This window comes from Pseudomonas sp. LS2P72 (assembly GCF_054897865.1).
Genome location: NZ_CM142708.1, coordinates 3,486,788 through 3,544,458, shown reverse-complemented (window position 1 = coordinate 3,544,458; position 57,671 = coordinate 3,486,788). Strand labels below are relative to the sequence as shown.

Here is a 57,671-nt window from a genome sequence, read left to right as displayed (position 1 = left end):
GTCTGCGAGCAACATCCTAGGAAATGTCCGACAGCGTCCCACAGACAATTAGCACAAGAAATAGAGAAAGAAGTCACCCATGTTTTTTTGGCAACTGCGCAACGACGAACTATTGGTCGGATATGTATTAACAGTGTGTATAGAAAAGTATCAACCTGATACCCAGCCATGACTCATTCCTTGAGATGAAAGTAATCATTCAATTATCAAGGCTTATATGATGATTAGAAGATACAGATTGAGAGCAAAAACCAGTTCAGTTGCTGAACTGACCCATTGATGGGGCAATGGGACGTCTCATTTTGGCAGGTGCTGAAATCAGAAGAGTCCGTGGGCACGGACTCTTGCAGAGGGGCTTATTTGAAGGGCTTATGCAGGTTCGACCTGGAGGGCGACCCGTTCGCGGCATGGGCATTCGTCCATGTAGCGGTGTGCTTCTACAAACTCGGAAAACGGGAAGACCTTAGTCTTGAGCGGCAGCAGCACGCGGTCGGCGGTCATCTGGTTGATGTCGCGCAAGGCGCGTTGCAGTGCGACCTGGTCCTGGATGATGCCCAATTCAGGCTTGCCGGTGAAGTTGCCGATGCAGTGCACAAAGAACTGGATGTTCTTCTGGAACGCTGCGCAGGCCGGGAACGGCGTCTGGTTACCACCTTGCAGGCCATACAGCACCAGGCTGCCGCGAGGTGCAAGCACATCGCCAAGCAACGACATCTGTGGGCCGCCGAGACCGTCGAACACAACGTCCACGCCACGGTTGTCGGTGATCTTGTTGATCTGCATCAGCAGATCCTGTTCTTCGGTGACGATGACTTTCTCGGCACCCAGGGACAGCAGATTCTCACGTTCTTCCGCTGTCTTGGTCGCGGCAATGACCCGGATACCCAGAGCCTTGCCCAGTTGTACAAAGGACGGACCGGCACAGTGACTGGCATCGGTCACCAGGGCGAATTGCCCGGGTTTGACCCGTGCCAGATCGACATAAGCGAAGTAAGCGATCAGCAGCGGCGTGTAATGCACACTGGCTTCGATCGGGCTGAGCACGTCCGGGTAACGGGTAAGTGCCGAGCGTGGCAGAACGATCTGCTCGCCGTAGACCGGATAATCGTTGGGGCTTTCAGCCGGGAAGCTGGCGACCTTGTCGCCGACGGCCAGATCATCGACGCCCTCGCCGACCGCCGTGACGATACCGGACATTTCATGGCCAAGGCCTGAAGGCAGACGAGCGTGGGAAGAGGCCAGGTTCTGGCGCCAGAGAATGTCGTACCAGCTGATGCCAATCGCCTCGACGCGCACCTGCACTTCGCCCGGTGCAGGCAGAGCGGCCGCATGCTCTTCGCATTTGAGCACCTCGGCTGGACCAAACTTGTGAAAACGGATCGTGCGGGACATCGCAAACCTCGTCAAAGAAACCTCTAATGCCCTGAACTCTATCTGGGCTTTCTACCCAAGACCATCAGTGGCTATTAATAGTCGACATGCCTGTCATTGATTCCGCAGCGCCGGCGACATCGTCTAATGCCGTGAAAACCGAAGCAGCCTTTTCAGGAAAACTGAATTACTCGGTGCAGAGTAGCAGCCTTTCCCCGTAATATTCATGCCGGCCATTGTTCTCATATGGCCGCTCCCGTCAAGCTTGATGACTCTGCCAGGACTCCAGATGAATCGTAATGACCTGCGTCGTGTCGACCTGAACCTGTTGATCGTTTTCGAAACACTGATGCACGAACGCAGTGTGACCCGCGCTGCGGAGAAACTGTTCCTCGGCCAGCCGGCCATCAGTGCGGCACTCTCGCGCCTGCGCGGGCTGTTCGATGATCCGTTGTTCGTGCGTACCGGCCGCAGCATGGAACCGTCCGCCCGCGCGGTGGAAATCTTCGCCCTGCTCTCTCCTGCACTGGATTCGATTTCCACCGCAGTCAGTCGTGCGGCGGAATTTGACCCGGCCACCAGCACTGCGGTGTTCCGCATCGGCCTGTCGGACGATGTCGAGTTCGCCCTGCTGCCGATGCTGCTCAAGCGCCTGCGCGCCGAATCACCGGGGATCGTGCTGGTGGTGCGGCGGGCCAACTACATCCTGATGCCAAGCCTGCTGGCGTCGGGCGAAATTTCCATCGGCGTCAGCTACACCGCCGACCTGCCGGCCAACGCCAAGCGCAAAATACTGCGTCGCAGCATGCCGAAACTATTGCGGGCCGACACGGTGCCGGGGCCGTTGAGCCTGGATGATTTCTGTGCGCGGCCTCATGCGCTGGTGTCGTTCGCCGGCGACCTGAGCGGCTTTATAGATGAAGAGCTGGAAAAGCTCGGACGCAAACGACATGTAGTGCTCGCGGTGCCGCAGTTCAACGGGCTCAGTACGCTCATCAGCGGCACCGATATTGTCGCGACCGTGCCGGATTACACGGCTGAAGCGTTGACAGCGGCCGGTGGTGTGCGGGCTGAAGATCCGCCGTTGCCGGTGCGCAGTTTTGAATTGCATATGGCTTGGCGCGGGTCGCAGGATAATGATCCGGGCGAGCGTTGGTTAAGGTCGCGGATTCAGATGTTCTTTGGGGATCCTGAGAGTCTTTGAATGGGCTGACGCGTCAGCCCATCTGATCAAACGGCTGAGCCAAATCCGCACACGGATCCGGCGCATGTTCGAGCCCGATGTACAGACGAACGAGCCGCCCATCGTCCGGTAGTGTCTCGACCGTGCGCAGTTCGTGCGATTCAGGGTTACATATCCTGAGCCACTGGCGGGCAGGCAAGAAAAAGTCACATCTGAGAACAGCACTTCCAGCTTTAATAATGTTGAACGCGACAGCCGCTTGCGGCATTCTTCGCAACGAAATTTCCAAGGACGGTAAAATTTAATGCGTGCTTCACGTATGCAAACGCTCGCCCCCCTCGTTTTCCCAAACTCTGTGTTTGAAGCCGAAAATTCGCTTCCACCCGGATTCAGTTTCGGCAAATGAACATAATCCCCAGCGTCATTTGCTTTGCAATACTTCTCTGCACTGGCTGTGCAAAAACGGCTAGCATTCCACCGGCCGACCTCACGTTATCGGCTTTCGGGATTGCCCCCCAGTAATTTGTTCCATCAAGGCTCATGATTGAGCAGATGTTTAGATAACTTCAAATATTATCGAAAGAATTGAGTTTGCAGCGGCACCTCCGGAGTTTGCCTTCGACTCAGATCTGACTTATACAACAAGTCCACATGAAAAATGAGAATATTATTCATCGCTTCGCTAGGATTTTTATCGTTAATTCAAACATCACTATCCTTCGCGGATAATGCCAATGGAAAAAATCTCTATTTACAGAGATGTGTCATGTGCCACGGAATAGATCTCAAAGGAACAGGACCATTGGCCAACAAAAGCAATCCTCCTGCATCTGACCTTACAACCTCCACTTTCAAAAAACGACTAAGTGATTATCCGGGCGTTATCGTATCATCGATAATACTTCGTCCAAATGGAGACTTGATCCCCAAAACTTTGCAAGAGAATGGTGTAAAGCTACCCCCGCACTCTTGGGGGATTAAGGATCTGCGCGATTTAAATCAATACATGAATGGTGTGATATCAAAAAAATGATGATTTTGAGATAAGGCTACATCGTCGCGGCGGTCAATCACCCGGGCAGTGATCGGTAACAGACACAAATCCCTGTACGAGCCAAGCCTGCTCGCGATGGCAGCGACTCGATCCAACGCCTTATCTTTGCACTCCCCGCAACACTGAATTGTCATCATTTCATTTGATAGCCGCCTAACGAAAGGTGCACGCTAGAGAGCTTGGCAGCGGCTTATATCATTCCGAATGATAGTTACCTTTGCCTCATTCGATTCGTGCGATACATCCTCGCCGAGCATCATCCGTCCATTCTCAATACATTGGCGGATGCATCCATGGAACAATCACTCAAACATTTGCGCTTCCCGTTGGCCCTGTTGGCCGTGCTGGTGATGAGCGCCTGCGGCAAGACTCCGGACACGGCCGCCACTATGCCCGCAGCCAAGGTCAGCGTGGCCAAGGTGCTGGAACAACCGGTTAACGAGTGGGACGAATTCACCGGGCGCCTCGAAGCGCCGGAAACCGTAGAAATTCGTCCACGGGTCTCTGGCCAGATCGATGAAGTGGCCTTCACTGAAGGCGCTTTGGTCAAGAAAGGCGACCTGTTGTTCCAGATCGACCCGCGTCCATTCCAGGCCGAGGTTCGCCGCCTCGAAGCCCTGGTTGCCCAGTCCCGCGCCAACGCCACCCGCAGCGAAAACGAATCCCAACGTGGCGAACGTCTGCGCACCAGCAACGCGATTTCCGCCGAGCTGGCAGATTCGCGCACCAGCGCTGCTCAAGAAGCCCGCGCCGCCGTCGGTGCCCTCCAGGCACAACTGGATCTGGCGAAACTGAACCTGAGCTTCACCCGTGTCACCGCGCCGATCAGTGGCCGCGTCAGCCGTGCGGAAATCACCGCCGGCAACCTGGTGACCGCCGATACCACCGCGCTGACCAGTGTGGTGTCCACCGATAAGGTCTATGCCTATTTCGACGCTGACGAGCGTGTGTTCCTCAAATACACCCAGCTCGCTCGCCAGGGCAAACGCGGTGCTACCACGCCGGTCTACCTCGGCCTTTCCAACGAAGACGGCAACCCACACCAGGGCGTGATGAACTTCGTCGACAACCAGGTCAACCCGAAAACCGGCACCATCCGCGGTCGTGCCGTGTTCGACAACAGCGACGGCGCCTACACCCCAGGCCTGTATGCCCGCCTGAAACTGGTCGGCAGCGGCACCTATTCCGCCGTGCTGATCAACGACGAAGCGGTCGGTACCGATCTGGGTAAAAAGTTCGTGCTGGTGATGGATGCCGACAATAAAACGGTTTACCGCTCGGTCGAACTGGGTCCGAAGATCGAAGGTTTGCGCATCGTGCGCAACGGCCTGAGCAAGGACGACACCGTCATCGTCAAGGGGCTGCAACGTGTTCGCCCCGGCTCGCCGGTCACCCCTGAAGTGATCCCGATGGCCAGCGAACAAACCCTCGCCGCTCTGGCTCAACAACGACAAGCGCTGGAAGCCAGCAACCTGCCCCAAGTCGCACCTGCCAAGGTCGCGCCGGGTTCGGTTGTGAAACTGGCTGCTGCGACACCACGCGGTTAAGGGATCTCTACGATGAATTTTTCCCAATTCTTCATTTCACGGCCGATCTTTGCAGCGGTACTTTCGCTGCTGATCCTGATCGCCGGCGCCATCTCGCTGTTCCAGTTGCCGATCAGCGAATACCCGGAAGTGGTTCCACCGACCGTTGTGGTCCGCGCCAACTTCCCGGGTGCCAACCCGAAAGTCATCGGTGAAACCGTGGCAGCTCCTCTGGAGCAAGCCATCACCGGCGTCGAGAACATGCTGTACATGTCCTCGCAGTCCACCGCTGACGGCAAGATCACCCTGACCATCACCTTTGCGCTGGGCACTGACCTGGACAACGCACAGGTACAGGTGCAGAACCGCGTGACCCGGACCGAGCCGAAACTTCCAGAAGAAGTGACGCGCATCGGTATCACCGTGGACAAGGCTTCACCCGACCTGACCATGGTTGTGCACTTGACCTCGCCGGACAAACGCTACGACATGCTCTACCTGTCCAACTACGCCTTGCTCAACATTAAAGATGAGCTGGCGCGTCTGGGCGGTGTCGGTGACGTGCAGCTGTTCGGCATGGGCGATTACTCGCTGCGTGTCTGGCTCGATCCGAACAAGACCGCTTCACGTAACCTGACCGCCACCGATGTCGTAACCGCAATCCGCGAACAGAACCGTCAGGTGGCTGCCGGTGCACTGGGTGCGCCGCCTGCGCCGAATGCCACCGCGTTCCAGCTGTCGGTCAACACCCAAGGTCGTCTGGTTTCTGAAGAAGAGTTCGAGAACATCATCATTCGCTCCGGCGAAAATGGTGAGATCACTCGCCTGAAAGACATCGCTCGTGTCGAACTCGGCTCCAGCCAGTACGCTCTGCGCTCCTTGCTGAACAACCAGCCGGCGGTGGCGATCCCGATCTTCCAGCGCCCTGGCTCCAACGCGATCCAGATCTCCAACGACGTTCGGGAGAAAATGGCCGAGCTGAAGAAGAACTTCCCGGAAGGCATGGACTTCAGCATCGTCTATGACCCGACAATCTTCGTGCGCGGCTCCATCGAGGCGGTGGTTCACACCCTCTTCGAAGCGCTGATCCTCGTTGTATTGGTGGTGATCCTGTTCCTGCAAACCTGGCGCGCCTCGATTATTCCGTTGGTGGCGGTGCCAGTTTCGCTGATCGGTACGTTTGCCGTGATGCACCTGTTCGGCTTCTCGCTGAACGCCCTGTCATTGTTCGGTCTGGTATTGGCCATCGGTATCGTGGTGGACGATGCCATCGTGGTGGTGGAGAACGTCGAGCGAAACATCGAACTCGGACTAACGCCGGTCGAAGCAACCAAACGGGCCATGCGTGAAGTGACCGGCCCGATCATCGCGACGGCGCTGGTGCTGTGTGCGGTGTTTATTCCGGCGGCCTTCATCTCCGGGCTCACGGGGCAGTTCTACAAGCAGTTCGCGTTAACCATTGCGATCTCGACCGTGATCTCGGCGTTCAACTCGCTGACGCTGTCGCCTGCCCTGGCTGCGGTGTTGCTCAAAAGCCACGATGCGCCGAAGGACCGTTTCTCCAAGGTCCTCGACAAGATTTTCGGTGGCTGGCTGTTCCGTCCGTTCAACCGCTTCTTCGACAAGGCCAGCCACGGCTACGTGAACACGGTGGGCCGGGTTATTCGTAGCAGCGGCATCGCCCTGCTGTTGTACGCAGGCCTGATGGTGTTGACGTTCTTCGGTTTCTCCAGCACCCCGACCGGTTTCGTACCCGGCCAGGACAAGCAATACCTGGTGGCCTTCGCGCAACTACCGGACGCTTCGAGCCTGGACCGTACCGAAGACGTGATCAAACGCATGTCCGACCTGGCCCTGAAACAACCTGGTGTGGAAAGTGCGGTGGCCTTCCCCGGCCTGTCGATCAACGGTTTTACCAATAGTCCTAACGCCGGCATCGTGTTCGTGACCCTGAAACCGTTCGACGAGCGTAAAGATCCGAGCATGTCCGCCGGTGCAATTGCCGGTGCGTTGAACGGCCAGTTCGCCGGGATCCAGGAAGCCTACATGGCAATCTTCCCGCCGCCGCCGGTACAAGGCCTGGGCACCATCGGTGGTTTCCGCCTGCAGATCGAAGACCGGGGCAACCTGGGCTACGACGAGCTGTACAAAGAAACCATGAACATCATCAACAAAAGCCACAACGTGCCGGAACTGGCCGCCCTGTTCACCAGCTACACCGTGAACGTGCCACAGGTCGATGCGGCTATCGACCGGGAAAAAGCCAAGAGCCACGGCGTGGCTGTCAGCGACATCTTCGACACCCTGCAGATTTACCTGGGTTCGCTGTATGCCAACGACTTCAACCGTTTCGGCCGTACCTACCAGGTCAACGTTCAGGCTGAACAGCAGTTCCGTCTCGAACCGGACCAGATCGGTCAGCTGAAAGTGCGCAACAACAAAGGCGAGATGATCCCGCTGGCGACCTTCATCAAGGTCAGCGACACCTCGGGCCCGGACCGTGTGATGCACTACAACGGCTTCATCACCGCTGAAATCAATGGTGCAGCAGCCCCCGGCTACAGCTCCGGCCAAGCCGAAAAAGCCATCGAGAAACTGCTCAAGGAAGAACTTCCGAACGGCATGACCTACGAATGGACCGACCTGACCTACCAGCAGATTCTGTCCGGCAACACCGCACTGTTCGTGTTCCCGCTCTGCGTACTGCTGGCGTTCCTGGTACTCGCGGCTCAATACGAAAGCTGGAGCCTGCCACTGGCGGTGATCCTGATCGTACCGATGACCCTGCTGTCGGCCATCACCGGTGTGATTGCTTCGGGAGGCGACAACAACATCTTCACCCAGATCGGCTTGATCGTACTGGTGGGACTTGCCTGTAAGAACGCGATTCTGATCGTCGAGTTCGCCAAGGATAAACAGGAAGACGAAGGCCTCAGCCCGCTCGCCGCAGTACTGGAAGCCTGCCGTCTGCGTCTGCGTCCGATCCTGATGACTTCCTTCGCGTTCATCATGGGTGTTGTGCCTCTGGTGTTCTCCAGCGGTGCCGGTGCCGAAATGCGTCATGCCATGGGTGTGGCGGTGTTCTCCGGGATGCTCGGGGTAACCTTCTTCGGTCTGTTGCTGACGCCCGTGTTCTACGTATTGATTCGTAACTTTGTGGAGCGCGGTGAAAAGCGCAAAGCGGCCAAGGCCCTGAAACTGGAGGCGCAACAATGAGCCTGAAAGCCTTCCTGCCGAGCCTTCTGGTACTGGCCCTGAGTGCCTGTGCCGTCGGCCCGGACTACAAGACCCCAGCCACTGAGCCTGCCAACATCACGACCGCCACCGATGGCAGCGCCGGTCAGAAGAACTTCGACCGCTCGCGCTTCGAAGGCATCTGGTGGCAGCAGTTCGAAGACCCGACCCTCAACCAGTTGGTGACTCAATCGCTGCAAGGCAACCGTGATTTGCGCGTAGCCTTCGCTCGCTGGAAAGCGGCGCGAGCAATTCGCGATGACGTCAGCAATGACGCCATGCCAACCATCACCAGCCGGGCCAGCAGTGACTTGGCCAAAGGTCAGATTCCGGGCCAGACCACCAAGCGGGTCAGTAGCGAACGCTACGACCTGGGCCTGGATATGGCGTGGGAGATCGACCTGTTTGGCCGTATCCAGCGCAATCTGGAATCTGCCGACGCCGAACAGCAAGCGCTCGAAGCCGATCTGTACCAACTGCAAGTCTCGATGATTGCCGAACTGGTGGATGCTTACGGTCAACTGCGCGGTGCGCAGCTGCGGGAAAAGATCGCCCTGGCCAACCTGAATAACCAGCAGGAATCGAGCAAGATCACCGTCAGCCTGCGTGATGCCGGGGTCGGCGATCAGCTCGATGTGGTCCGCGCCGATGCACGCTTGGCATCTGTCGAAGCCAGCGTGCCACAGTTGCAGGCTGAACAGGTTCGACAGAAAAACCGCATCGCCACGCTGCTGGGTCAACGTCCGGACAAGCTGACCGTCGACCTGAGTCCAAAAGACTTGCCGGCGATCGCCAAAGCCCTGCCGATTGGTGATCCGGGTGAACTGCTGCAGCGTCGCCCGGACATTCTCAGCGCCGAGCGCAAACTGGCCTCCGCCACCGCCCGTATCGGCGTGGCCAAGGCTGATTTGTTCCCACGGGTCAGCCTCAGCGGTTTCCTTGGCTTCACCGCCGGACGCGGTTCGCAAATCGGTTCCTCGGCGGCCAACGCCTGGGCATTGGGCCCAAGCATTACCTGGGCTGCGTTCGACCTTGGCAGTGTGCGCGCCCGTTTACGTGGTGCCGATGCTGATGCCGAAGGCGCCCTGGCGACCTACGAGCAGCAAGTCCTGTTGGCGTTGGAAGAATCGGAAAACGCCTTTAGCGACTACGGCAAACGTCAACAGCGCTTGATCTCGCTGATTCGTCAGAGCGAATCCAGCCGCGCCGCAGCCGACCTCGCCGAAATTCGCTACCGCGAAGGCACGGCGGACTTCCTCGTCCTGCTGGATGCCCAACGTGAGCGTCTGGCGGCTGAAGACACTCAGGCCCAGGCCGAAGTCGAACTGTATCGCGGCATTGTCGCGATTTACAAAGCCCTGGGCGGTGGCTGGCAACCAGAGACGGTCGCCAGCAAGTAAAGTTTTAACGAGCTCCTTTGGTTGGCCGCAACCAACCAATTCCTTTGCCCTGCGCCTCATTCGGTCGCGGGGCTTTTTTTTGCCTGATGAAAACACCTGGCCCTTGTAGGAGCCGAGCTTGCTCGCGATGGCGGCGTGTCAGTTGATATCAATGTTGAATGTTAAGCCGCCATCGCGAGCAAGCTCGGCTCCTACAGGGGTCAAGGTGTGGATTGGTGATCGCGGGTTTCCATGATGGTTACGGTGGCCGTGGTCCCGGCGCGCAGTCGGTTTTTGGCAGCGTAATCGGCGTCGATCTGTATTCGCACCGGTACCCGTTGCGCCAGCCCAATGGCTGGCTGACGATGACCACCGCCATGATCGACCACTTGGGCTGCTCAAGGTCGAACAGGAACGCCAGATACAACGTCAGCAGCCCGGCCGCGATGGTCCGCAGGGCGAACAACGCCACTCCGGGCCCGGGGTTGAGTATCGCTTTGAAGTACTGAAGCAGCGGTTGCATGGGAGCGCTCATCGAGTCATCTCCAGCAAGCGTAGTCACTGCTATGGCGCCTCGACGGGTTTCAATGGCGACGCAACCTGTAGGCAAAATCATTGAAAAGCCGGACTGACTTGAATCGACTGACTAACGTAATGAACCAAGTCTGGGTTTGACTCCCAGCCTTGCCTGACCGAAGCTGGCAACTTTGCAACAGCTTGCCAGCTCCCGGATTCCTGCATGCCCCAGTCCCGCCGCTACCTGCTCATCAGCCTTTGCGTCCTGTTTGCCATCGGCGTTGCCTGGTTTTCCCTGCGCAGCACAACCCCCGCCGTGTCAGAGGCGATCAAGCGTGGCTACAGCGAGGCGTTGAATCAGGCGCGCGCAGGTCAACCGGGCGCCGCGCGAGTTCTCTACCAGCAATTGAGCCGCCCCGATTTATCGCCCAAACGCCGCGTCTGGTTGCATGCCGAACTGCCCAACTACCCCAGCTCCGTGGCTCTGAAACTGGCCGATGCGGACTTGCAGCATGAATCGCCAGAGGTGCGCATTGCGGCGATCAAAAGCATCAGCGGTCTGGTGCCCAGCGGTCAGCGCAGCCTGCTGCTGGGCCCGCTACTCGATGACAGCGAACAGCGCGTCCGCTATGCCGCTGTGAACGCCTTGCTGGGGCTATCGCCGGATGATCTCGGCTTGTACTTCGGGCCGTTGGAGCAAGCCATCGATGCCTGGGAGCAAGACCTGAAGAGTCAGCCGGAAAGCGCCGACAACCAATATCAATTGGCTCGGCTGCATCTGCACAATGCCAAATTGAAAGAGGCGCAGCAGGCACTGCAGAACACCTTGCGTCTTGCGCCCGGCAACCTGCCCGCGCTGGTAATGCAAATCGACGTGCTGGATCGCCTGGGCCAAAACGATGCTGCCCGACAACTGTTGGCCAAGCAGCTAAAAGCTCAGCCCGACTCGGCTTACCTGCAACATGCCCTGGGGCTTTGGCTGCTGCATCACGGGCAAAGTGAGTTCGCCCTCCTCGGCCTTTCCAAAGCCGTAGAGCTGGAGCCGGACAACAAGGATTACCGCTACGACCTGGCGACTACGCTTCACGATGAACAGGAACTGGAAGCGGCGCAGAAACAGTTGCAAGAAATCGTCCAGCGCCACCCGGCCGACCGGAGAGCCCGGGTGTTGTTGATCAATTACTGGAAAGAAAGCGGCCAGTTGCAGAACGTACAGATTCTGCTGGCGCAACTTGAGCAACTCAATCCCGACGACCCTGCCTTGCAGCAAGGGCTTTAATAACATTAGAAATTTCGTTGAACTCGTCGTCTCGGCCAAGGGTCAAGAGAACAGGCAGCCCATTCAGGCATTTACGGCCTGCTGCCTCGCTTCCCCTAGTCATGAGAGGGCATTTTTTGTCTACATCAAACGAGTTGATCAGTGCAAAAGCCGCCACCGGCATCGAAGGCCTGGATGACATCCTGACCGGTGGGCTGTCCCGCGGGCATGTGTTTTTACTGGAGGGTGAACCCGGAACCGGCAAAACCACCGTCGCTTTGCATTTCCTGTTGGCCGGCGCCCGAGCCGGCGAACGCTCGTTGTACATCACGCTGTCGGAAACCGAGCGAGAGCTGCGACAGGGAGCGTTGTCCCACGGCTGGGAGCTGGATGAGAACATCCACATCTTCGAGCTGACACCCCCGGAAAGCCTGCTCAATGCTGAACAACAGCAGAGCTTGTTGTATTCCTCGGACCTTGAACTGGGCGAAGCCACCAAGCAGATTTTCGAAGTGGTCGAGCGGGTCAAGCCGACCCGCGTGGTGCTCGACAGTCTTTCCGAGATCCGTCTGCTGGCCCAAAGCTCATTGCGCTACCGTCGCCAGATCCTCGCGATCAAACACTACTTCGTGCGCTATGACGCCACGGTGGTGTTGCTGGACGACCTGACCACCGAATCCCTCGACAAAACCGTGCACAGTGTGGCCCACGGCGTGATTCGCCTTGAGGAGCTGACCCCCAATTATGGCGCCGAGCGTCGGCGGATCCGTGTGGTGAAGTACCGTGGCCAGAAGTACCGTGGCGGGTTTCACGATTTCACCATCATGGGTGACGGCGTGCATGTATTTCCGCGTCTGGTGGCCGCCGAGCATCGCGGTCGCTATATCCGTCAGCAACTTTCCAGCGGCATCAAGGAAATGGATGCCTTGCTCGGTGGCGGGATCGAGACCGGGTCCAGTACGCTGATCCTCGGTCCGGCCGGTACCGGCAAATCGCTGATTTCGATGATCTTCGCCGCTGCCGCCGTGACCCGTGGCGAAAAAGCCGCGCTGTTCATTTTCGATGAAGAGCTCGGGTTGCTGTTCGAGCGCATGAAGAACATCGGCATCGACCTCCAGGCGCTGCAAGACACCGGCAACCTGCTGATCGAGCAAGTGGACGCGGCCGAGTTGTCCCCCGGAGAGTTTTCCTACCGGGTTCGTCGCTGCGTCGATGAGCGCGACATCAAGACCGTGGTGATCGACAGCATCAATGGCTATCAGGCGGCTATGCCTGAGGAAAACGCCCTGGTACTGCACATGCACGAGTTGCTGCTGTACCTCAATCGCCAGGGTGTCGCGACCTTCATGACCGTCGCCCAGCATGGACTGGTCGGTGACATGCAAGCCCCCGTGGACATCACCTATCTGGCCGACACGGTCATCCTGCTGCGTTACTTCGAGGCACTGGGCAAGGTACGCCGGGCGATTTCGATCATCAAGAAACGTACGGGCAGCCATGAATCGACCATTCGTGAATACCGCATCAGCGCTCGGGGCATGACCATTGGTGAACCGCTGGATGCATTTCAGGGTGTGTTGCGCGGTGTCCCGACCTATTTGGGTGCCAGCAACCCCTTGCTAGAGGAAGGAAGCCCGTGATTGCCCAGGAAGCGATGTCCGAGCGCGCGATCATTCTCGCGCCGTTGGGTCGCGACAGCCAGATTGCGCTGATGATGCTCAACGAAGCGGGCTATGACGGGGTGATTACTCGGGACCTGATGGCTTTGTGCAACGAGCTGCAGCAAGGGGCAGGCTTGCTGCTGATCTCTTCCGAAGCCTTGTCAGGCGGTGATCTTGAACCACTGTTCGGCCTGATCGAGCAACAACCGGCCTGGTCGGACCTCCCGATTGTACTGATGACCTACCATGGCGGCCCGGAGCAAAACCCGGCGTCGCGCTACGGACCACAACTGGGGAATGTGACCTTTCTTGAGCGCCCCTTTCACCCGGTCACATTAATCAGCCTGGTGACCACCGCGTTGCGTGGACGTCGACGACAATACGAAGCCCGGGACCGACTGATCGATTTGAGTCAAAGCGAACTGCGGTTGCAAAACACCCTCGAAACCCTCGAACAGCAGGTCGAGGAACGCACCGCGCAGCTACGACACAATGAAGAAGCCCTGCGCCAATCGCAGAAAATGGAAGCGGTCGGCCAGCTCACCGGCGGGATTGCCCACGACTTCAACAACATGCTGACCGGCATCATCGGCAGCCTGGAACTGCTGCGCCGACGTTTGGCCCGTGGGCGCACCGACGATCTGGACGGTCTGATCGACCTGGGTGTGACCTCAGCCAACCGCGCGGCAGGTCTGACCCACCGTCTGCTGGCGTTCTCCCGGCGTCAATCGCTGGACTCCAAACCCGTGGAGATGAACACCCTGGTGGTCTCCATGGGCGAATTGCTTCAGCGCAGCATCAACGAAACCATTCAGCTGGACATGCAACTGGACGAGCAACTCTGGGTGGCCGAGGCCGATCCCAATCAACTGGAAAGCGCCCTGCTTAATCTGGTGATCAATGCTCGGGATGCGATGCCCGATGGCGGCAAACTGGTGGTGAAAACCAGTAACCAGCATCTGGACCTTGGTTTCACCGAGGCCCAGAGCAACCTTCAACCCGGTGATTACGTGGTGCTGAGTGTCACCGACACCGGGTGTGGCATGCCGCAAAGCACCATCAACCGGGCCTTTGATCCGTTCTTTACCACCAAACCCATCGGTCAGGGCACAGGCCTCGGGCTGTCGATGATTTATGGTTTCAGCAAGCAATCGCGCGGCCACGTTGCCATTCACAGTAAAGTGGGCGAAGGCACTACGGTGAGTCTGTTTCTCCCGCGATTTGACGGTGATTTGCCTCAGGACAACCCAGTGGACGCCCAGCACGCTCCGTTCGCGCAAAACGGCGAAACGGTACTGATCGTTGAAGACGATCCGGCGGTGCGGGTGTTGGTCAGTACGGTGTTGAGCGATCTGGGTTATGCCTTCGTCGAGGCTAGCGATGCCGACAGCGCGGTGCCGATTCTCGATTCCGGGCAGCGTATCGATCTGTTGATCAGCGACGTTGGCTTGCCCGGCATGAATGGCCGGCAACTGGCGGAAATCGGCCGGCAATACCGGCCTGATCTGAAGGTGTTGTTCATCACCGGCTACGCCGAGCATGCGGCGGTGCGCGGCGGTTTCCTGGATCCTGGGATGCAGATGATCACCAAGCCGTTCACCTTCGACATGCTGACGGCGAAGGTGCGGGAGATGATCAGGATCTGAATGCCCCTGTAGGAGCGAAGCTTGCTCGCGAAGGCGTAAGTTCTGATACACCGCGTTATCGTTCTTCGCGAGCAAGCTTCGCTCCTACAAAAGTCCTTACGACAGCATTTCCTGCATGAGCTCTTGCAGTACATCCAGATCGAACGGTTTGGCCAGGATCGGTGCTTTACGGGTGATCGGGCTGTCCGTTTCGCGGATCTCCTGCGGATAACCGCTGATAAAGATCACCTTGAGCTCCGGTCGCAACTTCACGGCAGGTTCGGCAATCTGCACGCCAGAGATTCCGCCCGGCAGGCGGAAGTCGGTGATCATCATGTCCAGGTGCGGTTTGCTCGATAGAATCTCAAAGGCCTGCTCGCCGTTTTCGGCCTGCAATACCCGGTAGCCCTCACCCGACAGATAGGCCGACAGCACCATCAAAATCGAGGGGTCATCTTCGACGATCAGTACGACGTCTTGTGCATCTTCACTCATGGGAAGCCTTTGTTCGGTCAATAGCTGCTGATACGACCGTGGGGTCGATCAGAGGTTGCGTTTATCTGGCTGTTTTCCTACAGCGGCAGACAAACGCGAAACAAGGCGCCTTCGCCAATCCGGCTTTCGACGGTAATGGAACCGCCATGGGCGGCCACAATCTGCTCGGAAATAAACAACCCCAGGCCCAACCCCGCGACAGCGTGTTTGGCCGTGACGCGTTCGAACTGCTGGAAAATACGCTTCTGGTTCTCTTCGCCAATACCGATCCCGAGATCGCGCACTTCCACCCGAGCCTGACCGCTCTCACTGTACACCTTAACGGTGATCGGACTCTTGGCGCCGTAGCGCAAAGCATTGGTCAGCAGGTTGGAAATCACCTGTTCAATGCGAAATTCGTCCCAGTTACCCACCACCGGTTGCTCGGCCTCCAGGGTGACCGAGGACTCGGCAGCATCGACCTGCGGGGCAAAATTCTGCAACAAGCTGCGAACCAGCGCCGACAGATCGAAGCGCGTCGGTCGGATCGATAACTTGCCGGTGCGAATGCGCGACACATCGAGCATGTCTTCGATCAGTCGGATCAAACTTTTGATTTGCCGCTCATCGCGATCGACCATCGCGTGCATCTTGTCCAGGGTGAACGCCGCGGCGTTATCCCGGGCCAGGTGCATCTTGCGCAACTGGGTTTCGAGGATCAGGCCATTGAGCGGCGTGCGAACTTCGTGGGCGACGATGGACATGAAGTCATCACGCATGCGCACCGCTTGCTGCAGTTCCAGCTGGGTACTCTGTAACTGCTGGAGCAGCGCTTCCTGCTCACGGCGGCTTTGCTCCAGCTCTTCGACCTGCTGTTTCATCGCCTTGCTTTGGCGAAACAGTTCGACGAACACGTTGACCTTGCTTTTGACCGCATGGATATCCAGCGGCTTGTAGAGGAAATCCACGGCGCCGCTTTCATAGCCCTTGAACGCATAGTTCAGCTCACGACCGGCGGCGCTGACGAACACGATCGGGATGTTCTTGGTCTTTTCCGTGCCACGCATCAGCTCGGCCAGTTCGAAGCCGTTCATGCCGGGCATCTGCACGTCGAGAATGGCCATGGCGAATTCGTGTTGCAGCAACAGCGACAAGGCTTCGTCGGCGGACAAGGCTTTGTAGACGATACGGTCTTCGCGCCTGATCAACGCTTCGAGCGCCAACAAATTTTCCGGCAGATCGTCGACGATCAGCAGTTTGGCCTGGATAGTACTTAGCATGCGATTCGTTCCAGCTCGACAAGCAGACGGCCGATGCCGCATATAGGGAGAATGTGGTCCGGCTGGTGTATATCAAGCGCCGCCCGCGGCATGGTCGCGACCTGGGCTTCATCCGGGTCCTGGATGATGGTCATGCCGCCACGGCGCTTGACCTGGGCCAGGCCGCGGGCGCCATCGCGGTTGGCGCCGGTCAACAACACCGCGGCCAAGGCTGAACCGTAGGCATCAGCGGCCGACTCGAACAGGTAATCAATGGCCGGTCGCGAATAATGCACGCGGGCTTCCAGGCTCAAGGAAAAACTGCGGTCCTGCTCCACCGACAAGTGATAACCCGGCGCCGCGAAATACAGCGTTCCGACTTCGACCAGCGTCTTGTCGCGGGCTTCCAGTACAGGCATGGCTACTCGCCGTGCGAACACCTCGGGCAGATAGCTTCGACGTTCGTCCGGCAGGTGCAACACCACGATGATCGGCAACTTGAAGCCTTTTCGCAGAGGGCTGAGGATGTTCAGCAACGCCTCAACACCGCCGGCCGAGGCGCCGATCACGATAGCCTCTATAGAAGGCAAATCTGCTGCTCTGTTCATGATTTGCGGTAAATCCGTTCTTGTTTCACCAATGGCTCGAACTGGTTGGCGTAGGCTGAAAAATCCAGGGTTTCCTTGCTGCCCAGCGCCAAAAATCCTCGGTGACAAAGGGATTCATGAAACAAACCGAAAGCACGATTCTGAAGTTTTTTATTGAAGTAAATCAAAACATTACGACACGAAATTAACTGAGTTTCTGAAAAGACACTGTCAGTCGCCAGGCTGTGATCGGCGAAGGTCACGTTCTCACACAGCGTCTTGTCGAAAATGGCGTAGCCGTAGGCTGCCGTGTAGTAGTCGGCGAACGAACGCTGGCCACCTGCCTGCTGGTAGTTATGAGTGTAGGCGCGGACATTCTCCATGGAGAAAATCCCTTGCTTGGCTTTATCCAGCGAGCGCGGATTGATGTCGGTGGCGTAGATGATGGTGCGATCGAGCACGCCTTCTTCGCGCAGCAGAATGGCCATCGAATAGACCTCTTCACCCGTGCTGCAACCGGCGATCCAGATCTTGATCGAGGGGTAAGTCTTGAGCAGCGGCACCACTTCCTTGCGGATCGCGAGGAAATGCGAAGGGTCGCGGAACATTTCGCTGACCGGGATCGTCAGCAGTTGCAGCAACTGCATGAACGCCGTCGGGTCGTGCAGGACCTTTTCCTGCAACGCTGAAATGGTCGTGCACTCGAACTGGCTCAACGCATGATTGACCCGGCGCTTGATCGAAGCGCCGGAGTAGTCGCGAAAGTCATAGCTGTATTTGAGGTAGATCGCCTCGATCAACAAGCGCAATTCGATTTCGCTATTTCGCTCCACTGAACAATTGCTTTCCACTAAATGCGTTCCATCTTCGGTAACCACACGCGAATCAGCGAGAACAGGCGATCCAGGTCGATGGGCTTGGCCAGGTAATCATTGGAGCCCGCTTGCAAGCAGCGCTCCTGATCGTCCTTCATGGCCTTGGCCGTCACCGCAATGATCGGCAGTTTGCGCCAGCGCGGGTCCTTGCGGATCTCGATGGTGGCTTCGAAACCATCCATCTCCGGCATCATCACGTCCATCAACACCAGATCGATGTCCTCGACTTCATTCAGTCTTTCAATCGCTTCACGGCCGTTCCGTCCGATGACCACGACTGCACCCTTTTGCTCCAAAGCACTGGTGAGGGCGAAGATGTTACGTACATCGTCGTCCACCAACAGCACCTTGCGACCCTCGAAGACCTTGTCGCGGCTGCGCGCGGTCTTGAGCATCCTCTGGCGTTCATGGGACAACCTGGATTCGACTTTGTGCAGAAAGAGTGTGACCTCATCCAGCAAACGCTCGGGCGAGCGCGCGCCCTTGATGATGATCGAGCGCGAATACTTGCGCAGGTCGGCCTCTTCGTCCCGGGTCAGGTTGCGCCCGGTGTAGACGATCACCGGAGGGAACGAGCAGATATCTTCCGTGGACATGCGCTTGAGCAGGTCGTTACCGAGCATGTCCGGCAGCTTCAAATCGATGATCATGCAATCGAAAATCGTCGTGCGCAGCAGGTCCAGCGCATCCTGCGCCAGGCCAACAGCAGTGATCTCGATGTCATCGTCGCCGATCAGCCGGGCAATGCTGTCGCGCTGCAGATCATCGTCTTCGACCAGCAGGACGCGTTTGACCTTCTGGGTCAGCTTGGCTTCAAGGCGGGCAAACACGTCCTTGAGTTCTTCGCGGGTAGTCGGTTTGACCGCGTAACCAATGGCGCCCATGTGCATCGCGGCTTCGACGCGGTCTTCCACCGAAATCACATGCACCGGAATGTGCCGGGTTTCTGCGTGTTCCTTCAGGCGTTGCAACACGGTCAGCCCGGAATGATCCGGCAGACGCATGTCCAGCAGAATGGCGTCCGGGATGAATTCCCTGGCCAGGTCGTAACCTTCATCCGCCCCGTGCGCTACCAGGCACTGATAACCCAGTTCATGCGCCAGGTCATAAAGGATATTGGCAAAGTTCGGCTCGTCCTCCACCACCAGAATGCAACGAGTGGCGAATGGCGCCTTGGTGCGATCGTCGTCGAAACGCGGGATATCGATTTCGGCAATCAACGGTACCAGCGTGGCGGGCGTCACTCTCGGTGCAATGGCAACCGGCGTGGCTCTCATCGGCTCGACAGGATTCTCGCCCGGTTCGACGTATTGCTGCGGCAAAACCAGCGTGAACACACTGCCCTGCCCCGGTTCGCTGGTGACGCTGATTGAACCGCCGAGCAAGGCGGCCAGGTCACGGGAGATCGACAAGCCCAGGCCAGTGCCGCCGTAACGGCGATTGGTGGTGCCATCGGCCTGGCGGAAGGCTTCGAAAATGCTGTCCTGCTGATCCGCGGCAATGCCAATCCCCGAATCGCGAATGACAAAGGCGATACCGTCGCCTGGCTGGCTGGCGACCGTCAGACTGACCGTGCCTTTTTCGGTGAATTTCACCGCGTTGGACAGCAGGTTCTTGATCACCTGCTCCAGACGTTGGCGGTCGGTGAAGATCATCATCGGCGCAGCGGCCTGCACCTCGACCTGGAAATCCAGTTTCTTGTCAGTCGCCAAGGGCTGGAACATCCCGCGCAAGCCATCCACCAGACGCGCAACGCTGGTGTTCTCCGGTCGCATCTCAAGCTTGCCGGCCTCGACCCTGGAAATGTCGAGAATGTCGTTGATCAAGTTGAGCAAATCATTGCCGGCGGAGTAGATCGACTCGGCAAACCTGACCTGCTCGGCGCTGAGATTTTCCTGAGGGTTTTCCGCCAGCAACTTGGCCAGGATCAACGAGCTGTTCAGCGGCGTGCGCAACTCGTGGGACATGTTGGCGAGGAATTCAGACTTGTACTTGCTCGAGCGCTGCAACTCTTCGGCGCGTTCTTCGAGCTGGGTCTGGGCCTGATTGAGCTCGCTGTTCTTCAGGTCCATGGCGTCGCGCTGGTCCGCCAGGATCAACGCCTGTTCGGCGAGTCGCTCATTGGTTTGCTCAAGCTCGACCTGCTGGGTCTCCAGATGCGCCTGGGACTCCTTGAGAATCCGCGACTGCTCTTCCAGTTCTTCGTTGGCGGTCTTGAGTTCTTCTTGCTGGACTTGCAGCTCTTCATTGAGCTGCTGGGTTTCGGCCAACACTTCCTGCAAGCGCTGGCGATAGCGAGCGGCCTCGATGGACGTGCCGATATTGCCGGCAATCAGCTCAAGCAATTCGACATCGCGATCAGTCAGCGGGCGCAGGAAGCCCAGTTCGATCACACCGTTGACCCGATCGTCGTCACTGGTCGGCACCACCAGCACGCTGTGCGGCAGCCCTTCGCCCAGGCCGGAGCTGACCTTGAAGTAATCGCTCGGCACGTCATCGAGACGAATCAAGCGAGCCTGGTTCGCTACCTGGCCGACAATGCCTTCATCGTTGTAAATCTGCTGTTCGCGCGCTTCCTGCTCGCGGGAGAGACCGTAAGAGGCAATGCGCTTGAGACCGCCGTGCTCTTCACGAACATAAATAGCCGCCACGACGGTGCCCAGGTACTGCGCGCAGAACTGCAGAATGTTGCGCCCCAGCAGATTAAGCGACAGTTGCCCCAGCACTTGCTCGGCCAGTTCGGTCTGGCCATTGCGCAACCAGGCCTGTTGTTCCAGGCGACGAGCACTGGCCTGTTGCCCGGCGAGGTTGGCGCTGTAACTTTGCGAAAGGTTGAGCAAATCCCGACGGCCAATGTAGGCCAGCAATGCGCTGATCCCGGCGATGAACAACAGATAAAGGCTGATGCTCCAGATCGTGGTACGGCGCACTTCCTCGTTGCGCGTGGTGCGTAACTGCTGCTCCATGTCGATCACGTCTTCGAATTGCTTGCGGATCTCATCGGTCAGCCGCTTGCCGCGCCCGGCCTTGACCACGCTGCGGTAATCGCCGCTGGATCGCTGCAATTCAATTAGTGCCTGCGCGTAAGTGGCCCACTCATTCTGCAAGGCCTGGAGCCGGTTCAGACGGTCGGTCTGCACCGGGTTGTCCGCGGTCAGTTCGAGCAAGGTATTGAGGGCGACAGCGATTCGCGGCTTGGCCGTTTCGTAGGGTTCAAGGAAGTGCTCGTCGCCAGTGAGCAGGAAGCCGCGCATACCGGTTTCCAGATCGACGGTCAGCTTGACCGATTCATTGGCGTTATTGATCACCCGGTCGGTGTGCTCGACCCACCGGGTCACCGACAGCAGGTAAGTGATCAGCGAAACAAAGAACACTGCACTGAGCACACCGACACCCAACGGCAGGCTGACGTTGCGGCTCAGGAGTTTACGGAATCGTTGCTCATCAACCGAAGACGCGGATGTCATGTGGGAAACCTTGTCGAACTGTTGAAAACCACGGAGTCTGCCCCAAAAGGGGCGTACTGATCCAATTTTCTGTCACCTTTTCGAGCAAAATCCTACATTCCACTGCTCCAGCGCAAAGGAGCGGTTATCCTTGCCCGCACGAGTGCGGCTATTCTTTTTTCTACCGCGTGGGAACTTGTCGGGTTCCGCCACTTACTCAAGCAAGAGCCCGGCGATTACGATCGACCGACGACCGCGAATTCAACCTCTGAGAACCCACTATGTCCGCCACCGCGTCCATCATCCTTGTCGTCGAAGACGACGCCATCGTGCGCATGCTGATTGTCGATGTACTGGAGGAACTCGAGTTCAAGGTGCTAGAGGCCGATGGCAGCGAACAGGCGCTTGAGTTTCTCAACGATGAAGATCAGTACATCGATTTGATGATGACAGACGTTGGTTTGCCGGTGATGGACGGCCGTGAATTGGCCACGCAGGCGCGGATGCTGCGCCCCGAGCTGCCGATCCTGTTTGCCAGCGGCTATGCCGAAAGCATTGAGGTGCCCGAAGGTATGCACGTGATTGGAAAACCGTTTTCCATTGATCAACTGCGCGACAAGGTCAAAGGCATGCTGGCCTGAAACAGGTGACCGGCGCTCTTGGCCCTCTCCACTTTTCTGCATAAACCGACGTAAGGTCGCATTTTCCGGCGTTTTTGGGCCCTGACCTGTCAACTCTGACAGTAGAAAAGGCCACCCGCCTGGCGTTTGATTGGACCGGTGATCCCACTCATAAGGAACCGAGTCCATGCCGAGTCAAACCGAACGCTACGCACGTTATTTGAAAATCAGCGGATTATTGCTGATGCTCATCGCCGGATATGGTTGCCAGTCAGCCTCTTCCGACAATCCCCAGCACTGCTTTGAACAGAGCGGCCAGGCGTTCAGCGAAGTATTGAGCTGCTATCGCAAAGCCGAAGCGACGCAACCGTTGCGCTACGTCAGTAAGGGACAAGAGCAACAGCCCGGCGTCAACATCCGCCGCTTCGAACTGACGTCACAGTCCTGGGGCCAGGGCGGTCAAGTCGCCCCGGCAGGCTGGACCCATGGAGTCGACCTGTACATTCCCGACAACGTCAAGGGTACGCGTGCCGTGCTGGTCGCCAACGACGGCGTCAACAACCCTTTGCCCGGTGAGTCACCGGGAGCACCCAACAACTTTTCGCAGCAAACATTGCTCAACATCGCCCGGCAAACCGGTTTGATCGTAGTGGCTGTCAGCAATGTCCCCAACCAGTACTTGACCTACAGCGATGACGGCGTGCCGCGCACAGAAGATGGCAGCGTTGCCCACAGCTGGAAACTATTCATGCAGGCCCCGGAACAACAGCCCTTTATGTCGCTGCATGTGCCGATGATGGAAGCGCTGGTCAAGGCCATGGACCTGGCGCAAAAGGAAACGCAGCCAGGCCAGGTGGTGAGTTTTCTTGCCACCGGCGCGTCGAAACGCGGTTGGGCGGTATGGCTGTCCGCCCTTGCGGACTCACGCGTCGATAGCATCGTGCCGTTTGTCATCGACGTCTTGAACACGGACAAAGTGTTCGACCAGACGTTTCTGGCTTACGGCGGTAACTGGCCACTGGCGTACGCCGACTACTACTTGCAAGGCGTGATTGCCCAACGCAAGAGCGAGCCGTTCAAGAAGCTGATGCAGGTCGAAGACCCAATGACCTATCTGAATCTGCCCGGCTTCATCGACCGCATGAAGATCCCGAAGTACATCGTCAACGCCAGTGGCGATGACTTCTTCATCCCGGATGCTTCACGCCAGTATTTTCCGGACCTGCCGGGTAACAACACACTTCGGGTCATTCCCAATTCCGCCCACGATGTGCGGGCGTTTGTTGAAGCGAACCTGATTCCTTATATCAAGCGGCGGCAGACCGGCAATACCGCACCGAGGTTAAAGGCACAGGAACAGCGCCTGGACGCCACATCGACCCAGTTGCACCTGACGTTGTCCGAAATGCCGATCAGGACGACTCAGTGGACAGCGCTCAACCCGAAGGCCCGGGACTTCCGGTACAACTGCGGCGTGCGCTATACCGCAAAACCATTGCCGGTCGCAATGAACGTCCAGGCGACTCTCCGCGCTCCCGAGGAGGGTTGGAACGCCCAGTTCATCGAAACTGAGTACGCGGACGGCGTTGTCGAAACGACGATGGTCAAGGTACTTCCGGAAATGTATCCGAATCAGCCGCCACCCGCCGATCAGGCATTTTGCAGAACACTACCCGGCACCCCGGGTCAGTAAATCACGACACGACAATCTCACTCTTTTGCTCTGTGGGGTTGTCGTGTTTTCTTGACTGTTCTCGTTCATCCACTTTCTTGCGCCTGATGCCGGAGCGTTCAGTTCAGTACCACGGTTGCTGTTGTTTCCCGATGGCAGCGAACAGACGCTGGAGTTTCTCAACGATGAAGATCAGTACATCGATTTGATAATGACCGATGTGGGGCTGCCAATCATGGATGGTCGCGATCAGTTGCGGAATAAAGTCACAAGCATTATTTAAAACTGTAATAAATCACTGACCTCTTGCCAGTTATAGCAAAGAGGTCTTTGCATCCGAACAACATAGAGACCAACTAAAGCCGTAACTACCTCCAGACAAATGCAACACACACTTACACACGCCAACTTGCTATCACCCAAACATTAAAAGAGGATACCTCAAATATACAACCCAGAAATAGATGGATTTACCATGATCATTAGAAATACAGCCAATATTTTTCAAAGACACTTATCAAGACCTTCAGCTTATATCCCGCCCCAAGATCACAACAGTCGAAAAGATAACATCGAACGCCTGGAGTTTCTCAGCAAATTAAAGCGTCGCGCGCAAGACCACAATTACTCCAAGGAAGTCAGTCCGGTGGGCGTTTCCATCTCCCTGGGGGTTGCTTCCATCTCTCCGGGGGGTGCCTCCATCTCCCTGGAGGGTGCTTTCATCTCCCTGGAGTCTGGTTCATCGCTAGAAGAAGCTCTTCAGCCCGCAAGAGTCATGTTGCGAAACATGGTCGAAAAAGACTCTTTCAAAACACTTTTGATGAAGCTCCAGCTGTCCGAACATTCACTGTTTGAAGTAACCGCTAATGGTCAGGTCAAGGCACACTACGCAGGCAGAACCCTGAGTTTCGAGGGTGCATTCAAACTGGCGCCGGATCTGAACGATGATCTTGTTGTATTGGTTGAAATGGCGCAATTGACCGGTGGCGTAGTCACCCTTGATGACCAAGTCAGCATGATTCAATGGTTGAGATTCCATCGTTACCTCCTCCCTCGGACGCTCATCGATGCCCAGAACCTGATTGCATTCCTGGAACAGCCACATCCCGTCAGTCCGCCATTGGGCAACTATTGGGAAATGATACAGGTCGGGGAAAACAATCCGCTCACTATGTCATCAGCACAGTGCTACCGGCTTCGAGCACTTATCAAGGAACACACCAAGGGCGAACCATTATTGGAACATCTGTCAGGCACTATTCTGGGTGGACGATCCATTCCCTTCAATCGATATGATGCGGAGTATTATCTGAAAACGCTTGTTTCCAGTTCAATTGCTCTAATCTGGGCAAAGAGTTTTGTACGGGATCTGGATTGGTATGGTGCGCAAGATAATCAGCCCTTATCGGATGAGTCTCTCCAGCAAATACTTTTGACCGCGCTACTGCTGGATCTCCATCCGATGGTCGGGGAGCAAGAGCCGCGCAATCAAGTGGCCGGTTTCGATCTCTATGCGGCCCGACACATAGAGAAGTCTTTCGCCAGTGTTCAAACGGAGTTCGAAAGACATCTGATCAATAACCACCGAATCACTGAACACAACGCGGCACTGGCCTCGCATTTATTGCTGGCCGGCACCGCGCCGGAGTTCCTGGTCAAGGACTTGCCGCCTACTCTGCTATTAGGCACCCCGCAATGGGTTGATTACTGCCGGACCATCGCGGTGCAGGAAATCATTTCACCGGGATCGTCGCGCTCAATGACCCACGCGCAAATACAACACCTGATGAAATCCGTCTCAGTCACCGAGTCGCAACAGGCACTCAATGCCTTGGCTGCTGTAGATCCAGTGATCGACTGGGCGTTGCTCAACGGTATCGTCACCCATAATGAAGTGAACCGGTCGGTCAAGGATTCACTTGAAGTGGCAGTGGCCGCTTACGCCCGCCATGCGAAAACCTACGCTGAAACGGCTGAAACATTGTCTCGCCCCTTGCCGACCCGCAAGAGCGTCGCCCTGGACATCCTCAAGCAAGTCGCCAAGGGATGCTCCTATCTTGAAGATGACGTCCTTCACCAAACGAGCAATCGATTACTGGCAGACGTCTATGGCAAACCGTTTCTCATATCCCCTGTAGACCTGCACATGTCCAACGACCTGCAGACAGGTGATTGGGACTTGAAGCATGGAGAGAGTATTTATAAAGCGTTTCCAAAGATGCTCCCAAATCTGATTTCTCCGGATGGAGAGTTTTACCGTCAATTCAATCGAAACTATGTGTCACATACACAGGCCATGAGTACGCATTTGAAACTGGCCCTTTCATCCTTGCCGCTTCCTGATCGGGCGCGGCTGCTGCGCGGACAAGTGACGATATTCTCTGTACGGCCTTCAGTCGCCACTCTTCATCCAATCACCCGCCCCCCCATGAATCCAATATCGGCAACTCTTGACACCATACTGAAAGTGACGAATCGGGTTCCCATGGAGAGTCAGGAAGACAAAAAGCAGGCCACCGGTCGTTACGGCGTGGTGATGTGTACCTACTTCGAAGGACGACTGAGTTGTTATGAGCTGTTCACCTTGCACGGAGTCTGCCGTGAAAACACGGAACTGGCCGAGCTGATCGAAAGGGAGAACCTGTTACATACAAGCCCCCCCAGCAGTGGAAAAAACCACTCCCATCCGGCACCGGTGCATCAACTGCCCACGGACATCGAGTGCTACACCCATGGAGTCACACCTGGCCTCGTCAATACCAGTCGTGGCGTCATTGAAAAAATCGGGGAACTATCAGCGACACTCCTGCCTTCGAACATTGAAAGCAAAGGCTATTACCAAAGTTTCTATTCAAGTGAATTCAACCCGCTCGTGAACTTCGTGCTCAAGCACCGGCCAATCGCAACCTACGATGAGTTGGTAAAAGAATGTTGGGGGCAAACCCGACTGGAGGTATTGCGCGCAGAACGTGAAGAAGATTTGAACACGTTTCTCAATATTGTCATCCCGTTCAAATCATGCATCGAAGACATCAGTTCAGACGATCTGGATCGACAGTTCCAAGGAGTAGCTGCCTGCACCCTGGAAGCTGCGATGACACTTCTGTTGGTGGTCGGGGCCATCGCTAAGGTAGCCAGTCTTGCCGCCAGAAGCATGACCCTTGCAACGAAAGCCAGCGCCATGGCCAAGACTGGCCTGGGCCTGGTGAGCAGCTTGCTAAATCCGCTGGATGGCGTTCCGGATTTGCTGACAGGTGGCGCAAAACTGTTGCGCAAAGGTTTTAACGGGAGCGTTGCGGCCTTGGAAAACGCCACTTCCGATCTTCGCCGGTTGGCAGGTCAGACTCAATTCGAGCAATTGGCCAGAGCCGGCGATCCAGACATCATTCGTTTCGGAACCTGGCGCCCCGTGGAATCTTCGAAAGACCTTTTCCGGGTCTGGGGTATACGCCAGAACGACCATTGGTACGCACTCAACCGGCACGGTCAGCCATGGGGAGCGAAGCTCAACAACTTCGAACCAATGAAAATCTGGCATGTGCTCAAGCTGGATCAGCTGATGCCGGCATCCTACACCCGCAAACTGCTCAAGGACGCGTTGCCAGCCTCTAGAGCAAAGGTTGACGATGCTATCAGAGTCTTGACGGACGCATCACTTGAAACCGACTCTGGGAAGATTGTGAAACTGTTGTTAGGTGACAACTCCAGCCAAGGTCGACGCAAAGTTCTGAATTACCTGAACGAAGTAAAAAAAGATATTGCCAAGGTCACACCCGACAACTTCATCCTGGACTCTGCCGAGTCGCAAAGTTTCGCAGCCCTGAACCCGGACTTGTATGCAGAATGGGCACGCGCAATCCCGAAGGAAGCAACCCAAAAGAAGTTCATGCGCATCTATACCCATAACTTCAATCGGCAGTTCCGTACCGAAGGCTATAGCCATGATGTACTCGCCGATGACATTGTTCATGAGTTGTTTCATGGAGCCCCCAACACACTGGATCACTCCTATGCCCACCTTCCAGTATCCGGACGCCAAGGTAACTACCAACGACTGGATGTGGCTCCGCTGATGAACCTGGCCTCCGGCCACCTGCGTGATCTGGATACGCTGAAAGTGATCGACAAGGCCAACGCTTTCAATAATGCGGACTCGTTCGCACTGACCACATCACTGCTTAGCCAGTTATCGAAAGATCCAGTCTCGTACCGGCTAAACATTGAGACGATGTCGAAGGCGCTCGAAAGAAGCCAGAACGGCTACATCGGTTGGGAGGTTATTGTGAAGTTGAATCCGGTTTAAGCCATACGATCTGCCGCAGGGCGGGTCTGCGGCAGATTGGCTGAATGGAAACAACTGACTGTGGTTTAATTGCGCGCTTTTTCGACGCCCAGTACCCGCATCAAGGAATGCCCCATGAGTCAGCCCTCCTCCACCAAAGTCCTGGTCATTGGTTACGTCTGGCCCGAGCCCCGCTCTTCAGCGGCCGGTGGGCACATGATGCAAATTCTCGAGACCTTCTTGGCGCAAGGCTGGGACATTACTTTCAGTAGCCCGGCCGGCACCGGTGAACACCGGGCAGACCTGACGGTCTTGGGCATTCGCGAAGTCCCGATCGAATTGAACAACAGCAGTTTCGACACGTTCATCAGCGAACTGGCCCCGGATATTGTTCTGTTCGATCAGTTCATGATGGAAGAACAGTTCGGCTGGCGAGTTGAAAAGCACTGCCCCGATGCCTTGCGCGTGCTTGAGACCTCTGATCTGCGAAGCCTGCGAGATGCCCGCCATCAACGCCTCAAGCAGCGTTTGAAAGCCAGTGACGACGCCAATGATTTCACCGAGTTATTCGCCCCGGCGTTGCGTGAAGAGTTTGAGCTGATGGCCGATACCGATCTGGCCAAAAGGGAGATCGCAGCGATTTATCGTTGCGACTTGAACCTGATGATTTCCGAAGTGGAGATCGAGTTGCTGGTCAAGCAATTCAAGCTGCCGCGCCACTTGCTGCACTGGTGCCCGCTGATGGTCGATCTACCGAGCGTGCCACCGGTTTCTTTTGAAGACCGCGCGCACTTTCTCAGCATCGGCAACTTCCGTCATGCGCCCAACTGGGATGCGGTGCTCTGGATGAAAACCACTATCTGGCCGCTGATTCGCCAACAACTGCCTACGGTTCAATTGCACATTTACGGTGCTTACACACCGCCCAAAGCGACTGCGTTGCACAACCCCGGCCAGGGTTTTCATGTAATGAACTGGGCTGAAGATGCATTAAAAGTCATGTCTGGCGCACGGATTTGCCTGGCCCCCCTACGCTTCGGTGCCGGCATCAAAGGCAAAATTGTCGACGCCATGTTGTGTGGCACGCCCACGATTACAACGCCAATCGGCGCAGAAGCGATGCATGGCGAACATCTCTGGCCAGGTGCCGTGACCCGAACAGCACAGGCGTTCGCCGATTGCGCGGTTCAGCTGTACAAAGACGAGGCTCTGTGGACGGACGCCCAATCCCAAGGGAAGACATTGCTGGCCGATCGTTATCGACAATCGGAACATGGTCCGGCGCTGATCGAAAAGTTGTTGTATTGCCAACAACACTTGGCACAACTTAGAAGCGATAATTTTACGGGAAGTATGTTGCGTCATCACCACCATAAAAGTACGCAATACATGGCGCAATGGATTGAAGCGAAGAATCGAAATCCGTTATAAAGCTCGCACTAATAACAAACATTTTGCATTATCACTGCCATTGACCAAATCCAACTCCCTCCTTATAAATAATCAGCCGAACTTACACCTCGCCCGTCAAGTTCGGCACTATTAACCTCCCTTATAAATCAATGCAAGGATGCATTAGATGAGCAACTACGCCAATAACAACTGGATGGCCGCGACGCCGGCCATTGACACTTTATCGCTCTGCGAACTGACGCTGCCTGGCACTCATAATGCTGGTTGCGACTGGAAAGCGTCCTGGCCGTTTTTCGGCCCTCCCGCCCACTGGGTGGCCTGCCAGCATGAATCGTTCTACAGCCAACTGTGTCATGGGTCCCGAGTTCTTGATGCGCGTTTGATTTATGACGCCACTGCCCCAGGGTTAGGAAAATTCATATTTTTACATAACAGTCACCGTTCTAACCGCACGTTGGGGAACCTGGTAACCGATCTAAATAGATTCCTGATGGAAAACCCTGATGAGTTTGTCATTCTGGATTTTCATCAACTCAATAACGGCGAGCATCCCTTTGACTTCAAATACTTCAACGACATGATGTTGAGGTTTATCGGCCATCGGATGATTCCTGCCCAAAACCAGGGCCTGAGCCTTAATAGACTCAAGCAAATCAGTCCACTGCAAAGGATACTGGTCGCGACCCCATGGCACAGTGCTCTTGATCGAAACGTATTTCACGAGCAGATCGAGCACAAATGGTCTGGAAGCGGCATCACCAATGCCGCGGACTTGGAAAAGCACATTATTAACGTGCTGAAATACCCGCCGGGCACATGGGCACCGTGGTCGCTTTCCGCCACCAGTTACAGCGCTCTCGGCGGCCCCGTGGATATTCATGACGAGCTTAATTCCTGGTTCGACCCGAAGAAAAGCGACTGGGCGTCAAAGTGCAACATCATCAATGTCGATTTTATTGAAGAGTCCAACATTGTCTCTTATTGCCGAACTGTAAACCTGACGAAAGCGAGCAAGCGAAATTAACAATTTTCGCGCCATCAAATAGCTATTCTTGTGTAAGTGTTTCCGGCGCTGGCAATACTGCCTCGCACTTCTATGCTGGGTCATGACATCCGACACATGAACTTCTTCTCCTCACGGATGGGGCGAATCAACGACAAGGAACTGTCATGACCCGAAATACAGCAACCACACCCGACAAACAGAAATGGATGAGCAACGTCCTGGATATCGGCCAGTTGAGGCTGACCGACATCGTCTGGCCCGGCACGCACAACGCCGGCATGGACAAAAAAGCGCCGAACTACGAGGTGGTGGTCGGCAACTGGACGACGTGCCAGAACGACTCATTTGCCTGGCAACTGGCCAACGGTGCACGGGCATTCGATATCCGGCTTGGCTGTACCGCCGGCCCGGTAGTACCGGTGTTCTACTTCCATCACAACGGCTATCAGTCCCACCGCATTCTTGATGAACTGATCGACGCGGTGACGACATTCCTCGACCGAAACCCGGACGAATTCATCGTCCTCGACTTCCACCAGTTAGGGGATGCAGCGAAGCCTTTCGACTACCGACAATTCAATGATTTTCTGATGCGCCGCCTGGGCTCGCGCTTGATCCGTCCTTCGGATGCGCGCAGTACCGTGGAACAGCTCAAGCGCGCCAGTTCGCAGCGCCGCATTGTCATGGCCGCGCAGTCGAAGCCCGGACTCGACCGTGAGTATTTCTGGCCGTATATACCTCACAAATGGAACGGCAAGGTATTCACCGACACCAGCGATCTGCAAACGCATATCCAGACCACCCTTGTGGGGGCGCCTTACGATGCATTTCTCTGGTCCTTGCCGGCGACGTGCTACTCGCTGTTGGGTGGCCCTCAGCACATCAAAATCCAAATCAACAACTGGTTCCACACCACCCGTGATTGGGTCACACGGTGCAGCATCATCAGCACCGATTTCTTTGACGAGGCGGATATTGTCCGCTACTGCTGGAGCGCCAACAGCATGAAAGCGGTTTACGGAGACAGGTTGCACAATTCAGCCTGAGCCAAAGTCGTGGCGGGCTGGCACAGCAGGCGCCAAAAGAGGCATGATCGGGTAGCGATAACAAGAAAAGCGCCCTGACATGACCCGAACACCCCGCGTGACAGACCCCTCTTACGAACTGATGGACGACCACAACGGGTTGTCCATCATCTACCGCCAGCACGGTTTTCCTTGCCCGTTGGTGCGTTGGCATTTTCACAAGGAATACGAACTGCACCTGATCGTCGCCAGCTCCGGCAAAGTGTTCATCGGTGACTACATCGGAAATTTCTATCCAGAATCGCTATTCCTCACCGGCCCCAACCTGCCCCACAACTGGATCAGCCAGGTAGCCGAAGACGAAGTGGTGCCCAAGCGCGACATGCTGGTCAACTTCACGGATGAGTTGTTCGACAGCGGCCACTTGGTGTTTACCGAGCTCAAAACGCTGGCGCCGCTGTTGGAGCGCGCCCAGTACGGCATCGAGTTTCGCTGCAAGCGCACCATCCACCAGGCCATGACCTTGATGCAACGCATCGCCGACACCCAAGGCGTGACGCGCCTCGGGCACTTTTTCATTCTGTTGGAGTTGCTGGCGGCTTCTGACGACTATCAGTTGCTGTCCGGGGCAACGACGCCGCAATTGGCCGACGAGCACAATATCGATCGCACCAACCGGGCGGTGGATTACATCTTCGCGCATTACGCTCGGGAACTGCCGCTGGAAGAAGTCGCCGAGCACTTGGGCATGAAGCCGACCTATTTCAGCCGAGTGTTCAAGCAAGCCACTGGCCGCTGCTTCATCGAGTTCGTCAATCGCCTGCGCATCAGCAAATCCTGCGAGCTGCTGGCCGATGGCAACAAACCGGTAACCGACGTGTGTTTCGAGTCGGGTTTCAACAATATTTCCAACTTCAATCGGCGTTTTCAGCAACTCAAGGGCATGACGCCGTCGCACTACCGGCGGTTGGCTGTGCAGCGGTTGACTGAGCAGAACCTGGGTTAAAGCCTGAAAACCTGTACGGAATCCATAGCGCCTAACCGGTAAAAAGCCTTTCCCTGCACCTCTCCCTCCAAACACCAGTGCAAAATAGTATCGATCCAAGTGCGATGGATGATTTGTCACGTCATCAATTGAAGGCTGTAATCAGCGCACATTCTTCCCTCCGCAGGAAGACACAAAAACAATAACTGTCCTTCTGTAACCCGCCGGGTGCAGAAAAGGAGTGCACGATGCAACCTTCTGTAAAAGCTCTGCTTGCCCTCACCTGCATGACCCTCAGCAGCGTCAGCCTCGGCGCCCAGACCCTGACCATCGCCACCGTCAACAACAGCGACATGATCCGCATGCAAAAACTCTCGAAAACCTTCGAGGCCGAGCATCCGGACATCAAGCTGAATTGGGTGGTGCTGGAAGAAAATGTCCTGCGTCAACGCCTGACGACCGACATCGCCACTCAGGGCGGACAGTTCGATGTACTGACCATTGGCATGTACGAAGCCGCACTCTGGGGCGCCAAAGGTTGGCTGGAGCCAATGAAGGGCTTGCCGGCCAGTTACACCCTCGACGACGTGTTCCCATCGGTGCGTGAAGGCTTGTCGGTCAAGGGTTCGCTGTATGCCTTGCCGTTCTACGCTGAAAGCTCCATCACCTACTACCGCACCGATCTGTTCAAAGAAGCCGGGCTGACCATGCCCGAGCACCCGACCTGGACCCAGATCAGCGAATTCGCCAGCAAACTCACCAATAAGGACAAAGAACAGTACGGCATCTGCCTGCGCGGCAAGGCCGGCTGGGGCGAGAACATGGCGCTGATCACCACCGTGGCCAACGCCTATGGTGCGCGCTGGTTCGATGAGCAGTGGAAGCCGGAATTCACCAGCCCCGAGTGGAAAAACGCGCTTAACTTCTATGTCGACACTATGAAGAAATCCGGCCCGCCGGGCGCGTCGAGCAACGGTTTCAACGAAAACCTGGCCCTGTTCAACAGCGGCAAATGCGCAATCTGGGTCGATGCCAGCGTCGCCGGCTCCTTCGTCACCGACAAGACCCAAAGCAAGGTCAGCGACCACGTCGGCTTCACCTACGCTCCGCACGAAATCACGGACAAGGGCTCGGCCTGGTTGTACTCCTGGGCGCTGGCAATTCCGACCAGCTCCAAGGCCAAGGACGCCGCGAAAACTTTCAGCGCCTGGGCCACTTCCAAGGAATATGGCGCTTTGGTTGCCGAGAAAGACGGCATTGCCAATGTACCGCCAGGTACTCGTGCTTCGACGTATAGCGATGAGTACATGAAGACTGCGCCGTTCGCCAAGGTGACCCTTGAATCGCTGAAAGCCGCGGACCCGAGCAAGCCGACCCTCAAGCCCGTGCCGTATATCGGCATCCAGTTGGTGACCATTCCTGAGTTCCAGGCCGTGGGCACCCAGGTCGGCAAGCTGTTCTCGGCAGCACTGATCGGCCAGACCACGGTCGACCAGGCCCTGACCGCTGCCCAGTCAACCACCGAACGTGAAATGAAGCGCGCCGGTTACCCCAAGTAACCCCCAATCCCTGTAGGAGCAAAGCTTGCTCGCGATGAACGATAACGAGGTTCATCAGACGAGCCGCGTCGTGGCTATCGCGAGCAAGCTTTGCTCCTACAGGTTTCGCGTTACATCTGCTCTTGTTCTCAATCGGTTCTATCGCCATGAATATTTCAACTGCCAAAGCTCACATGGACATACCCCGACCGGTGCGTAAAAGCCGATTGGCCAACCCCGGCTGGTTTCTGGTCAGCCCCTCGGTGGCGTTGTTGCTGCTGTGGATGATCGTGCCACTGGGCATGACCGTTTACTTCTCGCTGATCCGCTACAACCTGCTCTATCCCGGTGAAAACGAGTTCGTCGGGCTGGAGAACTTCAGCTACTTCCTCAGCGACTCGGGTTTCCTGCCTGGCGCCAGCAACACCTTGTTGCTGGTCGGCAGCGTGCTGTTGATCAGCGTGGTGTTCGGCGTGTTGATCAGTGCGCTGCTGGAGGCCAGTGAGTTTCTCGGTCGCGGCATCGTACGGGTGATGCTGATCTCGCCGTTTTTCATCATGCCCACCGTCGGTGCGTTGATCTGGAAGAACCTGATTTTCCACCCGGTGTCGGGGATTCTCGCCTACGTCTGGAAGCTGTTCGGCGCGCAGCCGGTGGACTGGTTGGCGCACTACCCGCTGCTGTCGATCATCATCATTGTGTCCTGGCAATGGTTGCCGTTCGCGATCCTGATCCTGATGACCGCCATGCAGTCCCTCGACCAGGAACAGAAGGAAGCCGCGCGCCTCGACGGTGCCGGGCCAATCGCGATCTTCTGGCACCTGACCCTGCCGCATCTGGCACGACCGATTGCCGTGGTGGTGATGATCGAAACCATTTTCCTGCTGTCGGTGTTCGCCGAAATCTTCACCACCACCAACGGCGGCCCCGGCTACGCCTCGACCAACCTCGCCTACCTGATCTACAACCAGGCGCTGGTGCAGTTCGACGTCGGCATGGCGTCCGCCGGCGGCTTGATCGCGGTGGTGATCGCCAACATCGCAGCCATCGTGCTGGTGCGCATGATCGGCAAAAACCTGACAGACAAAGCCTGAGGCCTGCGCCATGACCCTTCAACAATCCCGCCGTCTGCAAAGCCTGCTGCTCGGCACCCTGGCCTGGGCCATCGCGATCCTGATCTTCTTCCCGATCTTCTGGATGGTGATGACCAGTTTCAAAACCGAAATCGATGCGTTCGCCACGCCGCCGCAGTTCATCTTCACGCCGACGCTGGAGAACTACCTGCACATCAATGAGCGCAGTGATTACTTCAGCTTCGCCTGGAACTCGGTAGTGATTTCGTTCAGCGCTACAGCGTTGTGCCTGCTGATCGCGGTGCCGGCGGCGTACTCGATGGCGTTCTACGAAACCCAACGCACCAAAGGCACGCTGCTGTGGATGCTCTCCACCAAGATGCTGCCACCGGTGGGCGTGCTGATGCCGATCTACTTGCTGGCCAAGAGCTTCGGCCTGCTCGATACGCGCATCGCGCTGATCGTGATCTACACGCTGATCAACCTGCCGATCGTGGTCTGGATGATTTACACCTACTTCAAAGACATCCCCAAGGACATCCTCGAAGCCGCGCGCCTCGACGGTGCCACGCTGTGGCAGGAAATGGTCCGGGTGCTGTTGCCGATTGCCAAGGGCGGCCTGGCTTCCACGGTGCTGTTGTCGCTGATCCTGTGCTGGAACGAGGCGTTCTGGTCCTTGAACCTGACCTCGTCGAAAGCCGCGCCATTGACCGCATTGATCGCCTCCTACTCAAGTCCCGAAGGTCTGTTCTGGGCCAAGTTGTCGGCGGTGTCGACGCTGGCCTGCGCGCCGATCCTGATCTTCGGCTGGATCAGCCAGAAACAATTGGTCCGCGGCCTGTCGTTTGGCGCCGTGAAATGAAGATCGCCGACTCAACGCGATCCACTGTGGGAGCGAGCCTGCTCGCGATAGCGGAATGTCATTCAACAGTAATGTCGACTGACACGGCCTCATCGCGAGCAGGCTCACTCCCACAAAAAAGCCCGCACGGCTCAACTAAATAACAACAAGCGGAGGCCCATCATCATGGCCAACCTGAAAATCAAGAATCTGCAAAAAGGCTTCGAAGGCTTTTCCATCATCAAAGGCATCGACCTGGAAGTGAACGACCGCGAGTTCGTGGTGTTCGTCGGCCCGTCGGGCTGCGGCAAATCCACCCTGCTGCGCCTGATTGCCGGCCTGGAAGAAGTCAGTGGCGGCACTATCGAACTCGATGGTCGCGACATCACCGAAGTCAGCCCGGCCAAGCGCGACCTGGCGATGGTGTTCCAGACCTACGCCCTGTACCCGCACATGAGCGTGCGCAAAAACATGTCGTTTGCCCTCGACCTGGCCGGCGTACCGAAAGCCGAAGTCGAGAAGAAAGTCGGTGAAGCGGCGCGCATCCTTGAACTTGGGCCGATGCTCGAACGTAAACCGAAACAGTTGTCCGGCGGTCAGCGTCAGCGCGTGGCTATCGGCCGCGCCATTGTGCGCAACCCGAAGATCTTCCTGTTCGACGAACCGCTGTCCAACCTCGACGCCGCGCTGCGCGTGCAGATGCGCCTGGAACTGTTGCGACTGCACAAAGAACTGCAAGCCACGATGATCTACGTGACCCACGACCAGGTCGAAGCCATGACCATGGCCGACAAGGTTGTCGTACTCAATGGCGGCAAAGTCGAACAAGTCGGCTCGCCGCTGGACCTGTATCACCAGCCGGCCAACCTGTTTGTCGCCGGGTTCCTGGGCACGCCAAAAATGGGCTTCCTCAAGGGCAAAGTCACCCGCGTCGAAAGCCAACGCTGTGAAGTGCTGCTGGACGCCGGCACCCGCATCACGTTGCCGCTGAGCAGCGCCAACCTGAGCGTCGGTGGTGCGGTGACGTTGGGCATTCGTCCTGAACACCTGAATCTCGCGCAAACCGGCGACTGCACCTTGCAAGTCACGGCCGACGTCAGCGAACGCCTTGGCAGCGACACCTTCTGCCACGTGGTGACCTCGTCCGGCGAAGCCTTGACCATGCGTGTTCGCGGCGACCTGGCCAGCCGCTATGGCGAGTCGCTAAGCCTGCATCTGGACGCCGAGCACTGCCACTTATTCGATGCCGACGGTGTGGCGCTGACCCGCCCGTTGCGCGCTGCGGCCTGATTTTTAGAGTGCATGTGATGAAACTGAATAAACAGAACCTCAACCGCCTCGCCCCCGAGGTGGTCCTGCCCGCCTACGCCCTGAGCGACACCCGCCAAGGCATCGCGCACATAGGCGTCGGTGGTTTCCACCGGGCGCATCAGGCGTATTACACCGACGCATTGATGAATACCGGCGAAGACCTGGACTGGGCGATTTGCGGCGTGGGTCTGCGCGCCGAAGACCGCCGCGCCCGGGACGATCTCAAAGATCAGGATTACCTGTTCACCCTGTTCGAACTCGGTGATACCGACGACACCGAAGTTAGGGTGATCGGGGCGATTCGCGACATGCTGCTGGCCGAAGACGGCGCGGCAGCGCTGATCGACAAACTCGCCAGCCCCGAGATCCGTATCGTTTCACTGACCATTACCGAAGGCGGTTACTGCATCGACGACAGCAACGGCGAGTTCATGGCCCAACTGCCGCAGATCCAGCACGATCTGGCACACCCGAACGCCCCGAAAACCGTGTTCGGTTTTCTCTGCGCCGCGCTGGCCAAACGCCGTGCAGCCGGCACGCCTGCATTCACCTTGATGTCCTGCGATAACCTGCCGCACAACGGCGCGATCACTCGCAAAGCGTTGCTGGCTTTCGCCGCCCTGCGCGATGCCGATCTGCGGGACTGGATCGCCACCCACGTGAGTTTCCCCAACGCCATGGTCGACCGCATCACGCCGATGACCAGCACCGAACACAAGCTGCAACTGCACGATAAACACGCTATCGACGATGCCTGGCCGATCGTTTGCGAACCGTTTGTTCAGTGGGTTCTGGAAGACAAGTTCGTCAACGGTCGTCCGGCTTGGGAAAAGGTCGGCGTGCAGTTCACCGACGACGTCACGCCTTATGAAGAGATGAAAATCAAACTGCTCAACGGCAGTCACCTGGCGCTCACTTATCTGGGTTTTTTGAAGGGTTACCGCTTCGTTCACGAAACCATGAACGACCCGCTGTTCGTGCGCTACATGCGTGCCTACATGGACCTGGACGTTACGCCGCAACTGTCACCCGTGCCGGGGATTGACTTGACCGAGTACAAAAACACGCTGGAGGCGCGCTTCTCCAACCAAGCGATTGCCGATCAACTGGCGCGCGTGTGTTCGGACGGTTCGTCGAAGTTTCCGAAGTTCACCGTGCCGACGATCAATCGATTGATTGTTGATGGGCAGGAGACCAAGCGAGCGGCATTAGTAGTAGCGGCTTGGGCGTTGTATTTGAAGGGTGTGGATGAGAATGGCGATATCTATAGCATTCCTGATCCGCGGGCGGCGTTCTGTCAGGCGCTGGTGGCGGATGATGCGTTAATCACGCAGCGCTTGCTGGCGGTTGAGGAGATTTTTGGTACGGCGATTCCGCATTCGCCGAAATTCGTGGCGGCGTTCGAGTGGTGCTGTAATAGCTTGCGGGATGTTGGGGTGTCGCGGACGTTGGAACGGGTGTTGGCTGAAGTCCGGCGGTGAATCTGGTGCCGTCTTCGCGGGCAAGCCATGCTCCCAAAGAGGGCGGCGCCGAGCCACATTTCAACGAGCGACACAAAACCTGTAGGAGCAAGGCTTGCCCGCGAATGGCTTCACCGAGATCGACCTGACACACCAAGGATCTTCCATGGCAAACCAACAACTATTCCTCGGCATCGACTGCGGCACCCAAGGCACCAAAGCCATCATCCTCGACGCCGTCAGCGGTCAGGTGCTCGGCCAGGGTGCCGCCGCGCACAGCCTGATCAGTGGCGCCAACGGTCGCCGCGAGCAAGACACCGCCCAATGGCTGGAAGCCTTCACGCTTGCCACCCGCCGCGCATTGCTCGCGGCCAAGGTCGACGGCCAGGACATCCTCGGCATCGGCGTTTCCGGCCAGCAACATGGGTTGGTGCTGCTCGACGATCAGGGCCAGGTGCTGCGTCCGGCCAAACTCTGGTGTGACACCGAATCCACCCCGGAAAACGACCGTCTGCTTGCCCATCTGGGTGGCGAAAAAGGCTGCCTGGAACGCCTCGGTGTCGTGATCGCGCCTGGCTACACCGTCTCCAAACTGCTCTGGACCAAAGAACAACATCCGCAGATTTTCGCTCGCATCGCGCGCATCCTGTTGCCTCATGACTACCTCAACTATTGGCTCACCGGCCGCAGTTGCAGTGAGTACGGCGACGCCTCGGGCACCGGGTATTTCAACGTGCGCACCCGCCAATGGGACTTGCAGCTGCTGCGTGACATCGACCCCACCGGGCGACTGCAAGCCGCGTTGCCGGAGCTGATCGACGCTCATCAAGCCGTCGGCACGATCCTGCCGAGCATCGCCGAACACCTGGGCATCAACCCGCAGGCGCTGGTGTCCAGCGGCGGTGGCGACAACATGATGGGCGCCATCGGCACCGGCAACATCAAGCCCGGCGCTATCACCATGAGTCTCGGTTCATCGGGGACGGTGTACGCCTATGCCGACCAGCCGCAAGTCAGTCCGCACGCTTGCGTCGCAACGTTCTGCTCCTCCAGCGGTGGCTGGCTGCCGCTGATCTGCACCATGAACCTGACCAACGCAACCGGGGTGATTCGCGAGTTGTTCGAGCTGGATATCGAACAGTTCAACGACCTCGTCGCGCAAGCACCCATCGGTGCCGAAGGCGTGTGCATGTTGCCGTTCCTCAACGGCGAGCGCGTCCCCGCCCTGCCCCATGCCACCGGCAGCTTGCTGGGGTTGACGATGACTAACCTGACTCAGGCCAACCTGTGCCGCGCGGTGGTCGAAGGCACGACCTTCGGTTTGCGTTATGGACTGGACCTGCTGCGCCAGAATGGCTTACAAAGCCGCAGCATCTGCCTGATCGGCGGCGGCTCGAAAAGCCCGGTGTGGCGGCAGATCGTCGCCGACATCATGAACACCCCAGTGATCTGCACCGAACAAAGCGAAGCCGCGGCCCTTGGCGCCGCGATTCAGGCCGCGTGGTGCAAGTCCTGGGCAAACGGCCGCGAGGACAGTCTGGCGGACCTTTGCGAGCGTTGCGTGAAACTCGATCCAACCAGCGAAACCTTACCGATCGCAGACAATGTGGCGGCCTGTCAGCAAACCTACGAACGCTATCAACAGCATGTCGCAACCCTTTGAAGAGTGAATAACTATGTACCTGGTGTGTGGCGAAGCGCTGTTCGATTTCTTCAGTGAAGACGATGCCAGCGGCCTGGCTTCAAAAGTGAATTTCAAGGCGATTGCCGGCGGCTCGCCGTTCAACGTCGCGGTGGGTTTGCGCCGTTTGGGCGTGGATGCGGCACTGTTTGCCGGCCTGTCCACCGACTACCTTGGCCGGCGCTTGCAGATGGTGTTGCAGGATGAAGGTGTGCGCCCGGATTACCTGGTGGATTTCGCCGCGCCCACGACCCTGGCAATGGTGGCCGTCGGTGCCAATGGTTCGCCGCATTACAGCTTTCGGGGTGAAGGCTGCGCGGATCGTCAGCTGAAAACCGAGCATCTGCCGGAACTGGGACCTGAGGTGCGCGGCTTGCACATCGGCTCGTTTTCGCTGGTGGTGCAACCGATTGCCGACACGCTGTTGGCATTGGTGCAGCGGGAAAGCGGCAAACGCTTGATCAGCCTCGATCCCAACGTGCGGCTCAATCCTGAGCCGAATATCGACCTGTGGCGTTCGCGAATTGGCACCTTGGTTGAGCTGGCCGACCTGATCAAAGTCAGCGACGAGGATTTGAGCCTGTTGTACCCCGAGCAGGATCCGCAACGGGTGATTGAAGGCTGGCTGCAGCATCGCTGTCAGTTGGTGTTTCTGACCCGTGGTGGTGAGGGGGCGACGGTGTTCAGCCGTGCTCATGGTTCATGTTCAGTGCCGGCCAGTTCAGTGAAAATCGCCGATACCGTCGGCGCTGGCGATACGTTTCAGGCAGCGCTGATTGCCTGGCTGACGGAGCAGCAGCTGGATTCGGTTGAGGGCGCGCAGCAACTGAGTCGTGAGCAGATTGATGCGATGCTCAAGTTCGCGGTGCAGGCAGCGGCGCTGACCTGCAGCAAGACCGGGCCGGACTTGCCATATCGCCATCAGCTGTAAATGCGCTGAGGCTGAAGGCCTCTTCGCGAGCAGGCTCGCTCCCACAGTAGATCTTCAGTGGACACAGGTTTTGTGTTCGGCAACGATCCAATGTGGGAGCGAGCCTGCTCGCGAAGGCGGTGTCACTTACACCGCTAATCTTCCGACGCTGGAGTCGAGTGACTGGAGAACGGGGATTAGAACACGGGGGTGAGCGGCAATAAGAGTAGAAGGCTGTTACGGGCTACAGACGACTTTAGTCGGTAAATGACGGTTCGTTTCCTTGAATGAGGCGCTTTAATCCTGCACCATCCGCCCCAGCTTATTCAAAGGACGGAATTAAAGGCATGCTGGACGCGAACGCAACCCATATTTCCCTGACGCTGGAAGGCGTTTCCGTTGACCTTCAGGTACTCAGCTTCGTCGGTCGCGAAACCCTCAACCAGCCGTTCTGCTTCGACATCGAACTGGTTAGCGCGCGCCCGGACCTGAAACTCGAAGAGCTGCTGCACAAGCCCGGCTGCCTGACCTTCGGCGCCACCGGCAAAGGCATCATCCACGGTCTGGTGTATCGCATCGAGCAAGGCGACTCCGGCAAAAGCCTGACCCGTTACAGCATCAGCCTGGTGCCGCAACTCGCTTACCTGCGCCACAACCATGACCAGCAGATTTTCCAGCATTTGAGTGTGCCGAAGATCATCGCTCAGGTCCTCGAAGCGCGCGGCATCCTGGCCGACGCCTACAGCTTCCAGCTCGGCGCGATCTACCCGGAACGCGATTACTGCGTGCAGTACGACGAGTCCGACCTGCATTTCATCCAGCGCCTGTGCGAAGAAGAAGGCATTCACTTCCACTTCCAGCACAGTGCCAGCGGCCACAAACTGGTGTTTGGCGATGACCAGACGGTATTCCGAAAACTCGCGCCCGTGGCCTACCAGCAAGACTCCGGCATGGCCGCCGAGAAACCGGTGATCAAGCGCTTCAACCTGCGCCTGGAAACCCGTACCACCCGCGTCAGCCGCCGCGACTACGACTTCGAGAAGCCGCGCATCCTTCCCGAAGGCGCCGCCAAAAGCGAATTCGCCCCGGACCTGGAAGACTACGACTACCCCGGCCGCTTCACCGACCGCGAACGCGGCAAACAACTGGCGACCCGCGCCTTGGAACGCCACCGCAGCGACTACAAACTTGCCGAAGGCAAAGGCGACGAGCCAACCCTGGTCAGCGGCCACTTCATGGCCTTGAGCGAACACCCGCGCGCCGAGTGGAACGACCTCTGGCTGCTGCTGGAAGTGGTGCATGAAGGCAAACAGCCGCAAGTGCTCGGCGCAAACGTCACCAGCGACGTCACCCAGAACAAAGACGATTTCCACCAAGGCTACCGCAACCGCTTCCTCGCCACCCCGTGGGACGCACACTTCCGCCCTGCCCTCGAACACCCGAAACCCAAAGTCCTCGGCAGCCAGACCGCCATCGTCACCGGCCCTGCGGGTGAAGAAATCCACTGCGACGAGTACGGTCGCGTCAAAGTCCAGTTCCACTGGGATCGCGAAGGCCAGGCCGACGACAAGACCAGCTGCTGGCTGCGTGTCGCCACCGGCTGGGCCGGAAGCGCCTACGGCGGCATCGCCATCCCGCGCATCGGCATGGAAGTGCTGGTGTCGTTTATGGAAGGCGACCCCGACCAACCCCTGATCACCGGCTGCCTGTACCACAAGGAAAACGTCGTCCCGTACGACCTGCCGGCGAACAAGACCCGCAGCACCTTCAAGACCCTCAGCTCACCGGGCGGCAAGGGTTACAACGAGTTTCGGATTGAAGACAAGAAAGGCGCGGAACAGATCTACCTGCATGCCCAGCGGGATTGGGATGAAAATATTGAGCATGATCAAAAGATCCGTATCGGCAACGAGCGCCACGACACCGTCGAGGCCAATGTTTTAAGCGAATTCAAGGTTGAAGAACATCGCATCACCCACCTCGATCGCAAGACTGAAACCCGGGCGGATGATCACCTCACCGTAGGCGTGACTCAGCATGTGAAGGTGGGGACGGCGCAGTTTGTTGAGGCGGGTCAGGAGATTCACTACAACGCTGGGCAAAAGGTTGTGGTTGAAGGTGGCATGGAGCTCACGGCCAAGGCTGGCGGGAGTTTTGTGAAGGTGGATGCCGGGGGCGTGACGATCAGTGGCGCCAATGTGAAGGTCAACTCCGGCGGCGGGCCAGGTTCCGGCACCGGCATCGGTATCCTCGCCCCGCTGATTCCAGGCCTCGCCGCTGCCGACATCGCCGGTCGCCTGATGAAGGAAGCCAAGTCCAATCCGACCTGGCTGGAATTGAACCTGCACTACGACAACCTTGAGCCCGTGCCGGGCGCGTCCTACCGCGTTGACTTTGCGGACGGCTCGACCCGTGAGGGCGTGCTGGACGATGACGGCTTTGCCCGGTTGGAGGATGTTCCGAAAGGACCGGCCAAGGTGTATTACGGCGAGGATCCGAGGCCGTACAACCGTGAAAGCGTAGCGATTGTGCAGAACTCTGACGAAAAGGTTAACGCAGATTTACGCAAGCTCGGCCTGGACCCGGACCAGGTTGATTTACAAGCATTGGTGGAGAAAGCCGCAGGGAGGCTGTCATGAGTGACGAAGCAGTTGAGAGCGCAAACGAAGGTGACGAAGACCGCAGCGCCGCTTACCAAGAGGCCGCGGTAGAACTGGCAAAAGGCATCGCGCTCGGCGCAGTGCCGTTTCTTGGCCAGGCCATCGACGCCTACGACACCATCGAATCCTCTATCGTCCTCTACAACGCAGAGTCGACGGACGGAAAGGAAGACGCACAATTTGACCTGCTGATGGCCGTCATCGGCTGGGTTCCAGGACCGGGCGACGGTCTGAAGAAGAGCCTGCGCATCGTCAACAAAGACCCGCAGCGCTACGCCCCGGTACTGTTCGACCTGCTTCGCTTCGTACTGCAGGAATGCGGGATCAAAACCAGCCCCGAAGAACTGCTCAAGCAAATGTTCGATGCCGGCAAACTGCGCGGTGAACTCGACGAGATCATCACCGGCGTAAAAGGCTCGTCTACTTTCCAGAGCCTTCCAAACTGGGCAAAAACATCGGTCGTCACCGTCCTCGCTGCCTCCCGCGACAACATGCCGGCCATGGTGGGGATTGTTGAGAAGCGGCTGGTTAAATGGAAAGGCATGCAGCGCAATAGTTCGGCGGCCTCCTCCGGGTCAAGCCACCCTAAGAAAGCAGATAAACCTGCCAGTAAAGATGCGACAGTTGCAACATATGGTAAGGATGATCCAAGTGCAGGCCACTCGAACATGCCTGCCAACTCCAAACTAGGCATTCAGACGTCCGACATCCTTAACGAAGGACTTGGTGTATGCGGTGAACATATAGCAGACTATATTTGTGCGGAGACCTTTGGATGGGGAAAACAATGGGATGGACACGATAAAGGCGCAGACGGTAAATGGTTAAGTGGAAAACCAAACGGTACCACTCTTGGCAAACTGTCAAAAGGTGGCAACCCTAAAGCGAGACATGTTCTTTACAAGCTTACTGATGGCGCTAACGGCACCGGTATTGATTCAATTTGGCGAGCGGACCCGGCAACCAACGGGAACAAGAAGTTTGCCATCGTCGAAGCCAAGGCTAGTAAGAGAGAAGATGCCCCGAAATTTTTGCAAATTGAGGGAGCCAAACCAAAAATCGCATCAAAACTAGGACTTTCTGGAGTAATTGACCCCTCCGAGTTACTCGAACCTATCGTTGAAGCAGAGGGGGTCGGGACAGAACCCGCCAAAAAGAAGGCCGGGGGGAAAGCGGGTGGCAAAAAAACCCAGAGTACTCACAAGCCAGAACCAGCCGCGAATGACAATAAAAAAAGCAATAAAAAGAAAAAATACTTCGTCCAAATGAGCCGGGTGTGGATCAACGACAAACTACCGCTTGCGATAAAGGATATAGTTTTAAAGGAAGAGGTTATGGCTTCGTACAACCGGCATCTTTTTTTTACACCTCTTTATCATCAAAGCTTAAGTCCAAAATCCCACGCGGAAGCACAATTGGCAAGCGCAGGGGAAGCCACACATCGTGAACATGTTGGCTTCCACTACAATGAAGAAGAAGTGCGCGTAGCTGTCAACAAACGACTAGCTTCGCTCAGAAAGAAATTTGGCGAATTGGATATCCTGAAAGAAGAGGCCAAACAAACAGCATGAACAGACGACAAAAATTCATTTTTGACTCTTACTATCAAAAGTCTATAAATCTGTACGACACGACCGAATCACGCTGGATTGGTAAAACAATGCAGGCAGATTCTCCATCCCAAGAGAAGTCCCTACGCACGGGATATTTCAAAGAAGCGGCGTTTAATGCCTTGCTGATAAGCTATACCGCTGGAGAACCGATCGAAAGCCTTATTCCCCGACTAGAAAAACTGATAGAAAACTACGAAATTTATCAGCAAGCATTGGCTGTCGAGGAAGGTGAACCAGACATTTCACCACTGGCTATCGACGACTGGCCAGGACAATATGAGGAGTGCGTACAAGTCATCAGTCTGTGCATTCTATTGCACCGTATTGATTTGCTTACTCGATTTGTCGCATTGATAGACCGTGCTGGATATGCCAACGAAGACACCCTCTATGAAGACCTTCTGCGGAAGCATCTGCCTGGACGCGCAGAGTTGGACGAATGGTACCACGATCTCTACACACCACTCGTCCGAGCGATATACGCAGAAGTCCCGGAAGAAGCGAGCGACTTATTAAAACAGTATTGCAAAGAGTGGTATCCCGCCTTCAAAAAGCAGCAAACAAACTGGCACGACAGTCATTTGGATATCGAAGATGACGATGGAAGCTATGTCGGTTACTGGGCCTTTGAAGCTGCCGCCGTCGCCTTTCTTTACGGTATTGACGATAGCAATGTAGATAACATGGTCTACCCGAAAGACTTGGCGGAGTACGCACGAACTCATTCACAATCCAATGCAAAACAAATCGGGCGTATTGAAGCTGGGAAACCTTGCAGCAAAACAGGTTATTGGTTCACTCCGGCGCAGACCAATTCGAGACGTCACTTCCATCAAGGTGAAATTATGCCGAGCTTTAGTGGCTCGGACTGGGGAGATACTATTTGGTATTGGTCAGGTGAAGAATGATGCCTGCGACAGCTTGACCTTGCTTCACCCAATCATCAATCGAATGGGCGAACAATCGCCCATCGAGTCATGGTGAAAGCAACTACCTCACAGAACAAAAAACAGCCCCTCCCTTTTGCTGATATCTATGAACAAACGACAAAAATACTTTAGTTAATATCAGTACAAAAAGTTTCTGAGAGAGCATGACGAGGTGATTGAGTTTTTCAAGACAAACACCTTTCAGTCTGACTCGCCCGAAGAAGAGGCGACACTTCGCTCATCGCACTTCAAGCAGTTGGCATTGGACAAGCTTTTAGCCGCTTACACAGTAGGTGAGGAAATCGCCTCTCTCATACCTTTGCTTGAAATTCTCATAGAAAAATACGAAACCAGACAAGCTAGGCTGGCGGAATACCAGAACAGTCCCGACATATCGCCGCTCGCGATATGCGACTGGCCTTACCAATATGAAGATGCGTGCAAGTGATAGGCTTCTGCGTTCTGTTGCATCGCATTGATTTACTTCAACGTTTTTTACTGCTGATAGATCGTGCAGGCTATGCCGGCGACGATACGCTCTATGAAGATCTGCTTATCAAGGTGCTGCCGAACAGACACGATGTGGACCAATGGTTTCACGACGTCTATTCACATTTGATTCGGGCCATTTATGCAGAAAGCAAAGAGGAAGCTACCAATTTTCTTAAAAAATACTGCAAGCAATGGTATTCCGCCTTCAAACAAGCGCCTTGGCATGACAGTCATTTACAGGGAAAGGATGGGAATTACGTCGGTTACTGGGCGGTAGAAGCGGGAGCCATCGCCTTTTTATACGGCATCGACGATAGCAAAATCGATCACATGGTTTACCCCAAAGACCTGGTTGAATATGCCCGCAACCAAAAAGCCTCGAATTTATTGCCCTCGGGCATTTAGCTTTAAAACCTGCCCCAGAGGAGGCAGGCGTGTTCCACCAGGCGTCAGACCGGCGCCTTCCACCCCATCATCTGCTGCTGCGCAACCAGCAGCAAATCGCACCCATCTTGCGTCAGCAGATAAAGCGCGTGAGTAATGTGCGGAATATCTTGAACATCACCGTTCTTGAAGCATTGGCAATGAAGCGTTTCGAGTAACTGGCTGGCGGCTCGGACACGCTGTAAAGCGGCTTCGAGAATGTCTTGGGGATTGGCCTCGGTGTCGATGACCATTGGGTTTGTGTCGGTAACATTGCTTTTGATTGAGCGATAGCGATCGGGAAACGGGTTGAACGGAGGGTGTCCTAGATTTTGTGTAAACGGGATTTTTATTAAACCGTTAACAGCCGATCTTCGAACTGGATACTGAAGCGATTCAAGGCCGCTTTCCAGTCCCGGATCGGCATCGTCCACTTCTTGCTGATGTTGTTCAGCGCCAGATAAAACAGTTTCATCACCGCGTCATCGGTCGGAAATGAGGCGCGCGTTTTGATCACTTTGCGCAGGCTCATGTTGATCGATTCGATGGCATTGGTGGTGTAAATCACCTTGCGAATTTCGGCTGGATAGTCAAAAAACGGGATCACCCGAGCCCAGTTTCGCCGCCATGACAGGCTGATCGACTGGTACTCGGCATCCCATTTGGCTTCAAATTCGCAGAGTCGTTGTTCGGCCAATTCGGCGGTTGCCGAGGTGTAAATCAGTTTGAGATCAGCCGCCACCTCTCGCTGCTTTTTCCACGACACGAAGTTCAAGCTGTTGCGCACCATGTGCACGATGCACAGCTGAACGACGGCTTTTGGGTAGACGGCTTCAATGGCTTCAGGGAAACCTTTGAGACCGTCCACGCAGGCGATGAAGATGTCCTGCACGCCCCGATTCTTGAGTTCGGTCACCACTTGCAGCCAGAACTTCGCGCCTTCGGTTTGAGCGATCCACAGACCCAGCACTTCCTTGTGACCGGCCATATTGACGCCGATAGCCAGGTAAACCGCCTTGTTGCGCACGGCGCCAGCGTCACGCACTTTGACGTGAATGCAGTCCAGATAGAGGATCGGGTACAGCGCGTCCAGTGGTCTGGCTTGCCACAGCTTGACCTCGTCACTCACCGCGTCGGTAATCGCCGAGATCAGGCTGGGAGAGACCTCTGTGCCGTACATTTCCTGTAAGTGAGCCTGGATTTCTCTGACACTCAAACCGCGAGCGTAGAGAGAGATGACTTTGTCATCGAAGCCCGTCCAGCGGGTTTGATGCTTGGCCACCAACTGCGGCTCGAAGGACGCCTGCCGGTCGCGAGGGATGTCGAGCGGCAGTTCGCCGAAGTCGCCCTTCAGGGTTTTACCGCTGTGACCGTTGCGCGCATTGGCGGCGGTGTTGGTGATCGCTGCGCTTTTGTCGTGCCCCAAGTGTTCGGTCATCTCGGTTTCAAGGGCCCGCTCCACCAGCATCTTGGTGAGCTGTTTGAGCAGGCCGTTTTCGCCGATCAGATCTTCGGGCTTTTTGTAGTTGGCCAGCAGACTGTCGGCCAGTTTAACCAGTTCAGGATCAGGCTTGACTCGTTTGGCGCGCTTGGGTTTTGGCTCGGTCATTGGATTTCCTTGGGGTAGGCAGTCTCCTGCCAAATGACCGTTTACACAAAACTAATTACACCCTCGGGGTGAGGGGTGGATCTAAACTTCAACGCAGACTCAAGCCTTACGCAAAGCCACCTGCCAAACCCGCGCAACATCACTCGCCCGTTCCCGCAACAACCGCGGCGCCTCGGCACACGCCTGCTCCAGCGTCATCGGTCCACTGGCCAAGGCAAACGCGGCATCGATGCCATGTTCGTACAACGCCTGATAACCCTCACCCAGCGTCCCGGCGAGGACGATCACCGGCACGCCGTGCTCCCGAGCAATACGCGCCACACCAAATGGCGTCTTGCCACGCAGGGTCTGAGCATCGAAACGACCTTCTCCGGTGATCACCAGGTCCGCGCCCTTGACCGCATCGTCCAGGCCAACCAGTTCGGCGACCACTTCAACACCGGCCTTGAACTGCGCCCCCAGAAACGCCTTGGCAGCAAACCCCAGGCCGCCAGCCGCACCGCTGCCCGGTTCGTCACGAACGTCTTTGTTCAGGACCTGAGCGCACCGCTCGGCAAAGTGCCCGAGCGCGCGATCCAGTTGCTGGACTTGCTCGGGTGATGCCCCTTTTTGCGGGCCAAAAATCGCTGAGGCACCGTGAGGGCCACACAGTGGATTGTTGACGTCGGCGGCGATGTCGAAGCGCACCTCGGCCAGACGCGGATCGAATTCACTCAGATCAATGCGGGCCAGCTGTCCAAGCGCCAGACCACCCGGTGCCAGTGTTCGGCCCTGTGCGTCCAGCAGTTTGACGCCCAAAGCTTGCATCGCACCCGCCCCGCCGTCGTTGGTGGCGCTGCCGCCAATCGCCAGAATGACCCGTTGCGCTCCGGCATCGAGCGCCGCGCGGATCAATTCGCCGGTGCCGAACGTGCTGCTGAAGCACGCATCACGCTTGCCCGGCGGAACCAGTTGCAGGCCACTGGCCTCAGCCATTTCGATGATCGCGGTGTGGCTCTGAGGCAACCAGCCCCAAGCGGCCTCAACCGTCGCGCCGAGCGGCCCACGGACTTGGGTGCGGCGCAGTTCGCCCTCGCACGCCGCCAGAATCGACTCGACGGTCCCCTCCCCACCGTCCGCCATCGGGCATTTGACCAGGAGCGCATCGGGCCAAACCTGCGCCAACCCGAGAGCAATGGCATCAGCCACACCCTGAGCACTCAGGCTGTCCTTGAACGAATCGGGGGCGATGACGATTTTCATGCGAATTCTCCAGTTCCAATGCGCTCCATGCTGCCAGCAGGCAAGAACAATAACGCCGGTCCACTGCACAAGCGGCCATGACGATTATTGTTCATTTCCACAAAACCGACATTGTGATGCCTGGGATGGCCCCTTCGCGAGCAGGCTCGCTCCCACAGGGGGAACGCGTTCAAAATGTGGGAGCGAGCCTGCTCGCGAAGGCGTCCTTGCAGTCACCACATCTCTACTCAGTTTGCGGAAGCAGTTGCACACCAAGGTACAAAGCAAGCATCCCGTCGAGTCTCAACGGATCAACACCACTGAGCTCGGCAATCCGCTCCATTCGATAACGCAGACTATTGCGATGAATCCCCAGCGCATCAGCACACGCCTGGCTCTGACCATCGTGATCGCACCAGCAGCGCAACGTCGCCAGCAGTTGGCCGTTGCCATCCTTGGCGATGACTTTGCGCAGCGGTTTGAGCAACTCGTCCAGCGCGTCGTCATTGCGGTGCCGCCAGAGCATCACCGGCAACCGATAACGATTGAGCGTCAGCAAGCGGGAGTGCGGCAATATCTCTCGCCCATAGGCCAGTAAGTCGCCGACGCGTCGATAGCAACGACGCAATCCCGACAGCCCATCGGCCTGCCCGCCCACGGCGATGCGCAGAATGTTCCAGCCGAGGCCGTCGAGTTTTTCCAGCAACCGGTCATTCTCGATCGCTTGCGCGGCCGGCCGGCACCAGAGCAACGAAGACTTGGCCGAGCTCACGCACCAACTGTCCGGGTAGCGCGAAGTCAACCAGGCGCTGAGCGCCTCGACGGTTTGCCCCGGACCGTGTTCCATCCCTAACTCGAACAGGTACGGCACCCGCGTCATCTGCGGCTTGAGCCCAAGCTGTTGCGCCTCGTCGATCAACCGCGGCGAATCCCCGGCCTCGCTGAGCAGCAATGCCAGCAGATCGTCGCAACGCTGGCGCCGCCATTGCTGTTCGGCCTGCTGATTGCGCTGGCCGACCAGCATCTCGGCGGTCATCCGCACCAGTTCGGCGTAGGTGCGCAATTGCTCGGGTTCACCGGTGATGCCCAGCACGCCAATCAAACGCTGATCGAGCAACAGCGGCAAGTTGATGCCCGGCTGCACGCCTTTCAAATGAATCGCCGTTTGAGCGTCGATCTCCACCACCCGACCGTTGGCGAGCACCAGTTGCGCACCTTCATGCCGGGTGTTGACCCGCTCCGGTTCGCCGCTGCCGAGAATCAGCCCCTGGCTGTCCATGACGTTGACGTTGTACGGCAGGATGGCCATCGCCCGGTCGACGATGTCCTGGGCCAGGTCGTGATCGAGTTCGAACATAGCGGGGATCCTTGAAAGCGTGATGGAGCGGATTGTTCACCCGCACAGGCCTTGGTTGCAAACCCTGTGCTCAGGCACAAAGACAATGACCCAAGCGGTGGCCGAGACTCACCGGGCGGTCAACGTTACCCTTGCATCGCAAAAAATCATAATAAAGAGAGAGCCCGCCATGTCACAGAGCGCCGCCGCTACCCAGGCCATCGTTGACGAAAAAAACGCCGTCTACAAACGCATTACCCTGCGTTTGATTCCCTTCATCTTCATCTGCTACCTGTTCAACTACCTTGACCGGGTGAACGTTGGATTTGCCAAGCTGCAGATGCTTGACGCACTGAAATTCAGCGAAACCGTGTACGGCCTCGGGGCCGGGATCTTCTTTATCGGCTACGTGCTGTGCGGCGTACCCAGCAACCTGGCCCTGACCAAATTCGGCCCGCGCCGCTGGATCGCGCTGATGATGATCGTCTGGGGCTCGCTCTCGACCTGCCTGCTGTTCGTCACCACCCCGACCGAGTTCTACACCTTGCGCCTGTTCACCGGCGCGGCCGAAGCCGGGTTCTTCCCGGGCGTGGTGCTTTACCTTTCGCAGTGGTTCCCGACCTTCCGCCGCGGCCGCATCATGGCGTTGTTCATGTCGGCGATCCCGGTGTCCGGCCTGCTCGGCAGCCCGTTCTCCGGCTGGATTCTCAACCACTTCGCCGCAGGCCAGGGCGGTTTGGCCGGCTGGCAGTGGATGTTCCTGCTGCAAGGTATCCCAACCGTGATCCTCGGCGCCCTCGCTTACTTCCTGTTAAGCGACAGTTACGCCAACGCCAAATGGCTCACGCCGTTCGAGCGCTCGGTGCTGGAAGCCGACCACGCTGAAGACCTGGCCAACAAACCGAAAAACACCACCGACTCGCTGTTGGCCGTGTTCAAGAACCCGGCGATCTGGGCGTTTGGCCTGATCTATTTCTGCATCCAGAGCGGCGTCTACGCGATCAACTTCTGGCTGCCGTCGATCATCAAAAACCTGGGCTTCAGCGATAACCTGGTGATCGGCTGGTTGAGTGCGATTCCGTACCTGCTGGCGGCGCTGTTCATGTTGATGGTCGGCCGCTCGGCGGACCTGCGCAAAGAACGCCGCTGGCATTTGGTGGTGCCGATGCTGATGGGCGCGGTCGGTTTGCTGATCGCTGTGAACTTTGCGACTACACCGGCCATTGCCATCCTCGGCCTGACCATCGCCACCATGGGCGCCCTCACCGGCCTGCCGATGTTCTGGCCGGTGCCGACTGCGCTGCTCAGCGCGGGCGCTGCGGCGGGTGGTTTGGCGTTGATCAACTCCATGGGGCAGATGGCGGGGTTCCTGAGTCCGTATCTGGTGGGTTGGGTCAAGGACAGCACCGGGTCGACCGATGCCGCGCTTTACCTGCTCGCGGGCGTGATTGTTTGCGGGAGTTTGTTGGCGTTGCGCATGACGCGGACGTTGCGGGTTTAAGCTTCAGTAGACATGAGAAACGGCCCTTTTCGGGCCGTTTTTTTGCCGAGGTGTTCGGCTTGAGTTTTGTGGTGTTGCTTAAATCTATCCCCTCACCCCAGCCCTCTCCCCAAGGGGCGAAGGGGAAAGGGAGCAGATCTTCATGCTTTTCAGAACCTGAGTTCGGCTCGATATTTCACGTCGGTGTATCTCGGGAGAACACCTCGGTCAGTCCCCTCTCCCTCCGGGAGAGGGTTAGGGTGAGGGCTGCTTTTGCGTTTAACCCGGTGGATCGATGTTATCCAACGCCCGATTCACCGCCAGTTCGCCCAGCATGATGATCTGCGCAATACCCAGCAGCGAATTGCGACTCGGCCCCTCCATCTGATCCGCCAGATCCATGGTCATGACATTGGCCGAGGCCAACGACTCGCATGCGTGGGCCAGCAGGGATTCGGTATCGAGTTCTGGGTTAACAATGAACATGGTGCCGGGGGTGCGCGGGGTGGCTTTGATGTGGGCAGCCAGATTGAGGTAGTGATCGAGGGCGCGGTCGGCGGCTTCGTGGAGTTTTTTTGAATCGAGTGATTCGCACGGAGATGCCGGATCGGTGTCCGGCGGATTGGGCGTTACTTTGAACATGGATGAAACTCCTAATTGAATTAAAGGAGCCTTCACCCTCGCTACCAAACGAAGGGTGGCGGCCATACGAAGGTTGGTAGACCGGCAATTAGGACCCGGCGCCCCCGAAGGAGCCCTGCGCATGGCCACCATAAAACCGAGACCTGAAAAGGCCTACAAACGGTGGCGCTATGCGCCTAATTGCCGGGCTACCAAACCCGATCGCTGTTATTCAGCGACCGGGAAACGATAGAGCCCAGGCCCAAGGCGCACAAGCCGGCGGATTCTGGCGTAGTCGTAGGCAGCGGCGCAAGGATGTGTAGCCCGAATCAGTATCTGGAGATGTCGATTAAACAACTCCGTCATTGCTCACTTTTCAATCGACAGGAGGACGGATAAGTCGGCTCGGGTTTGGCGAGGGAAACACCCTGCAGTTCAGAACTGCAGGATATGTGGACGTTTAGCCTTGACCGAGACCGGTTAATGGGCGTCCCTGATTAGACCCCAATCACCGAGACCGTGTTGCTATTAAAGTTGCATACATAAGCGCGGCTACCCTCCGGACTGACGGCGATCCCCATCGGATACTTCCCGACCGGGATATTCGTCAGGACTTGATACGTCGCCGTATCAATCACCGAGACCATGTTGTTAAAAAGGATGCTGACATAAGCGCGGGTACCGTCCGGGCTGAAAGCGATCTCATTCGGATTCATCCCGACCGGGATGTGCGTCACTCGATGCGTCGCCGTATCAATCACCGAGACCGTGTTGCTAACCCAGTTGCAGACATAAACACGGGTACCGTCCGGGCTGAAAGCGAGGCCGTGCGGACGGTCCCCGACCTGGATGGTCGTCAGGACGTGATACGTCGCCGTATCAATCACCCAGACCGTGGTGCTACCTTGGTTGCTGACATAAGCACGGGTGCCGTCCGGGCTGACGGCGATCCCGTACGAGTAGTTCCCGACCGGGATGTTCGTCAGGACTTGATACGTCGCCGTATCAATCACCGAGACCGTGGTGCTACCCATGTTGCCGACATAAGCACGGGTACCGTCCGGGCTAAAGGCGATCCCGATCGCATTGAACCCGACTGAAATGTTCGTCAGGACTTGATCCGTCGCCGTATCAATCACCGAGACCGTGTTGCTAACCGAGTTGCAGACATAAACACGGGTACCGTCCGGGCTGACGGCAACCCCCGCGGGACTCTTCCCGACCGTGATGTCCGTCAGGACTCGATGCGTTGCTATATCAATCACCGAGACCGTGTCGCTACCCTGGTTGCAGACATAAGCGCGGGTACCGTCCGTGCTGACAGCGATCCCGTGCGGATTGCTCCCGACCGAGATGCTACCGACCGACCCCAGCCCCGTAACGGTTACAGTTGCGTTGGCGACCTGAGCACCACTCGTAGCGCTCAGACTGTAAGAGCCAGGGATGAGAGCACCTTTGACGCGGCTGACGCTGAGCCTGCCGACATCGTCGGTGATGAAGTCGCGCGGGCCACTGCCGCCATCGTCGTACTCAAAGCTGTCCGGGAGAATCAGACTGATCTCGCCCCCGGAGACGGGGGTGTTACTGCTGGTACTGAGAAGCAACTCAACGTTGAGCCGGCCAGCCGGGGCGATGGTGTAGGGCTTGTTGGTGAAGGTCGGCACACCATGCTGTCCTGCGGCCTCACCCGTCACCTGCGCCGTAGCCGGTTTGGACGTGGCAATGACCGCGCCACCTCTGACCTGCTCATAGATCACCCTCACCGCGCTGTCGGCAATGACCTTGGCATTGGGCACCATCAATTTATAGGTGAACGGAATCCGCGAAACGGTGGTTTCAACGGAATGCGGCACCGCTGGGCTGCCAGGCGGCGTTGACGTGTATTTCACGCGAATGATGTCCTCGGCTTGCCACAGCGGTGCAAAGGCATGCACCAACACGGTCAGATCCTTGCTACCGAGTTTGCTGAGGTCGATGGTTTTCGGGTCATCGCTGGGGTCATCCGGGTCTTCGGCCAGGTCGGGGGCCACCAGCCGAGGGGTCTTGAGATACACATCCACCAGCAATGACTCCGACCATGGTGAATCCTTGTCAGGTCCGTTTCCCACCTGGTCGGTCACGGTGTACGAAAACACGAACCGGGGATGATCACCGGCGCGTTCGAAAACGGCTTTGTCGACGGTGACGCGAATCCTTGTTGGCTCGGCGGAAGGATTGGCCGGTGCTTCGGCAGGCGTGACGTCGCGGTAGACGTCCTGGCCGTTGCAGTTCAACCGGATTCTGTCGTAGGCCCGGCAGTAAGGGTAAGAGAAACACACCTGCACACCCTGCGCCGCGCGGTCGGCGTCAATGCCGTTTTCGAGTACGTCCTGGGGCAGAATCAGTTCCAGCTCAGAGTGGCCATCGTCGCCATGAATGCGGTCTTCGATACCGGGGCGGATGGCGTTGTACAGGATTTCCAGCGGTGGCGTGGATGTGCCCATGTTGTGGCTGCCACGGGTCACCGTATAGGTGAGACGGTTGACGAACTCGGGCCTCAGCAGATTTTTGGGAATGTACAGGAAGACAGAATCATCCCTGGAGGCTGTCTGCGTACGGGTGATGTTTAGTTGGCCGTTCAGGTTCAGCGCAACGGTATCGTTCGGTTCCTGCCCCAGGTACGCATCCACCCTCACCTTGGCGCCGAGGTCGTAAATATCAATAGGCACGCCACAATCTGCACCCTCCACTGACTTGGTGCTGCCGAGTACATCCGGCGGATACAGCACAAGAACGGTGTTATCGGACGAAGTCTCAGCGAGTGTCTCGGTGGATTCGGTGGTCATGAAAATGCTCCTTCGTGGAACGACCGGGAGGTCCGGCGCTTGGAGCTATCACACAGCGATCAGGGGCGGACTGGCTACTGTCAAATCTGACAGTAGCGACAAGCGGTTACCCCGACCTTCATTCGAGGTGTTGAAGCGCCCGACCGTTTCCGGGCAAAAGTGCTGCCAGACGCTTCGTCGATAAATCAGTTTGCCCCGCCCTACCGTTCTGGTATTTGATTGAGCCTTTCCCACCGGTAAAAGGATTTCGGCATGAGCTATCGCACACTGGGTCATTCGGGTTTACAAGTGTCGACCCTGACCCTGGGCACCATGATGTTCGGCGAACAGACCAGCACCGAAGATTCCCTGCGGATCATCGACAAGGCCTGGGACCAGGGCATCAATTTCATCGACACCGCAGACGTTTACACCAACGGCCGCTCCGAAGAGATCGTCGGCGAGGCGATTGCCGGTAACCGCCACGAATGGGTGCTGGCGACCAAGGTCGGTTTCGGCCCGGTAGACGGCGTTCCAAACCGCAGCGGTCTGAGCCGCAAGCACCTGTTCAATGGCATCGACGCCAGCCTGACGCGCCTGGGCACTGACTATCTCGACATCTATTACCTGCACCGCGAAGACCACAACACACCGCTGGAAGTCACGGTGTCGGCGATTGGCGATTTGATCCGCCAGGGCAAGATTCGCTATTGGGGTTTGTCGAACTACCGTGGCTGGCGCATCGCCGAGGTGATTCGTGTGGCCGATCAACTGGGCGTCGACCGCCCGGTGATCAGTCAGCCGCTGTACAACATCGTCAACCGTCAGGCGGAAACCGAGCAGATCACCGCAGCGCAAAACTACGGCCTGGGCGTGGTGCCTTACAGCCCGCTGGCGCGTGGTGTGCTCAGCGGTAAATACGCGCCGGACGCGAAGCCGGATGCCAACAGCCGCGCCGGCCGCGCCGACAAACGCATTCTGGAAACCGAATGGCGCGTCGAATCATTGCGCATTGCTCAGCAGATCCAGCAGTACACCCAGGGTCGCGGCGTGGGCATCGTCGAATTCGCCATCGCCTGGGTGCTGAACAACAGCGCCGTCACCTCGGCGATTGTTGGACCGCGCACCGAAGAACAATGGGATGCCTACACCAAGGCGCAGGCGGTGAAGATTACGGCTGAGGATGAAGCGTTTATTGATTCGTTGGTTGTGCCTGGG

The 57,671-nt window shown here is 57.1% G+C and carries 41 protein-coding genes and 3 pseudogenes (1 of these 44 cut by a window edge); 30 read left to right on the top strand and 14 right to left on the bottom strand.

Annotated features, from left to right (window positions below; translation table 11 throughout):
• Positions 1-369 precede the first annotated feature (369 nt).
• Entirely contained in the window at positions 370-1,392 is a 1,023-nt protein-coding gene (locus ACYZUA_RS16300; RefSeq protein ID WP_461959672.1) for a zinc-dependent alcohol dehydrogenase family protein, read from the bottom strand.
• Between the two features lie 268 nt (positions 1,393-1,660).
• Here ACYZUA_RS16300 and ACYZUA_RS16295 point away from each other — a divergent pair, with 268 nt between their 5' ends.
• The 5 genes from ACYZUA_RS16295 to ACYZUA_RS16275 all read left to right on the top strand — a co-directional run bounded on the left by ACYZUA_RS16295 (position 1,661) and on the right by ACYZUA_RS16275 (position 9,768).
• A complete protein-coding gene (locus ACYZUA_RS16295) occupies positions 1,661-2,575 on the top strand; it encodes a LysR family transcriptional regulator (protein ID WP_461959671.1) in 915 nt (304 codons plus the stop codon).
• Between the two features lie 637 nt (positions 2,576-3,212).
• Entirely contained in the window at positions 3,213-3,587 is a 375-nt protein-coding gene (locus ACYZUA_RS16290) for a c-type cytochrome (RefSeq protein ID WP_461959670.1), read from the top strand.
• A gap of 314 nt (positions 3,588-3,901) precedes the next feature.
• On the top strand, positions 3,902-5,155 hold the full coding sequence (gene mexE, locus ACYZUA_RS16285; protein WP_461959669.1) for a multidrug efflux RND transporter periplasmic adaptor subunit MexE: 1,254 nt from the start codon (positions 3,902-3,904) through the stop codon (positions 5,153-5,155).
• A gap of 12 nt (positions 5,156-5,167) precedes the next feature.
• The gene (locus ACYZUA_RS16280; RefSeq protein ID WP_461959668.1) at positions 5,168-8,350 is read left to right on the top strand and encodes an efflux RND transporter permease subunit; all 3,183 of its coding nucleotides are present in this window, start codon (positions 5,168-5,170) and stop codon (positions 8,348-8,350) included.
• The gene (locus tag ACYZUA_RS16275; RefSeq protein WP_461959667.1) at positions 8,347-9,768 is read left to right on the top strand and encodes an efflux transporter outer membrane subunit; all 1,422 of its coding nucleotides are present in this window, start codon (positions 8,347-8,349) and stop codon (positions 9,766-9,768) included. Before ACYZUA_RS16280 ends, ACYZUA_RS16275 begins: the two co-directional genes overlap by 4 nt.
• Positions 9,769-9,968: 200 nt before the next feature.
• On the opposite strand, the pseudogene ACYZUA_RS16270 reads toward ACYZUA_RS16275, so the two are convergent.
• Both ACYZUA_RS16270 and ACYZUA_RS16265 read right to left on the bottom strand, forming a co-directional pair.
• Positions 9,969-10,100, bottom strand: a pseudogene (locus ACYZUA_RS16270) (HlyD family secretion protein); the annotation flags it as partial.
• A pseudogene (locus ACYZUA_RS16265) lies at positions 10,097-10,270 on the bottom strand (FUSC family protein); the annotation flags it as partial. The pseudogenes ACYZUA_RS16265 and ACYZUA_RS16270, both read right to left, overlap by 4 nt.
• Before the next feature lie 216 nt (positions 10,271-10,486).
• Here ACYZUA_RS16265 and ACYZUA_RS16260 point away from each other — a divergent pair.
• The 3 genes from ACYZUA_RS16260 to ACYZUA_RS16250 all read left to right on the top strand — a co-directional run bounded on the left by ACYZUA_RS16260 (position 10,487) and on the right by ACYZUA_RS16250 (position 14,828).
• The gene (locus ACYZUA_RS16260; protein WP_461959666.1) at positions 10,487-11,542 is read left to right on the top strand and encodes a tetratricopeptide repeat protein; all 1,056 of its coding nucleotides are present in this window, start codon (positions 10,487-10,489) and stop codon (positions 11,540-11,542) included.
• A gap of 116 nt (positions 11,543-11,658) precedes the next feature.
• Positions 11,659-13,161: an ATPase domain-containing protein gene (locus ACYZUA_RS16255; protein WP_461959665.1), complete on the top strand. Its 1,503-nt coding sequence runs from the start codon at positions 11,659-11,661 to the stop codon at positions 13,159-13,161.
• A gap of 14 nt (positions 13,162-13,175) precedes the next feature.
• Positions 13,176-14,828: a response regulator gene (locus tag ACYZUA_RS16250; RefSeq protein ID WP_461964008.1), complete on the top strand. Its 1,653-nt coding sequence runs from the start codon at positions 13,176-13,178 to the stop codon at positions 14,826-14,828.
• Positions 14,829-14,924: 96 nt separating this feature from the next.
• Here ACYZUA_RS16250 and ACYZUA_RS16245 read toward each other — a convergent pair whose 3' ends face one another.
• The 5 genes from ACYZUA_RS16245 to ACYZUA_RS16225 all read right to left on the bottom strand — a co-directional run bounded on the left by ACYZUA_RS16245 (position 14,925) and on the right by ACYZUA_RS16225 (position 21,469).
• A complete protein-coding gene (locus ACYZUA_RS16245) occupies positions 14,925-15,302 on the bottom strand; it encodes a response regulator (RefSeq protein WP_008146959.1) in 378 nt (125 codons plus the stop codon).
• Between the two features lie 77 nt (positions 15,303-15,379).
• Entirely contained in the window at positions 15,380-16,561 is a 1,182-nt protein-coding gene (locus ACYZUA_RS16240; protein WP_461959664.1) for a hybrid sensor histidine kinase/response regulator, read from the bottom strand.
• A complete protein-coding gene (locus ACYZUA_RS16235; protein WP_461959663.1) occupies positions 16,555-17,148 on the bottom strand; it encodes a chemotaxis protein CheB in 594 nt (197 codons plus the stop codon). Before ACYZUA_RS16235 ends, ACYZUA_RS16240 begins: the two co-directional genes overlap by 7 nt.
• Positions 17,145-17,978 (bottom strand): CheR family methyltransferase, encoded by an 834-nt coding sequence (locus ACYZUA_RS16230; RefSeq protein ID WP_461959662.1) that lies wholly within the window; start codon positions 17,976-17,978, stop codon positions 17,145-17,147. The genes ACYZUA_RS16235 and ACYZUA_RS16230 overlap by 4 nt, the downstream gene beginning before the upstream one ends.
• Positions 17,978-21,469, bottom strand: coding sequence for a response regulator (locus tag ACYZUA_RS16225; RefSeq protein WP_461959661.1), 3,492 nt, complete (start codon positions 21,467-21,469; stop codon positions 17,978-17,980). Before ACYZUA_RS16225 ends, ACYZUA_RS16230 begins: the two co-directional genes overlap by 1 nt.
• 260 nt (positions 21,470-21,729) lie before the next feature.
• Here ACYZUA_RS16225 and ACYZUA_RS16220 point away from each other — a divergent pair, with 260 nt between their 5' ends.
• From ACYZUA_RS16220 to ACYZUA_RS16125, 20 genes and pseudogenes are all read left to right on the top strand, one after another.
• Positions 21,730-22,089 carry a response regulator gene (locus ACYZUA_RS16220; protein ID WP_461959660.1) on the top strand — a complete coding sequence of 120 codons (360 nt, stop codon included), beginning with the start codon at positions 21,730-21,732 and terminating at the stop codon, positions 22,087-22,089.
• A 166-nt stretch (positions 22,090-22,255) separates the two neighbouring features.
• Positions 22,256-23,761 (top strand): PhoPQ-activated protein PqaA family protein, encoded by a 1,506-nt coding sequence (locus tag ACYZUA_RS16215; RefSeq protein WP_461959659.1) that lies wholly within the window; start codon positions 22,256-22,258, stop codon positions 23,759-23,761.
• A gap of 118 nt (positions 23,762-23,879) precedes the next feature.
• Positions 23,880-23,990, top strand: a pseudogene (locus ACYZUA_RS16210) (response regulator); the annotation flags it as partial.
• Between the two features lie 225 nt (positions 23,991-24,215).
• The gene (locus ACYZUA_RS16205; protein WP_461959658.1) at positions 24,216-28,043 is read left to right on the top strand and encodes a hypothetical protein; all 3,828 of its coding nucleotides are present in this window, start codon (positions 24,216-24,218) and stop codon (positions 28,041-28,043) included.
• Between the two features lie 114 nt (positions 28,044-28,157).
• Positions 28,158-29,453: a glycosyltransferase gene (locus ACYZUA_RS16200; RefSeq protein ID WP_461959657.1), complete on the top strand. Its 1,296-nt coding sequence runs from the start codon at positions 28,158-28,160 to the stop codon at positions 29,451-29,453.
• A 148-nt stretch (positions 29,454-29,601) separates the two neighbouring features.
• Positions 29,602-30,459 (top strand): phospholipase, encoded by an 858-nt coding sequence (locus ACYZUA_RS16195; RefSeq protein ID WP_461959656.1) that lies wholly within the window; start codon positions 29,602-29,604, stop codon positions 30,457-30,459.
• A 146-nt stretch (positions 30,460-30,605) separates the two neighbouring features.
• Positions 30,606-31,487, top strand: coding sequence for a phospholipase (locus tag ACYZUA_RS16190; RefSeq protein WP_461959655.1), 882 nt, complete (start codon positions 30,606-30,608; stop codon positions 31,485-31,487).
• 79 nt (positions 31,488-31,566) lie between these two features.
• Complete coding sequence (locus tag ACYZUA_RS16185; protein WP_461959654.1) at positions 31,567-32,472, top strand: helix-turn-helix domain-containing protein; 906 nt, start codon at positions 31,567-31,569, stop codon at positions 32,470-32,472.
• A gap of 227 nt (positions 32,473-32,699) precedes the next feature.
• The gene (locus ACYZUA_RS16180) at positions 32,700-34,010 is read left to right on the top strand and encodes an ABC transporter substrate-binding protein (protein ID WP_461959653.1); all 1,311 of its coding nucleotides are present in this window, start codon (positions 32,700-32,702) and stop codon (positions 34,008-34,010) included.
• A gap of 146 nt (positions 34,011-34,156) precedes the next feature.
• On the top strand, positions 34,157-35,083 hold the full coding sequence (locus ACYZUA_RS16175) for a carbohydrate ABC transporter permease (protein ID WP_461959652.1): 927 nt from the start codon (positions 34,157-34,159) through the stop codon (positions 35,081-35,083).
• Positions 35,084-35,093: 10 nt separating this feature from the next.
• A complete protein-coding gene (locus tag ACYZUA_RS16170; RefSeq protein ID WP_046047128.1) occupies positions 35,094-35,924 on the top strand; it encodes a carbohydrate ABC transporter permease in 831 nt (276 codons plus the stop codon).
• Between the two features lie 165 nt (positions 35,925-36,089).
• Entirely contained in the window at positions 36,090-37,193 is a 1,104-nt protein-coding gene (locus ACYZUA_RS16165) for an ABC transporter ATP-binding protein (protein WP_461959651.1), read from the top strand.
• Between the two features lie 17 nt (positions 37,194-37,210).
• On the top strand, positions 37,211-38,695 hold the full coding sequence (locus ACYZUA_RS16160) for a mannitol dehydrogenase family protein (protein WP_461959650.1): 1,485 nt from the start codon (positions 37,211-37,213) through the stop codon (positions 38,693-38,695).
• 145 nt (positions 38,696-38,840) lie between these two features.
• Positions 38,841-40,337 carry a xylulokinase gene (gene xylB / locus ACYZUA_RS16155; RefSeq protein WP_461959649.1) on the top strand — a complete coding sequence of 499 codons (1,497 nt, stop codon included), beginning with the start codon at positions 38,841-38,843 and terminating at the stop codon, positions 40,335-40,337.
• A 13-nt stretch (positions 40,338-40,350) separates the two neighbouring features.
• Positions 40,351-41,286: a carbohydrate kinase family protein gene (locus ACYZUA_RS16150; protein WP_461959648.1), complete on the top strand. Its 936-nt coding sequence runs from the start codon at positions 40,351-40,353 to the stop codon at positions 41,284-41,286.
• A 326-nt stretch (positions 41,287-41,612) separates the two neighbouring features.
• Positions 41,613-43,904: a type VI secretion system Vgr family protein gene (locus ACYZUA_RS16145; protein ID WP_461959647.1), complete on the top strand. Its 2,292-nt coding sequence runs from the start codon at positions 41,613-41,615 to the stop codon at positions 43,902-43,904.
• Entirely contained in the window at positions 43,901-45,496 is a 1,596-nt protein-coding gene (locus ACYZUA_RS16140; RefSeq protein WP_461959646.1) for a hypothetical protein, read from the top strand. The genes ACYZUA_RS16145 and ACYZUA_RS16140 overlap by 4 nt, the downstream gene beginning before the upstream one ends.
• Complete coding sequence (locus ACYZUA_RS16135) at positions 45,493-46,446, top strand: PoNe immunity protein domain-containing protein (RefSeq protein ID WP_461959645.1); 954 nt, start codon at positions 45,493-45,495, stop codon at positions 46,444-46,446. Before ACYZUA_RS16140 ends, ACYZUA_RS16135 begins: the two co-directional genes overlap by 4 nt.
• Positions 46,447-46,639: 193 nt before the next feature.
• Positions 46,640-46,915, top strand: a complete 276-nt coding sequence (locus ACYZUA_RS16130; RefSeq protein WP_461959644.1) for a hypothetical protein — start codon at positions 46,640-46,642, stop codon at positions 46,913-46,915.
• Entirely contained in the window at positions 46,906-47,364 is a 459-nt protein-coding gene (locus tag ACYZUA_RS16125; protein WP_461959643.1) for a PoNe immunity protein domain-containing protein, read from the top strand. Before ACYZUA_RS16130 ends, ACYZUA_RS16125 begins: the two co-directional genes overlap by 10 nt.
• 44 nt (positions 47,365-47,408) lie before the next feature.
• On the opposite strand, the gene ACYZUA_RS16120 is transcribed toward ACYZUA_RS16125, so the two are convergent.
• The 4 genes from ACYZUA_RS16120 to ACYZUA_RS16105 all read right to left on the bottom strand — a co-directional run bounded on the left by ACYZUA_RS16120 (position 47,409) and on the right by ACYZUA_RS16105 (position 51,569).
• On the bottom strand, positions 47,409-47,729 hold the full coding sequence (locus tag ACYZUA_RS16120) for a hypothetical protein (protein WP_461964006.1): 321 nt from the start codon (positions 47,727-47,729) through the stop codon (positions 47,409-47,411).
• Between the two features lie 5 nt (positions 47,730-47,734).
• Positions 47,735-48,991, bottom strand: a complete 1,257-nt coding sequence (locus ACYZUA_RS16115; RefSeq protein WP_240890573.1) for an IS256 family transposase — start codon at positions 48,989-48,991, stop codon at positions 47,735-47,737.
• A 99-nt stretch (positions 48,992-49,090) separates the two neighbouring features.
• Positions 49,091-50,233 (bottom strand): glycerate kinase, encoded by a 1,143-nt coding sequence (locus ACYZUA_RS16110; RefSeq protein ID WP_461959642.1) that lies wholly within the window; start codon positions 50,231-50,233, stop codon positions 49,091-49,093.
• A gap of 223 nt (positions 50,234-50,456) precedes the next feature.
• Positions 50,457-51,569 carry a sugar diacid recognition domain-containing protein gene (locus tag ACYZUA_RS16105; RefSeq protein WP_461959641.1) on the bottom strand — a complete coding sequence of 371 codons (1,113 nt, stop codon included), beginning with the start codon at positions 51,567-51,569 and terminating at the stop codon, positions 50,457-50,459.
• 169 nt (positions 51,570-51,738) lie between these two features.
• Between ACYZUA_RS16105 and ACYZUA_RS16100 the strand changes: the two genes are divergently transcribed.
• Positions 51,739-53,049: an MFS transporter gene (locus tag ACYZUA_RS16100; protein ID WP_461959640.1), complete on the top strand. Its 1,311-nt coding sequence runs from the start codon at positions 51,739-51,741 to the stop codon at positions 53,047-53,049.
• Between the two features lie 258 nt (positions 53,050-53,307).
• On the opposite strand, the gene ACYZUA_RS16095 is transcribed toward ACYZUA_RS16100, so the two are convergent.
• Positions 53,308-53,670 carry a DUF6124 family protein gene (locus ACYZUA_RS16095; protein WP_461959639.1) on the bottom strand — a complete coding sequence of 121 codons (363 nt, stop codon included), beginning with the start codon at positions 53,668-53,670 and terminating at the stop codon, positions 53,308-53,310.
• Between the two features lie 476 nt (positions 53,671-54,146).
• Positions 54,147-56,474: a YVTN family beta-propeller repeat protein gene (locus ACYZUA_RS16090; RefSeq protein WP_461959638.1), complete on the bottom strand. Its 2,328-nt coding sequence runs from the start codon at positions 56,472-56,474 to the stop codon at positions 54,147-54,149.
• 252 nt (positions 56,475-56,726) lie between these two features.
• Here ACYZUA_RS16090 and ACYZUA_RS16085 point away from each other — a divergent pair, with 252 nt between their 5' ends.
• On the top strand, positions 56,727-57,671 hold the 5' portion of the coding sequence (locus ACYZUA_RS16085; protein WP_461959637.1) for an aldo/keto reductase. It continues 69 nt past the right edge of the window; only the first 945 of its 1,014 coding nucleotides appear in the window; it begins with the start codon at positions 56,727-56,729; the stop codon falls past the right edge of the window.

Coding starts and splice junctions, on each gene's coding strand:
- ACYZUA_RS16110 (WP_461959642.1), bottom strand. CDS start 50,233: ATGAAAATCGTCATCGCCCCCGATTCGTTCAAGGACAGCCTGAGTGCT.
- ACYZUA_RS16170 (WP_046047128.1), top strand. CDS start 35,094: ATGACCCTTCAACAATCCCGCCGTCTGCAAAGCCTGCTGCTCGGCACC.
- mexE (WP_461959669.1), top strand. CDS start 3,902: ATGGAACAATCACTCAAACATTTGCGCTTCCCGTTGGCCCTGTTGGCC.
- ACYZUA_RS16245 (WP_008146959.1), bottom strand. CDS start 15,302: ATGAGTGAAGATGCACAAGACGTCGTACTGATCGTCGAAGATGACCCC.
- xylB (WP_461959649.1), top strand. CDS start 38,841: ATGGCAAACCAACAACTATTCCTCGGCATCGACTGCGGCACCCAAGGC.
- ACYZUA_RS16135 (WP_461959645.1), top strand. CDS start 45,493: ATGAACAGACGACAAAAATTCATTTTTGACTCTTACTATCAAAAGTCT.
- ACYZUA_RS16200 (WP_461959657.1), top strand. CDS start 28,158: ATGAGTCAGCCCTCCTCCACCAAAGTCCTGGTCATTGGTTACGTCTGG.
- ACYZUA_RS16290 (WP_461959670.1), top strand. CDS start 3,213: ATGAGAATATTATTCATCGCTTCGCTAGGATTTTTATCGTTAATTCAA.
- ACYZUA_RS16215 (WP_461959659.1), top strand. CDS start 22,256: ATGCCGAGTCAAACCGAACGCTACGCACGTTATTTGAAAATCAGCGGA.
- ACYZUA_RS16180 (WP_461959653.1), top strand. CDS start 32,700: ATGCAACCTTCTGTAAAAGCTCTGCTTGCCCTCACCTGCATGACCCTC.
- ACYZUA_RS16220 (WP_461959660.1), top strand. CDS start 21,730: ATGTCCGCCACCGCGTCCATCATCCTTGTCGTCGAAGACGACGCCATC.
- ACYZUA_RS16145 (WP_461959647.1), top strand. CDS start 41,613: ATGCTGGACGCGAACGCAACCCATATTTCCCTGACGCTGGAAGGCGTT.
- ACYZUA_RS16150 (WP_461959648.1), top strand. CDS start 40,351: ATGTACCTGGTGTGTGGCGAAGCGCTGTTCGATTTCTTCAGTGAAGAC.
- ACYZUA_RS16260 (WP_461959666.1), top strand. CDS start 10,487: ATGCCCCAGTCCCGCCGCTACCTGCTCATCAGCCTTTGCGTCCTGTTT.
- ACYZUA_RS16100 (WP_461959640.1), top strand. CDS start 51,739: ATGTCACAGAGCGCCGCCGCTACCCAGGCCATCGTTGACGAAAAAAAC.
- ACYZUA_RS16235 (WP_461959663.1), bottom strand. CDS start 17,148: ATGAACAGAGCAGCAGATTTGCCTTCTATAGAGGCTATCGTGATCGGC.
- ACYZUA_RS16115 (WP_240890573.1), bottom strand. CDS start 48,991: ATGACCGAGCCAAAACCCAAGCGCGCCAAACGAGTCAAGCCTGATCCT.
- ACYZUA_RS16295 (WP_461959671.1), top strand. CDS start 1,661: ATGAATCGTAATGACCTGCGTCGTGTCGACCTGAACCTGTTGATCGTT.
- ACYZUA_RS16160 (WP_461959650.1), top strand. CDS start 37,211: ATGAAACTGAATAAACAGAACCTCAACCGCCTCGCCCCCGAGGTGGTC.
- ACYZUA_RS16165 (WP_461959651.1), top strand. CDS start 36,090: ATGGCCAACCTGAAAATCAAGAATCTGCAAAAAGGCTTCGAAGGCTTT.
- ACYZUA_RS16090 (WP_461959638.1), bottom strand. CDS start 56,474: ATGACCACCGAATCCACCGAGACACTCGCTGAGACTTCGTCCGATAAC.
- ACYZUA_RS16105 (WP_461959641.1), bottom strand. CDS start 51,569: ATGTTCGAACTCGATCACGACCTGGCCCAGGACATCGTCGACCGGGCG.
- ACYZUA_RS16175 (WP_461959652.1), top strand. CDS start 34,157: ATGAATATTTCAACTGCCAAAGCTCACATGGACATACCCCGACCGGTG.
- ACYZUA_RS16140 (WP_461959646.1), top strand. CDS start 43,901: ATGAGTGACGAAGCAGTTGAGAGCGCAAACGAAGGTGACGAAGACCGC.
- ACYZUA_RS16190 (WP_461959655.1), top strand. CDS start 30,606: ATGACCCGAAATACAGCAACCACACCCGACAAACAGAAATGGATGAGC.
- ACYZUA_RS16240 (WP_461959664.1), bottom strand. CDS start 16,561: ATGCTAAGTACTATCCAGGCCAAACTGCTGATCGTCGACGATCTGCCG.
- ACYZUA_RS16280 (WP_461959668.1), top strand. CDS start 5,168: ATGAATTTTTCCCAATTCTTCATTTCACGGCCGATCTTTGCAGCGGTA.
- ACYZUA_RS16300 (WP_461959672.1), bottom strand. CDS start 1,392: ATGTCCCGCACGATCCGTTTTCACAAGTTTGGTCCAGCCGAGGTGCTC.
- ACYZUA_RS16185 (WP_461959654.1), top strand. CDS start 31,567: ATGACCCGAACACCCCGCGTGACAGACCCCTCTTACGAACTGATGGAC.
- ACYZUA_RS16225 (WP_461959661.1), bottom strand. CDS start 21,469: ATGACATCCGCGTCTTCGGTTGATGAGCAACGATTCCGTAAACTCCTG.
- ACYZUA_RS16195 (WP_461959656.1), top strand. CDS start 29,602: ATGAGCAACTACGCCAATAACAACTGGATGGCCGCGACGCCGGCCATT.
- ACYZUA_RS16250 (WP_461964008.1), top strand. CDS start 13,176: ATGTCCGAGCGCGCGATCATTCTCGCGCCGTTGGGTCGCGACAGCCAG.
- ACYZUA_RS16095 (WP_461959639.1), bottom strand. CDS start 53,670: ATGTTCAAAGTAACGCCCAATCCGCCGGACACCGATCCGGCATCTCCG.
- ACYZUA_RS16205 (WP_461959658.1), top strand. CDS start 24,216: ATGATCATTAGAAATACAGCCAATATTTTTCAAAGACACTTATCAAGA.
- ACYZUA_RS16275 (WP_461959667.1), top strand. CDS start 8,347: ATGAGCCTGAAAGCCTTCCTGCCGAGCCTTCTGGTACTGGCCCTGAGT.